This is a genomic window from Chitinophaga niabensis (genome assembly GCF_900129465.1).
In the GTDB taxonomy this organism is placed as follows: domain Bacteria; phylum Bacteroidota; class Bacteroidia; order Chitinophagales; family Chitinophagaceae; genus Chitinophaga; species Chitinophaga niabensis.
The window spans coordinates 519043-576713 of the sequence record NZ_FSRA01000002.1; the positions used below are offsets into that span (position 1 = coordinate 519043).

A 57671-nucleotide genomic window follows, 5' to 3' on the forward strand; every position below is an offset into this window, starting at 1 on the left:
AGTGAAAAACACCACTTCCCGTATAGACATCTCCCTGGCTACTCAAACCCTGCTGGGCAAAGAGGTTGTAGTAACCGCTTCCCGTGTGGAAGAACAGGCACTCAGATCGCCCGTAGCCATTGAGAAACTGGACATTCGTACCATCAAAGAATCACCCGCTCCCAGCTTCTATGATGCATTGGAAAATGTGAAAGGTGTGCAGATGACTACCTCCAGCCTTACCTTCAAAGTGCCTAATACACGCGGTTTCAACATCCCCAATAACTTCAGGTTCATGCAGCTGGTAGATGGTGTGGATATGCAGGCAGCTACTTTAGGTGTTCCATTAGGTAATGCTATCGGCCCAACAGAACTGGATATTGCCAGCGTGGAAATCACTCCCGGCGCAGCTTCCGCACTGTATGGTATGAACGCTATCAACGGTATGGCCAACCTTCAGACTAAAAAGTCCATTCCTCTATAAAGGCCTCAGCGTATATCAAAAAATAGGTGTGAACCATGTGGACGGCATTGATGCAGATCCAAGTGTATTAACAGAGACGGCTATCCGTTATGCACAATCCTTCCGCGATCGCTTTGCATTCAAAGTGAATGTAAGTTATCTCCGCGGAACAGACTGGCGTTCCAGCACAGCAACAGATCAGAATGCTGCAGCCAACTCCCGCTTTCCTGCATTGAACGGAGCCGCTAATAATCCTGCATACGATGCATGGAATAAATATGGCGATGAAAATAATAACAACGTTTCCGTAGCCGTACAACTGAATGGCAAAACAGAAACTTTCAATGTACGCCGTACGGGTTACTGGGAAAAAGATCTTGCCAACCCCATCGTTGAAAACATCAAATTTGATGCGGGTTTATATTGGAGATTAGGTTCCAAAGCAGAACTCTCCTACACATACCGCCGCGGCCAGATGGATGGCCTTTTCCAACGTGGTAACAAGATCCAGCTGAACGATGTAGTTGTACAGAATCACAAACTGGAATTAAAAGGCGCCGATTATTTTATCCGTGGATATATCTCCCTTGAAAATACGGGGGACTCTTACAACCTGAAACCACTAACAGATAATCTTGATCTCACCAATAAATCCAACAATGCCTGGAGAGATGCTTTCAGGGCTAAACTGCAAACAGAGATCAATGCAGGAACAGAACTCGCAGAAGCTATGCGCCTTGCCCGCGGAGTAGCAGATCAGGGAAGGGTACAACCCGGCACCCCTGAATTCAATGCGCTGAAAAATACCATCATCGGTATCAATAACTGGGACCATGCAAGTGCGGTAGCCGGAGCTCCTGCAACCGGCGGTGCCTGGCTGGACCAGCATAGCCGCGTATATCATGTGGATGCACAATGGGACCTCAGCAAAAGAGTGAACATCTTTAACCTGCTCGTTGGTTTGGATGGCCGTATCTATGAAGTAATTCCTGATGGCAACAACTTCGTGGATTTCAGCAAACCACTGGATAAACGTACAGAACCCGGAGGAAAAAATGTATACTATAAAAAATACGGCGGCTTTGCACAGATCAGTAAAACCTTCTTTAACGAAAAACTGAAGCTGGTGGGTTCCATCCGCCTTGACCATAATACGGAATTCGATCCCAAGATCAATCCGAGGATCGCTGTTGTATATACAGCCGCGGAGAAACATAATTTCCGCGCATCCTGGCAGAATGGTTTCCGCTTCCCTGCACTGTTTGAAGCATTGTCTTTCGTAAATAACGGCAACGTTAGAAGGGTGGGCGGTCTTGCCTATATTAATGAAGGCCTGGGTTACCTGGAAAATTCCTACACCCTCGCCTCCATCAATACCTTCAACAATGCAGTGAATAAAGATGTGGCAGATGGCTTAACTGCAAATAATGCAGCGATCAAAAACAAAGCATTACTGGAAGTTACCAACCTCTCCCCTACCCGCCCTGAAAGGATCAACTCTTTTGAAGTGGGTTACCGTAGCGTATTGCTGGGCCACAAGATTGTAGTGGATGCAGACGCATACTACAACCGCTATGATGGCTTCCTGGGCCAGGTGGAAGTAGCGGCGCCCTCTACCGGAAAAGTAGGTTCGGATGAAGCAGTGATAGATATGCTGGCAGCTAACCGTACCAAGCAAACGCGCTATCGGGTATATACCAATGCCAAACAAACATATGATAACTACGGCGCCTCCCTTGGCCTAACCTATAACTTCTATAAAAAATGGACAGTGGCAGGTAACCTGAATTACAATGCTATTGTAGAGAATAAACAAAAAGACGTATTCGCTACCGGCTTCAATACCCCCGACTGGGTATCCAACATTTCCATCGGTAACCGCGAGTTACTCAAAAACTTCGGTTTCAATGTGGTATGGAGATGGCAAAATACCTTCTATTGGGAGAGCCCGCTGGCAAATGGAGATGTGCCTGCCTACAGTACAGTGGATGCACAGGTGAATTACCGTTTCCCCAAACTTAAATCCACTGTTAAACTGGGCGGATCTAACCTCCTCAATAACAGGTACATTCAATATGCAGCCGGACCAAACATTGGTGCATTATACTATGCAGCCATCACCGTGGAAGGTCTGCTTACCAAATAATTGCCCCACTGCTATCCAATAGCAATGGCGGCCAACGGGATCCTAACCATGGAAACCCAGATCGAAGACCACCATTATCAACCAGACGGAGGCCCTTTCAGCAGGCCTCCGTCATTTTTAAAAAGGACTACAAGATATTTGGATATACCAGGGATTAAACCTATTTTTAGTCCACAATTCCCGTAGACTATATTACTTTATAATTTATGTCGCATAACGAGGTGATCGATAAGGTTGAGCAACGCGTAGCTACCGTTGAAACACAGAAGGTGCTGATTGACCTCGTAAATGAGGACAATAAAAAGCAGCACTGGATCTGGGTGCTCATTGGCGTTTCTATAGTGGTGGTGGCTGCAGGTCTCTACTTCACTTATAATTATGGCATCTCCCTGGATGCTCAAAACCGTATCACCGATTTTACGAAAAGCGTTTTCACGGAAAAGCTCCTCTTTTTTATGGGAGTGGGCCTCATGGCACAGATGATAGACGGTGCGCTGGGCATGGCTTACGGAGCCACTTCTTCCTCTCTCTTATTAGGCTTGGGCGTATCACCCGCTATGACGAGTACCAGTGTACACGTAGCAGAAGTTTTCACAACCGGTGCTTCTGGTATTGCGCACTTTAAACTGGGCAACGTTAATAAGAAATTATTCCTGCATTTACTGATCCCCGGTATGATCGGAGCCGTAATAGGAGCCTATCTCCTGTCGGACAAAATAGATGGTAATATCATCAAGCCCTTCATGAGCGCTTATCTCATGATCCTGGGGGTATTGATCTTACGTAAAGCTTTACAGCGGAACAAACCCAAAAGCAAAACCCGCAGACTGGGTCCCCTGGCTTTCTTCGGCGGATTCATGGATGCAATTGGCGGTGGCGGCTGGGGCCCTATTGTTACTTCTACCCTTTTGAGTAAAGGCCGTACGGTGAACTATACCATCGGCTCCGTGAATGCTGCAGAGTTTTTTATCTCTGTTTCCAGTGCAGGGACTTTCCTTTTATTCAATGGTATTGATAGCTGGCAGGTGATCATCGGATTGATACTGGGTGGTGTGATCGCTTCTCCTTTTGCAGCAGTGCTGGTAAAGAAAATGAAGCGGAAGCCTCTCATGATCATGGTAGGCGTGCTGGTAATAGCCATGAGCATCAGAACAATTGTACTGGTGTTCTGGAAATGATGAAACTGTTTTAGAATTGCTTGCATAAAAAAAGCGTCCGATCATTATGATGGACGCTTTTTATTTTATAAGATATCATTCTCAGATCTTACCTACCATCTTGCTGGGATCTACCCAGGCATCAAACTCTTCCGCCGTCACATAACCTAACTTCACCGCCATTTCTTTCAGGGTAGTGCCTTCCTTATGCGCAGTCTGTGCAATTTCAGCAGCTTTGTAATAACCGATCTTTGTATTCAGAGAGGTTACCAGCATCAGGGAATTATCCACGTGCTTTTTGATGTTTGCTTCGATAGGCGCCAGTCCTTCTGCACATTTATCATTAAAGCTTACACAACCATCACCCAGCAAACGTGCAGAATGCAGGAAGTTATAGATCATCATTGGTTTGAAAACGTTCAATTCAAAATGGCCGGTAGCACCGCCTACACTGATCGCTACATCATTACCCATTACTTGTGCAGCAATCATTGTTAACGCTTCACACTGTGTTGGATTCACTTTACCCGGCATGATGGAAGAACCCGGTTCATTATCAGGGATATGCAGTTCACCAATACCGGAACGTGGGCCGGAGCTTAACATCCTGATATCATTGGCAATCTTCATCAGGCTCACAGCAACTGTTTTCAAAGCACCATGCGCTTCCACGATCGCATCGTGTGCAGCCAGTGACTCAAATTTATTTTCGGCAGTGATAAAAGGCAGGCCTGTTAATTCAGCGATCTTCTTCGCTACATTTTCAGAATACCCTTCCGGTGTGTTGATCCCTGTACCCACGGCAGTACCACCCAATGCCAGTTCGCTCAGGTGAGCCAGGGTATTATTGATAGCACGTAAGCCATGGTCCAGCTGAGATACATAACCACTGATCTCCTGGCCCAGGGTAAGCGGAGTTGCATCCATAAAGTGTGTACGGCCAATCTTCACCACATGCATGAACTCTTTAGACTTCTTAGCCAAAGTATCACGCAGTTTTTTAATACCGGGGATGGTTACTTCCATCAACATCTTATACGCTGCAATGTGCATAGCAGTAGGGAAGGTGTCGTTGGAAGACTGGGATTTATTTACATCATCGTTCGGGTGAACGGCTTTTTCTTTATCTGTAAGCTGGCCGCCATTGATCACGTGTGCGCGATAGGCTACCACTTCATTTACATTCATATTGGATTGGGTACCTGAACCGGTCTGCCAAACCACTAAGGGGAATTCTGCATCCAGTTTACCTTCCAGGATCTCGTCGCAGGCTTTTCCGATCAGTTCTGCCTTTTCTTTCGGCAGCACGCCTGCTTCCAGGTTAGTGAGGGCTGCCGCTTTTTTCAGGTATGCAAAAGCTTTTATGATCTCTTTAGGCATCTTGTTGATGTCCTGTGCGATCTTGAAATTGTCGATGGAGCGTTGGGTCTGAGCACCGAAATATGCATTTGCGGGTACTTTCACCTCTCCCATCGTGTCTTTCTCTATCCGATAGTCCATGTTTTAATTTTAAGGCCACAAAAATAGTCAATTATTCTCCTTTGAAGACCGGTTTCCTTTTCTCTATAAAAGCTGCTGCTCCTTCCTGCAGGTCCTGTGTGGCAAAACAGCCCGCAAATTCAGCCACCTCGGTTTTAAATCCATCCACATCAAATTTAAAATTCGCATTTACGCACTTGATCACTTTCGCAATGGCCAAAGGTGCTTTTTCATGGATCTTTTGCAGGATGGAACGGGTTTTAGGCAACAACTCCTCAGGTGTTGTTACATGATTGGCCAATCCCAGCTGCCTGGCCTCTTCCGCTCCAATCAGATCTGCCGTCATCATTAACTCCAGGGCTTTGCCTTTTCCGATCAGTTGTACCAGTCTTTGTGTACCCCCGTAACCGGGAATAATACCCAGGTTCACTTCCGGCTGCCCGAATTTTGCATTATCGCTCGCTACACGGAAGTGGCAGGCCATGGCCAGTTCACATCCTCCCCCTAATGCAAAACCGTTTACTGCGGCGGCTATGGGTTTAGGGCTTTCTTCTATCCGCTGAAACACCATATGCCCCAGCTTGGCCAGATCAGCTCCCTGGTCTGTAGACAGGGTCAGGAATTCACTGATATCCGCACCGGCTACAAAAGCCTTTGGACCGGTTCCGGTAATAATGGCACTGCGTACAGCCTCATTTTTATATACTTCGTCAATTGCCAGGGCCAGTTCCTTCATTACCTCCTGGTTGAGGGCATTCAGCTTGTCCGGGCGATTGATGGCAATCTCCATGATGCCATCCCTGATGTTTGTGGTCAGCGTCTTATACATATAATGAGTCGTTTTTATCTCCATCTAAATTAACGCATAATCCCAAGGTGCCGAAATGAAAAAGGGGCCGCATTTGCATGCCGCCCCTGAGATCATAAATATAGAAACATTAATTATTTGTCGGTCACCGTTCTCTTTTCGATGATCACTTTGGTGCCTTTTCTTTCTTTATCAGCCCTGCGGTGATGATTGCCGAAATCACATTTGAAACCACCGAAGTTGTAGCTCAGCGTTACAAACAGCATATTGGCCTTCATATCTTTATACGGCTGTTCTTTCACCCCGTTCACCGTTTCTGTGTAATCCTTATTGAAGAAGTCGTTCAGGTAATACTGCACTTTCACACCAAAACCCGGGTTAAAGCGAACACCTGCGAAAACGGAAGGCATCAGCAGGTCCGTGCGGTCGCTGAACCATTCATTGAACTTGCTTTTCTTATCTCCGCGCAGGAAGTATTTCTCTTTATAATTAAAGGCCAGATCGTACTCACCACCGGCAAAGAAGAAAAAGCCATTCCGCAGGTCCCCTATCTTAAAACCTAAGGGCACGCCCAGGGTGTATACCCTTTGTTTCAGCTTCACGGAATCGTTGGGTTTGCTGATCAGCCCGATATTTTTGATATTCAGCCCGGAGAAAACCCCGAAGCTCCTGGAAAAATCATAGTTATAATTCTGCCCGATATTAAAGAACAGGGTAAAACGGGGGATGTTACGAACGTGTTCCCCATTATTTTTCATGTCTGCAAAGGAAAGCAGCGGCCCGTTGCCACCTGTGGTCACATACCCTCTGCCAGGTTTGGGAGGTGCGGAATAAAAATGGAAATGGTAAGATATTTTCTTTTTGGGTTCGGCCTCAGTAGAATCCTGGGCACGCAGACCTGTAGTCATGGCTAACAGGAGGAGGAGCATAGTGTAACGGATAACCTTCATAAATTTCAACTTTTGCGTAGTTAAGAATGGAATAGGCGGACAATACGCCATTTGAGCATGCTGCCGTTCTTAGTAAGACGACCAGGTTTTGAAAATGTTTCAAAAAAGTTAAAATTCCCTGTGTTCCTTTGTCCAGCCTGTGATGTAGGTGGCAATTTCCTGGGTATTGGTACCTGGGGGAAAGAGCTTCCCCACTCCCATTTCGTATAATTCCTGCATATCCTGGTCCGGGATGATCCCCCCTCCGGTCAATAATACATCGTCCATCCCCTTTTCCTTCATGAGGTGGATGATCTTTGGAAAAACTGTCATATGTGCTCCGGAAAGGATGCTGATGCCAATGGCATCCACATCTTCCTGTAAAGCTGCACTTACCACCATTTCCGGGGTTTGGCGCAGGCCGGTATAAATTACTTCCATCCCTGCATCCCTGAGAGCTGCTGCTATCACTTTGGCGCCGCGGTCGTGGCCATCCAGACCTACTTTGGCTACCAATACACGGATGGGGCGTTGATTCGGGTTGACCATATTACCTGATTGGATCGTAAATGTAAGAATTTCCGGCTGGATGCGGTCAAGGAGCCCCCCATAGACAACAAAAGCCCATTTATCTTACATTTGCAATTCGGCAAAAGCTACAATATATGAGCGAAGAAAGATCCCTGAATTTTATAGAACAGATCATAGAAGATGATATTGCGAATGGCGTTAACGATGGCAGGGTGCATACCCGTTTCCCTCCGGAACCAAATGGATACCTCCATATTGGCCACGCCAAGAGCATCTGCCTGAACTTCGGGCTGGCGAATAAATATAACGGTAAGACCAATCTCCGTTTTGATGATACCAACCCGGTAACAGAAGAAACAGAATATGTAGAGTCTATTAAAGCGGATATCAAATGGCTTGGATACCAGTGGGCCAATGAACTATATGCCTCTGATTATTTTGAGCAGCTGCACGATTTTGCCGTAGCGCTGATCAAAAAAGGCCTGGCCTATGTGGATGATCTTTCAGCGGCAGAAATTGCTGCCCTCAAAGGTACGCCCACGGAACCAGGAAAGAACAGCCCTCACCGGAACAGGAGCGTGGAAGAGAACCTGCAATTATTTGCAGACATGCGTGCCGGTAAATACCCTGACGGCGCAAAAGTATTACGGGCAAAGGTAGACATGGCCCATGTGAACATGCACATGCGCGATCCTTTGATGTACCGCATCAAACACGCTCATCATCATCGTACAGGAGATACCTGGTGCATCTACCCCATGTATGATTTCGCCCACGGGCAAAGTGATAGTATTGAAAAGATCACGCATTCCATCTGTACGCTGGAGTTTATTCCCCACCGCGAATTGTATAACTGGTTCATTGAACAACTGAATATATTTCCTTCGCACCAATACGAGTTTGCGCGCCTGAACCTGAGCTATACGGTGATGAGTAAACGTAAACTGCTGCAACTGGTGAATGAAGGACATGTAACAGGCTGGGACGATCCCCGCATGCCAACATTGAGCGCATTCCGCCGTCGTGGCTACACCCCTTCCAGCATCCGCACCTTTGCAGAAAGGGTAGGCGTGGCTAAAAGGGATAACCTGATAGAAATAGGTTTGCTTGAATTCTGCATCCGCGAGGAACTGAATAAAACAGCCAACCGTGTAATGGCGGTACTGGACCCGGTGAAACTTGTGATCACCAATTATCCTGAAGGGCAAACAGAAGATCTGCCGGCTGAAAATAACCCGGAAGATCCTGACAGCGGGCACCACAACCTTACTTTCAGTAACACCCTGTATATTGAAAGAGAAGATTTCATGGAAGAACCGCCCAAGAAATTCTTCCGTCTCGGCCCCGGCCTGATGGTGCGATTGAAACATGCTTACATTGTGAAGTGCGACAGCTTTGAAAAAGATGCTGACGGCAATGTGTCTACGATCTTCTGCTCCTACATCCCGGAAAGCAAAAGCGGATCAGATACCAGCGGTATTAACGTGAAAGGAACCATACACTGGGTAAGTGCAGCCCATGCTGCCACAGCGGAAGTTCGTTTATACGACCGGCTTTTCTCTGTAGAAAATCCTGCTGCCGAAGAAGGTGATTTCAAATCATTCATCAATCCATCTTCGCTGGAGCTAATACCGCAGGCCTATATAGAACCATTCCTGCTGGATGCAAAAGTGGGAGATCAATTCCAGTTCCTCCGCAAAGGGTATTTCTGTGTAGATCCGGATTCAACACCCGGTAAACTGGTATTTAACCGTACCGTTACCCTGAAGGATACCTGGGCGAAAGAAGCGAAAAAAGCATAGGTACTGATAGGTTTTTAACCTTCTCCAGGTAAAGGCAGTGTTCATCACTCCTTCACCATAGGTTCGTTCCCCCTTCGTTCAACAGGAACAGCTAAAATTATATCAAAAAAAGGGGCTGACTAATGATATTTAGTCAGCCCCTTATATATTGGTTATATGGAAGTTACGCAAAAATTGCCAAAGCCTGCTTAATCCTTTCGATCGTTTCCTCTTTACCCAATGTTTCTGCGATCACAAATACCGGCGGGCCAAATTTCCCTCCGCATAACATAATGCGGAAAGGTAATTGCAACTCTCCCGGTTTAATGTTCTTTGCAGTAGCCAGTTGTTTGAAGTTATCTTCCAATGCTGCAAATGTAAAGTCCGGCAGTGCGCCGATCTCCGTGATCCAGGATTCGAAGAAAGCCTGTTTTTCCGGCGTCCACTTAGGTTTTACGGCTTCTACATCATATTTGTCCGGCCGCACGAAAAAGAAGAAACCATGGTCCCAGATCTCATTGATAAAGTGGCAGCGTTCTTTCACCAGCCCGGTTACCTTAGCTACATAGGCTTCTTCAGGTGCCAGTCCTTTTTCAGCTAATACAGGCTGGAAAAGCTTTGCCAGCGTGGCATCATCCTTCTTCACGATATACTGGTGGTTGAACCATTTCGCCTTATCATAATCGAATTTGGCGCCGCCTTTATGTACTCTTTCAATAGAGAATTGCTGTATCAGTTCATCAATGGAAAATATTTCCTGTTCGGAACCGGCATTCCAGCCCAGCATGGCCAGCATGTTCACAAATGCTTCCGGCAGGAAACCTCTTTCGCGGAAACCCTGCGTGAGTTCATTTGTTTTAGGGTCCAGCCAGTTCATAGCATAAACGGGGAAGCCTAAACGATCTCCATCCCTTTTGCTCAGTTTACCATTACCATCCGGTTTCAGGATCAATGGCAGATGCGCCCATTGTGGCATTTCCGCTTCCCAGCCCAGGTATTTCCATAACAGGATATGCACTGGTGCGGAAGGCAGCCATTCCTCACCCCGGAAGGCATGAGAGATCTTCATGAGATAATCGTCTACCACTACGGCAAGATGGTAAGTGGGCATGCCATCTGCTTTCAGCAATACTTTATCATCCACCGTGCTGGTCTGAAAACTCACTTCTCCCCGGATCATATCTGTAAAGGCTACCGTTTCATTTTCCGGCATCTTAATACGGATCACATGAGGAGTGCCTTTTTCCAGCAAAGTTTTTACTTCAGCAGCATCCAGCGTGAGGGAGTTACGCATTGTTTTGCGTACGGAATGGTTATACTGCGGAGAGTGGTTGCCTCGTGCTTTTTCCACCTCCCGCATAGCTTCCAGCTCCTCGGGGGTATCAAAAGCATAATAGGCGAAACCTGCGTTCACCAGTTGTTCTCCATACTGCCGGTAGAGGGCTTTCCGCTCACTTTGGCGGTAAGGGGCATAAGGCCCTCCTTTATGAGGACCTTCATCAGCTTCCAGGCCGCACCAGCGAAGGCATTCCAAAATATATTCTTCCGCCCCCGGCACAAAGCGGGTTTGGTCTGTATCTTCTATCCTTAATACAAAATCTCCACCATGGTGGCGGGCGAACAGGTAATTGAACAGCACCGTTCTAACACCGCCGAGGTGAAGACCGCCAGTAGGGCTGGGTGCAAAGCGTACTCTTACTTTTTTCTGACTCATACGGCGCAAAAATAATAATTTCGGGCTTGGGAACGAGATTTCAAATCCTATAATGTATGTTCTATTTTACGAAAACACCCGCTTTCCTCAAATCACTGTACAAAAGCTGTATCTGGAACTTCTCTCCGGATGTGCCCACCGTCTATCTCACTTTTGATGACGGCCCGCATCCTAAAGCCACCCCTTTTGTGCTGGAGCAGTTGAAAAAGTACAATGCAAAAGCTACTTTCTTCTGTATCGGGAAAAATGTAGTGGAATATCCGGAGATCTATCAGCAGATCCTGCTGGATGGGCATGCCGTAGGAAACCATACGCATAACCATGTAAACGGCTGGAAAGCCGGTACCGAAACCTATCTCGCTAATATCAAAGAAGCCGCGAAATATATCCGTTCCAATCTTTTCCGCCCTCCCTACGGACGGATCTCTCCCTTCCAGGTCAAACAACTGAAAGGTGATTACAGGATCATTATGTGGGATATCCTGAGTGCGGATTTTGATACTTCCATCAGTGGAGAAGACTGCCTGCAGAATGTTGTATTCAAATTGCAAGCCGGGTCTATTGTTGTATTTCACGATAGCGAAAAAGCATGGGACAGACTGAGCTATGCTTTGCCCAGGGTGCTGGAACATTGTGCCCGTAAAGGATTACGGGTGGAAGCTATTGTATAAAAAAACGCCACAACCCTGAGGTTATGGCGTTTAGCATATGTTTGGAGAAATATTATCTCGGTAAAGTGATCTCTTTTGTTTTATCACCTACGGTCAGTACTGCTTTGTTATCACAATCACCATTACCATAGTCAAGGCTGGCTTTGAATGAATTCACAGAGAGTTCCACAACACCTTTACCTACATAAGGGCAAACGATCTTGCGTATCAGGCCGGATTTGATAGCAACAGTAGCGATCACACTGCTATCCTTCAGGCTGCCATTACCCTTTAATTCATAAATATCATCGCTGATCACCCATGGAGTGTTGGCACCTTCTTTCTGTGTTAAAGTGCGGTTACCGCTGTAAGTAACTGCATGTCCATTAGGCCAGGTGAGCTTACCTTCAGCCACGGTATAAGAATAACCGAAACCATCACCGGAAGAAAGGTTTTGAATGGTTTGCGTTCCTTCTACTTTGATATCGTTCACATAATAGTTATCGAAAGTTACTGTTGCCACAGCACCAGGGCTTACAAAGATCTTATCTACAACGATCTTGAGTTTACCTTTGCGGGTACGGTTACCATCAGTACATCCTCCTTTAAAATCGATGATGATCGTTTTAGGGTAGGTCTGAAAGTCTGCCGGATCAATGCTCAAGGCCACGCCTTCACATCTGGAATAATCATTCCAGGTTGAACCGGGAGCTTTTCTATTTCCACCATTCAGGTCGGATTCAGTAGTATTATAATCTAAAGCAATAGTGAAGGCATCTTCATACAGCGCATTCACTTCAGCTTCCTGCTGAGCGGCAGCGATTGTTTGATTATCCCTTTTGTCATCGGCACCTGCTTTATCATCTTTCTTACAGGCAAAGAAAATGGTAATAGCGCCAATTGCTAATGCGGTTACGGAGAGTACTTTGTTGGTGTTAAAATAGTGTTTCATCAGAACGGTTTTAATAGGTATTGGCTAATTGAGAAGTACCTTTGTGAAAAGGTTTAAATTAAATATTAGGATTTTCCAGAACTTAAAGATAAACAATTAATTGAAAAAAACTATATATAATGATCTGGATTGACACGCATGCCCATTTATACTCCCCTGAGTTTGATCCAGATAGGAGCGAAATGGTCACCCGGGCCATCCGGCAGGGGGTAAACAGGCTGCTGATGCCCAATATTGACGAGGACTCCATACCCGGGATGTTAAGCCTGGAGGCTGAATTTCCGGAGGAATGTCTCCCCATGATGGGCCTGCACCCCTGTTACGTGAAAGAAAACGTGGAAGTACAGCTGGCTATTGTGCAGGACTGGTTATCAAAGCGGAAATTCTGGGCAATAGGGGAAATAGGGCTGGATTTTTACTGGGATAAAACTTTGCTGGATCAGCAATACGCTGCTTTCCGCCAGCAGATCAGGCTGGCCATCGAACACCAGCTCCCCATTGCTATCCATAGCCGGGAAGCCACCAGGGCCTGTATAGATGTGGTAAAAGAACTGCACAACGGAAGCCTCACTGGTGTATTCCATTGTTTTTCAGGCACTAAGGAAGAAGCACAGGAGATCATAGACATGGGATTTTACCTCGGTATAGGCGGAGTGGTAACTTTTAAGAAAGCAGGCCTGGATGTACTGATGACCGATATTGACCTTCAACATGTTGTGCTCGAAACAGATGCCCCTTACCTGGCACCAGTACCTTATCGTGGTAAAAGGAATGAAAGTGCCTATATCCCATTGATCGCTCAGAAGCTCGCAGATGTAAAAAATCTAAAAATTGAGGAAGTAGCTGCAATTACTACAGGCAATGCCCGGAAATTATTCAAAATGCACTAACTGATAAGTGAATACATTTGCATGCAATTCTATAAGAGATAAATGACGAAGATTTTAATCATCTATACCGGTGGTACCGTTGGGATGATCTACGACGAAAAGACGACTGCATTACGGCCCATCGGCTTCAATGAGATCAGGAACAACCTACCTGAGCTTTATCGCATGGGAATTGACTTCTACGTTTACGCCTTCAATCCTCCCATGGATTCCTCAGACATGCTGCCGGAGATCTGGACGGAATTAGCCAGCATTATTGAAGACCGTTACGACCGTTATGATGGATTTGTGATCCTCCATGGCTCTGACACCATGGCCTTCACTGCTTCAGCGCTCAGCTTCATGCTGGAAAATCTTTCCAAACCCGTGATCCTTACCGGTAGCCAGTTGCCCATCGGCAAGATCCGTACAGATGCTAAAGAGAATATCATCACCGCCATGGAAATTGCTTCCACCAAAAGCAATGGCCACTGTATGGTTCCCGAAGTCTGCATTTATTTCGACTTCATGCTTTTCCGCGGCAACCGCGCCAAGAAGTACAACGCTGAAAAGTTCGAAGCCTTCTACTCCATGAACTATCCTGCCCTGGCTGAAGCCGGCATCGATATCAAATACAAGAATAACTACGTACTGCCTGGTCCTGAAAAAGGATTGATCGTACACAAGAACCTGGACCCTAATATCGGGGTACTGAAAATATTCCCGGGCATTACCCGCCGCGCTGTGGAAGCTATTGTGAATACACCCGGCATGCGGGGTTTGATCCTGGAAACATTCGGAAGCGGTAATGCTACTACGCAAGCCTGGTTCACAGAATGCCTGCAAAAGGCGGCGGATAAAGGCATCCTGATGGTGGATATCACACAATGCGATGGTGGATCTGTTGAATTAGGGAAGTATGAAACCAGTCAGCATCTGCAAAAGATCGGCGTAGTGAGTGGGCATGATATGACATTTGAAGCTGCTACTACCAAGTTGATGTTCCTGTTAGGGCAGAACATTCCCATGGATGAGATGAAGCGTTTGATCGAGTTGCCGTTGAGAGGTGAATTGACGCCGGCGACGGAGATATTGCCTTAAAGGTGGTGGCTGTAAGCAGATCAGGCTTTGCGATGTATGTTTGTTGCTATATAAAGTTGGTGTTTTTCAGATCCCTGCAAGCATCCCTTTCAGCACCTGCACATCCTTCTTCAACTTACCTAATACGATCTGCTGCTTTTCCTTTACCGGCAAAGCCTCCTGTGCTTTACTCAACAACTCATATTCGAGATGCAGCGTAATAGGAACATGGATATTATATTCTTTCACTTTTTGAAAGAATGCTTTAAAATTCACCATCCCCTCTCCGAGCGGCACATTCTGTAAGGTATTGTTCACCCATTTACAATCTTTTATCACCAGGGTATTGATGTGTTCCCGGATAAGCTCCAAACCCAAAGGCCAGCTGTTAGCGCCTTCCACAGTAGCATGGCGGATATCATATTGCACACCGGCATACTTCGGATCTACGTCTTTGATCATCGCATACAAGTCCCATACACTTGCACCCACCTTCAGACCTGCATGATTCTGGTAGGCTGCCTGGATGTTTAATTGGCTATTTAGTTTTGCCAACTCCTTTAACTGCTGGCTACGGACCCTGATACTCTCCTGGATAGATTTTCCTTTTATATAATCATACCAGCCCATACGGTAGTATTTCACTCCCTGATCAGCCGCAGTTTTCAGTAAAGTATCTGCACCTTCCGCCTCCAGGATGGCTGTAGTCATCAATGTTGTTTTGAGGCCTGCGTCCCTGGCAGCTTTTGCAGCCTTGGGCAGATCTGTGGTTACCCTTTCCGGTAATACATGCCCTTCCGGCCGAACGGTATAATCCACCCCATCCAGACCGGCTGCAGCGAAGGTTTCACAGAGCAACTGGTAATCCATCCATTGAAAGGGTTTGGAGAATGCATGTATTTCCCAGTCTTTCCTTAATTTAAATGAGGAAAACGGCAATGCAGCTCCGGCCATGGCAATGGTTTGAATAAAATCCCGTCTGTTATATGGCATGATGTTGGGTTTTCTGTTTCTAACAAAGTACAAATCTCTTCTTAATGAAAAAAGACTTCAGTTCCTTAAAACGCCCGAAGTACCCCATGCCGGACTTCATTGAACAGGCGCTAACGAAACACAAGCTGTTTGAGGCTTATGAAAACAGGCCGCCCTATCAGCAAAACGATTATATCCACTGGATCAGCAGTGCTAAAAGAGAGGAAACCAGGCTGAAAAGGCTGAACCAGATGCTGGATGAGCTTAAAAAGGGTGGGAAGTACATGAACATGGTTTATAACGGCAAATAGATATAATTAAAACAAATACGGCATTTACTTGGATTTTTTAGACAAAGGCATATCTTTGCAGCCCCGAATGAATAATTTGGGACAACGGAAAGGTGCAGGAGTGGTTGATCTGGCTCGCCTGGAAAGCGGGTATACCGCAAGGTATCAAGGGTTCGAATCCCTTCCTTTCCGCTAAAAGGGACTTATCATAAAAGTAATGGTAAGTCCCTTTTTCTTTATAAGCGAAATTGCCCAACTGGTGGGCAATTAGCTGAAAAATTAAATTCATCTTAGGGGTTCGAAATGCCCGTTTTTCCCGATCATATACAATTCCCTCCGGAAAGATCAATTTTTGTAATTCCTCTTTTTGGGTCGCTTCGCTGGAACGCCATGCTACACTGAGATTGCGCGTAAAAGACAAGGTTTTTTTCAGAGCTTCGGGTAGGTTCGAAATGCTTTTTGCACATTCTGTCAGTTCCTTTAAAATTTTGGCCCTTTCCTCCTGATACCGGTTATTGAATTTGTTGTACACTTCCAGTGTTACACTCTTCAACAAAAGGCTTTCCTCGGCATCTTCTATTTTCTTTTCTACTGCTGCCAGCTGTTTCTTTAAAGAGGCTTCCTTTTCAACATTGTCTTTTGAGCATTCCTCATAAAACCTTTCCATTTCGTACTGTATGGGTGCCATTAATTCCTCTGACACTTGTAGGGTAGTTAACAGGTCTTCGAATAATTGATGAAGCTCTGCGGCATTACGGTTGCATTTACATCCATTGGTACGGCACTTATAGTAATAGAACTTCAAGACCTTCGTTTTGGTCTTTTTACGCCTTTCATAGCCCGTTAATGGCTCCCCACACCTATCACATTTTAAAAACACCTTCAACGGCAGGTAGTCATTTTCTTTTTTATGAACCTGATTGCCGGGGCTATTAATAAACGGAAATTGCCAGCTAACGATCCTTACATGGAGCGTATGAAGAAGGTATTACAGTCCTTGCGCACTTTTATGAAGTCAGCTAAGAAAACTGACACCCTGCACATTCACCAGGCTGTGCTGAATGGTATTCATGATGTCTTAAACGGCTGTGGGTGCGGTTGTGGCGGCAAAAATGTGGTCATGGCGGTTTACACGGACTGGATTTACCAGACAATAACCAGCAGGCTCTACCGCCAGACGCGGTGGTGAATAGTATGGATTTTGCCAAAATGCAGTTTAAAACGCTTGGATTTACAGGAAAATGGCTGGAATTAATAGGTGATCCGTCAGGTAATTTTACCGCAATGGTGTTCGGTAAGCCTAAAATGGGCAAATCCTATCTCTGCATTGATTTTGCCTCCTACCTGGCTCAAAACCATGGCAAGGTGTTATATGTGGCAAAGGAAGAAGGGCTGGATTATACCCTACAGGAGAAACTGAATGCAGCCAAACACCCTGATTTGTTTGTAACCGGTGAGTTACAGGCCGATCTTTCACCCTATGACTTTATATTTCTGGATAGTGTTAGTCGGCTGGGGCTAACCCCGGATCAGATAAGGAACTTGAAAGCACAGTACCCCACCAAATCATTTATATATGTTTTCCAGTCCACTAAACAAGGAAACTTCCGGGGAGAAAATAGCTTCCAGCACGATGTAGACGTGGTTATAGAGGTGCCAGAGAAAGGTAAAGCTGTGCAGATGGGGAGGTTTAATCAGGGAGGTGTTATGTTTTTTTAAAAATAGACTAAATATAATCTGAATATACAATTGGCCCATTATTAAGCGATAGGCAGTACGCTTTCTTAAGTTAAATCTTGTGTTGCCCTGCTTTATAAAGCTGTATTAACTAATTGTGAAACTATGTATATTTAATAATTACAGGTACATTGGTAACGAGTAAAATTAATTGCCTAACAATGTTTGAACAGATTAAAGAAGAAATAAAAGCTTCCTACTATCAAGACAATTTCTCTAATGAAGGCCAACGATTTATAGCCTGGTATTTGAGGAATATTCACCTTCGTGATATGGTGGAGGCCAAAGATGATATTACAGACGGGACAGATGATAAGCAGATTGATGCTATTGTAATTGACGATGAGAAAAATTCAGTTTTCATTCTTCAAGGGAAGTTTATCGGTGGAGATAAAATTGATGCAGAACCTTTACGTGAAGTTTTGTCGTCTTGGGTACAGTTAAGAAACCTTGTTAGGCTCCAACAAGTTGGCAATAATAAATTAAAAAGAAAGTTGTCAGATGTTGCACGAGCACTTGAGGACGACTATGAGATAGCATTTGAGTTAATTACAACTGGCACACCCACAATTGCTGCCCAAAATGATCTTGCAACTTTTCAACAGCAACTTGCAGAATTATCTGAAAAGGATGACTTGATATGTACTATTTCAATCATTGATAGTGACGAAATTAGAAGGAGATACGATTTAGCGCTAGAAAAAGAAAATCCCCTTATAAATCATATAATTGATCTTTCGGCAGGCCACTTTATGTATGAGACTCTTGCTAATACTCAAGTTGCCATTGGAGCACTTCCCCTTAAAGAATGCATAAAAATTCCGGGTATTAAGGATGGAACATTATTTCAAAAAAATGTCCGCCAAAGCTTAGGACTGAGCAATACAGTAAACAAGGGGATTAGGCAAACAATTTATGGCGATAAGCATAAAGATTTCTTTTTCTTTCATAATGGTATTACAGCAATATGTAATAAAATGGAGAAGAAAGATACTCAACTAAGACTTAAAGGCCTCAGTGTGGTAAATGGTTGTCAATCGCTTAATACGATTTTAAGTTGCAGTGAAAGAGTGAAAGAGTTGGAGGATACATATGTATTATTTCGTTTCTATGAGATACCACAAAGAGACAGAGCTGATAGAATTAGTATCAGTACAAATTCTCAAAGCGCTGTAAAACCAAGAGATTTGCGAAGTAACGATAAGCGAGTATTGAACATAAAAAAACAATTTGAGCAGAAGTATTCGCAAGGTTACTTCATAACTAAACGTGGGGAAGTTCCCCCAGCTGATAAATCAAAAGAGCTAGTACTAGACTTTTCAGACTTAGGTAAATTTTTGATTGCATGGCATTCACAAAGGCCCAATATATCTTACAGCGAGACAAAGATATTTGACAAATATTTTGAACAGCTTTTCAAGCGAGAATATAAACCCGAAAATGCACAGGCACTAAATTTTTTCTTCCAGGAGATTTTAAAAACATGGAGTAAGGAAAACCCTCTAGGTTTAAATGAAACATTGCTTGCAATGAAGGCATATGCGCCCTATCATCATCTTTACGCGGTAGGTATGTGCTTCTCAATTTCAAATAACCAAGCGGAACGAGTTCCTTTTCCCAGTAGATGTTATGAAAAAGCAAACAAAGAGGGGATGATCACCGAGTTGATTAAAATTGCTGGGGTAAGCTTAAATATGGCTCTAGAAGCTGCAGCAAATGAACCGCAATCCCAAAATAGAGTTTTCAGTCCGCATAACTGGATCAAAGCAAAAAGTTGTTTAGCTGGGATTAATGGAGCTATAAGGAACTATTTCAGCATGTTGCCGCTCATGCCAGGCGGTCAAGAAATAAAAGGAAAGCTCAATAAAATGCTGGAATTAAAACCTGATGATTTTGAATATAGATGGGCATCAGATTAAGGTCTATTAGTTTAAGAGAAAAATAATTTAAATAAAAAAACAAGTATAAAATGACAGATGTTAATAATTTCTTACTAACAGAAAATATTACAGTTGGACAGACGAAGCAATGGATAAAAAATAAAAACGAACAGTCTAAAGAGAATTTAATTAAACTGATAAATCATAGATTTTATAATCGTTATGTAAAACACTTAAAAAAAATAGATAGTGGATTCTTAAAAATGGCGATCTCCTGCTTAATGATTGAAACAATGGAGTCTTTTGTGCAGGGGAAAAAAAATACTAAAGGAAAAGGTGTGGGTTTGAAAATGTTTAAAGACTTTTTCAAAAGAGAAAGTAAACTTTTTCCCAATTTCGATTCAATTGCCGTAGATTTTTATTCAAATATCAGATGTGGTATTCTACATCAAGCCGAAACAACGAATGCTTGGAGAATTCTTAGAAAGGATTCATTGCTTGATAAGAAAAATAAGACAGTAAATGCTACTAAATTTGTACTTGCCTTAAATAAATCTTTGGGGAATTATATTAAAGATTTGGAGAGAAACGATTTTAATTCGCGAATTTGGAAAAATGCGATTGTAAAATTGGAGGATATCTGTGAAAATTGTAAAGTAAGCTACTAGAAGACCTATGATATTACCATAGTACATCTTATAAAGTGAATTGGATTAGTTTTCAATATTTCCCCTATTCTATAAAATCAAGGAAATAATAAGGCTTCAAATGGAAGTATATGCGAGTAACTCGTCTAAATATTTATGTCGCATCTCCTAAACAAAGTATGTTTGTCAAATATATTCAATAAATTGTATAATAAGTGTCAACAATTGTAATACTTTTCTAAATTTGCGTTTAGATAATCGATACAAAATGACAGAACTAGGCTTATTTCTTGCCAAAAAGTCCGTAAATAAGGCCGCAATTTCCAGAAGAACCGGTATAAGTAAATCTCGGTTGACTCAGCTTACCTCCAGTGCTAGTACGAAACTACGTGCTGATGAATTATATTTAATCGGTTTAGCTATCGATATAGATCCAGGAGAAATGCTCAATGAGATATTCAAAGAATTGAAGTTGAAAAACGAAAAGTAAAGATGATTACAAAAGAAAATTTTAAAGAGCTTTTAATTACTATAGGGTTTCTAGGTAATCGGGATTTATTCACAAAAAAATATCCTGAAATAGACGCTTATCTTAAAGTTGATTTTAAAAATGGAAAGCTTATCTATCCTGAGGATAAAGGCCTTAAGGTCAACGAGAGGCAAACGTGTAACTTTGGACAAAACGAGAATTTTGTAGTATTTGAGTGCGTAAACAGACTTTTTGAAAAAGGTTACAAACCGAATCATATTGAACTTGAACCAAAGTGGAAACTTGGCCATGGAGCCAGTGGAGGCCGTGCTGATATAATGGTTAAGGACAATTCTGGAAAATCTTTAATAATCATTGAATGCAAAACAGAAGGAAAGGAATTTGATATTGCTTGGAAGAAAACTCTAATCAACGGAGGTCAAATATTGTCTTATGTAAAACAAGCAGGTAGTACCCAATTTGTATGCCTATATTCTTCAGATTATCAAAATGGCAAGGTTGTTTGGAATAATTATCTTATTACTTTAAAGGACAACGAAAAATTGCTTCTAGAACTTGCAGAAAAGTCCCCTCTTTCTTTTGAAAAGGCAAAAGGGCTTGATGTGGAGGATATTTTTAAAGCTTGGAGTGAAACTTATCAACAAGATTTTGCAACTAAAGGAATATTTGAAGATGATATTCCTGCCTATGAGATTGGGAAAACTAAATATTCTCTTAAAGATTTAAATACAATAAGCAGTAATGATATTCAGGGAAAATATCATGAATTTGCAACAATTTTACGTCAGCATAATGTATCAGGTCGCGAAAATGCTTTTGACAAATTGGTAAGCTTATTCTTATGTAAAATAGTTGATGAAACTAATAATCCCGAAGAATTAAAATTTTACTGGAAAGGTATTGCATATGATGATCAATTTAGTTTAATTGATCGTCTACAAAAACTTTATCAGGATGGCATGCAGCGCTTTCTAGGTGAAGATGTTGTATACATTAGCGCAGATCAAATTGACAAAGCGTTTGATTTTTTCAAAAACGATCCAGACGCTACAAAAGACACCATTAAAAAATATTTCAGAGAATTAAAGTTCTTTAATAACAACGACTTCGGTTTTATTGATGTGCATAACGAAAAGCTGTTTTATCAAAATACAGCCATTCTTTTAAAGATTGTTAAAATGCTTCAGGATCTTCGGCTGAAAACAGACAGTGAATCTGCCAGCGAAGAAAACCAGTTTTTAGGCGATATGTTTGAAGGATTTCTTGACCAAGGTGTGAAACAGTCAGAAGGGCAATTTTTTACGCCAATGCCTATTGTAAAGTTTATCCTTAAATCACTCCCTCTCGAGGATATTATTACCAAACGAGATGAAATACCGAAAGTAATAGATTTCGCATGCGGTGCCGGACATTTCCTGAATGAGTATGCTAAAGAAATCAAATCGATAGTCGAAAAGCAGAAGGAAGGCAATGTAACAGACTACTATGAAAATGTATTTGGCATAGAAAAAGAATATCGATTATCCAAAGTGGCTAAGGTTTCTGCTTTTATGTATGGACAGGATAATATCAACATTGTCTATGCTGATGCCTTATCTTCCGGCAAAGCTATGGACGATAAAAATATCAAGGATGGTAGTTTTTCTCTCTTGGTAGCTAATCCTCCATACAGTGTAAAAGGGTTCCTCGAAACTCTTACTGAAACGGAAAGGAAAAAGTATCAGCTCATTGAAACTGTTGAAGAAAGAAGCTTTTCAAGCAATAATAGTATTGAAACATTCTTTATTGAACGGGCAAAACAGTTGCTAAAACCTGGAGGTGTGGCCGGAATAATTGTGCCTTCGTCTATTCTTACTAAAGGGAAAGCTAAGAGTACATCCCGGTCAACAAATATCTATGTAGCCACACGTGAACTTTTATTAAAGTATTTTGATATTGTGGCTATTGCAGAATTTGGGAGCGGGACATTTGGTAAAACAGGTACGAATACCGTTACCCTTTTTATTAGGCGAAAAAAGGAAAATCCGGCACCAGCAGACCACTTCAGGAACCGGATTAATGCTTGGTTCAACTTTGATAAAACTAAAGACGGGCTGTTTGAAGACGAGCATCTTTTAAAGCAGTATTGCAGTCACTTAGAATTAAAATTTGCAGATTATCAAACTCTTTTAAAAGGGGAACCTAATGAAGAATTACTTAGTACCGAAATTTTCAAAGATTATCAACGGGAATTTGACAAGTGGTCTGATATACAAAACCTCAAAAAGAAGAGTTTTTTTAAAGAACTTACGAAAGAAAAGCAAAATGCGGAAATAAAAAGACGTTTAGCCTCTTACCTTATTGACAATGAGAAAGAAAAGCTCTACTATTTTGTATTAGCAAGTCAGAATCCTCAAAAAGTATTGATCATTAAAAGCCCATCAAAAACTACAGAAATAAAAGAATTTCTGGGCTATGAATGGAGTGCAGCTAAAGGAAATGAAGGAATTAAATATTTAGGCGGTATTCAGTTAGGGAAATCCGAAATTGATGACAATGAAGATGAAAATTTGGAATTAGAAGAGGATGATAAACGCGTTTTGAGCAATATTTTCAATTTAAATAATATAAACACTCCGCTTTATGATCCTAAAAACAAACTTAATACTGAGAAAATTAACTATCTGATCCATCAGAATTTTAAAGGTGAAGATTTTGAAATACCTGAATCATTGGGCTCAACGACTATATACTCTGATTTGGTTGATATGATGAATTTTAAACTGCCAAATTTTAATAAATCAATCAGTCTTTCCCCGAGTAGTACAATAAAAATTGAGTCTAAATGGGAACTTAAAAAGCTGTCTTCTGTAGTCGACATAATTAGCGGGGGGACACCTTCGACTACTGTTGCGGAATATTGGAATGGCACCATCCCTTGGTTAAGTGTGGCTGATTTTAATAATGGAAATCGCTTTGTCTCAGAAACAGAAAAAACTATAACCCAATCGGGATTTGATAATAGCAACACAAATTATCTTGTTCCTGATGAAATAATCTTATCTGCACGAGGAACTGTTGGAGCCTTTGCACAAGTCGCGAAGAGGATGACATTTAATCAATCATGTTATGGTTTGAGAGCTAAAAACGGAATAACTAATTCGTACTTATATTACGTTCTTGGAGAACTACTCATGCAGTTCAAAGCAAAAGCATATGGAAGCAAGTTTGACGCAATAACTGTCAGTACTTTTGACGAAATATTAATTCCTGTTCCTCCTCCGGAAGTTCAAAAACAGATTATAGATACCTGCTCAGCTATTGATAAAGATGCGGAAAATGCACGAAAATCGCTATATGATTTAAGAAAGGAAATTCAGGATCTTTTTGAAGAAGCTTTTTCCAAAGCAAAGACTAATTTTAGGATAAGTGATACTGATTGTTTCGAAATTTCGATCGGCAAACGTGTATTAAAGACTGAAATTAATAATATTGGAGTTGGTATTCCTGTTTATAGTGCAAACGTATTTGAACCCTTCGGGCATATAAAGAAGGAATTGCTTGAAAGTTTTGACGTACCATCTGTCCTATGGGGAATTGATGGTGATTGGATGGTAAATTATATTCCTGAAAATAAACCCTTTTACCCAACGGACCATTGCGGGGTATTACGCGTAAAAAGCGATAAAATTGATCCTAAATATTTGGCCTGGGTGCTTCAAAAAGAAGGAGAACGGATAAGATTTTCTCGAACCAATCGGGCGTCGATGGATAGCATGAGAAGCCTTAGTGTAAGAGTACCGTCTAAAGAAATTCAATCCAAGCTAATTAAAGAAGTTTTCAAGAGAGAAGTGAAAATTGAGGAGTTGCAAAAGATTATCATAGGAATCGCCAAACGTAAAGAAGTGGTAATTAAGTCTTATTTAACTGGAGTGACTGAGTCCGAAGCTGCTAAGGAGACGAAGTCGAAAAAAGCATATCAAAAGAAGAAGTGAAACGACAGCTAAACAATAATATATATCAATGGTTGGATTTTCTAAAAACAAGATTTGTCTAAAGAATTTCACCAATCTTCTGGCGAAAATCTTTTAGAATGAAATTTTCAATTAAATTAAAAAATCTAAATATTTGGCTTGTCGGAACTACAGACAATTCTGTTGTGAATTAGTTTCTCTAAATCGGCCATGAATCGGTTCGAAATCAGTCCCTCGTAGCCCGCAGATAAAAAAAAGCACTGGAAATCAGTGCTTTTTTTTATAGTTAAATGGGAAAATCCAATTCACTTCTAAGCTGATAAAATATCATAAGGCAAGCTTTAGTGAGAAATACAAATATCAATTTTGTTGCTCCCAAAAATCTCTTCATAAAAGCTTTAAATCCTCCGGTAAGTAGTTCGAGTTTTGTACCAACAGGTTGGTTTAACACCTAAGTGTTCCCTTATAAAGTACCCAGACCATCAAAATACATTTTTTTAAGCTCTTTTCTTGAAGCTTCAGCACCTATCTGCTGGCGGTGGTCATAGATTGCCTGTGATTTTTTTCCGGCAAAATAACGTAGCTGGTCTTTGTTGTCTGTTGCTGCTTCATAAATAACTTCTGCGATCTCCTCAGGTGTGGAATCGGGATTGATCATGTCCAGCATTTTCTTTTCAACCGCATCGTAAAACGGAAGTGGCGTTATGTCCGAGTTGTGGCTGAATAATTCGGTCCTGGTAGCGCTGGGCGACACGGTTTTAACCCCAACATTAAACATGGACAGTTCGATCGACATACATTCGCTCCAGCCTTCCACTGCCCATTTCGTGCCGTTATAAACGCTGGTAAAGGGAAAGCTGGTATGACCGCCTATGGACGTAACATTAATGAACAAGCCATTTTTTGCTTTCCTGAAATAAGGGATAAACTCACGGGTTACACGCACAGTTCCAAGAAAATTGGTATCCACCTGGCGCACAATATTCTCATCAGAAAAAGCTTCTAAAGCACCCATCAGGCCATATCCCGCATTATTAATCACCACATCAATATTAAATAATGAAGTTGCTTTTGCTACAGTCGATTTGATTTGTTCCATATTGGTAACATCTAATGGCAAAAATGTTACATTTTCCAACTGCGACAGGTCGGTTTCGTTTTCCGGTTTGCGCATAGTGGCGATGACATTCCAACCTCTGGATTGAAACAGCTTTGCTGTTGCCTTTCCTATTCCGGATGAAGTTCCGGTAATGAATACTGTTTTCATGAATTTATTTTGTGTGGAACAAAAGTACCCCTCATAAAGTATATATTTGATACCTGTATACAAAAGGATACTTAAAATGATATTACAGAACGAGAAAAGACTCCAGGAAAAGATTCGCGCAATACAGGATACGATGTTTGTAATAGGTGGAAAATGGAAAATACCTGTTATCCTTTCGATTTATTACGGGAACAGGCGTTTCAACGATATCCTGGCTTCCATACCCAGGATTACCAATCGCGCACTTTCCAAAGAGCTAAAACAGCTGGAGGAAAATTTGTTGATCAGTAGGACAATCGTCAACGAATACCCCATAAGGATCGAATATGCAGTAACAGCGTACTGTTTGACCATAGAGAAAATAGCAAAGCCGATGGAAGAATGGGGAAAGAACCATAAAAAGAAGATTAGTAGGCAAAGCTAGGCACAAATCAGCCCCAAAACGGTTCGAAAGTTGTAACCTTCTCCCCGCAGATGACAAAACACCATCAATTAATTATTCTGCCAGGAAAACATATCTATTAAAATTAACGGAGAAAATTTCCCTTCCTGTTTTTTATCACCGCAATCTTCCTCTGTATTCATTAGGCGTTACGCCTAATAGCTTTTTTACATAACGGGTAAAAAATGAGCGGCTGCTGAATTCCATTTCATCGGCAATTTCGGATATGTTCAGGCCTTTGTTTTGCAGTAAAATGATGATGCGCTCTTTGGCGTGCCGCTGTATCCATTCCGAAGCAGTAATACCCGAATGGGTTTTGCACAAATGGTTTAGATATTTAGCAGTTATATTTAGCTCATTACTGTAAAACTGCACCTCACGGTGTTGCATGCAATGCCGTTGGAGTAGTTGTATAAAGCGTTCATACAAGGTTCCCGTTTGCAGGCTGTGTTTGCGTTGTTCGTATTCATTGGCAAACGTGTGCCACATTTCCAGGATGAATAATTGCATTTGCAGTTTCAGGGCCTCCTCATAAAAGCGGTGGCCGGTTTCCAGGAAGCGTTCGTTCAGTCTCTTAAAATTTGTCAGGATTTTTTCTTTGTCTTGTATGGTGATGCCCGTTTTTACCGGGTACACCCTCGAGTGTAATTGCGCATTGATGCTCCAGCTTTGATCAGGAATATTATTCATCAAAAAATCCTTTTCTACCAAAAGTACAATGGCCTGAAAGTTTTTTGAGAAATGTAAACCCGACAGCCTGCTTTCGGCAAACCAAAATAGGAACTGCCCGCCTTTGCATTCCATCAGCTGATCGTTAAACGAAAACTTAATGCTGCCCTTATGGCAATATAAATGTGTATGATATACTTCATAAAACCTTTTCGGTAGATCTGCTTCCTGTTTTACTTCCAATAACAAAATGCGGGGATCTTCTCTCTTACTCATCTGTTGTAAATTAACAAAACTAAGATAAGTGATATTTGACATTATTGGCGTAAATGGTGTAATAAATGATACCTGTACCGGTTGTAATTTTGTATCTCAATTAAGTAAGATGAATACAATCTTTAATGATCTGAAAAAGGGAACAACTGTGGGGCCACTGCATCCGCAAATAAAAGATTTGAGGGATGCCTCTTACGCCACCATCCGTTTATTAAAACAGTTAAATGCTTCTTCCAACTCCGGAGAAGTCAGAAAAATACTCGGGGAAATTACCGGCACTGTCATTGACGAAACAGTAGTTATATTTCCGCCCTTCTATATCAATTATGGCAAGCATATACACATCGGAAAAAATGTCTTCATCAATTTCAATTGTACTTTTTTGGCATTGGGAGGCATCATTATCGAAGATGATGTACTTATTGGCCCAGGAGTAAAAATACTATCCGAAGGGCACCCCTTATCGCCTGTCGAAAGGCAATCGCTCATACCGGGCAAAGTTCATATTAAACAAAATGCCTGGATCGGTGCCGGCGCCACCATTCTTCCTGCAATCACCATAGGAGAAAATGCCGTTGTTGCCGCAGGTGCTGTGGTAGCGAAAGATGTGCCAGCAAATACTGTGGTGGCAGGCATTCCAGCAAAAGCTATTAAATCATTATAAACAGAATAAGGATGAAAAAAATATTATTAATCGCAATGATGTTTCTAATAGCTGAACACGCGTTAACCCAAAGCAAAAAATCAAATTATCAAAAAATGCAAACAACAGCGCATTACACTTTTACAATAAGCGATGAAGTAACCCGCCAGAAAGTAACATTTAAAAACCGCTATGGAATTAAGCTTTCAGGCGATTTATATCTTCCGAAAAATGCCGGGAATCAAAATTTACCCGCCCTTGCCATTAGCGGACCTTTCGGAGCAGTGAAAGAGCAATCATCTGGATTGTATGCCTACCAAATGGCAGAGCGTGGCTTTGCAGCATTAGCTTTCGACCCCTCGTATACAGGCGAGAGCGGTGGTGAACCCCGTGCTGTTGCGTCCCCGGATATTAATACAGAGGACTTTAGTTCAGCAGTAGATTTTCTCGGGATTCAAAAAAATATTGACCGCAATAAAATAGGCATCATCGGCATTTGTGGTTTTGCAGGATTTGCCTTAAACGCTACGGCTATTGATAAGCGTGTAAAAGCCGTTGCCACCACAAGTATGTATGATATGAGCAGGGTAATGTCTAAAGGCTATAATGATGCTACAACGCCTGAACAGCGCACAAAACTATTAGAACAATTAGGAGAACAACGTTGGAAAGATGCAGAAGCAGGAACATTTGCTGCCGGAGCAAGATTGAACGCAGAAAAATTGCAGGGAAATGAACCACAGTTCGTAAAGGAGTACTTTGATTACTACCGCACACCAAGAGGTTTTCACGAACGTTCTCTAAATTCTGCAGGTGCCTGGAACGCCACCAATGCATTATCTTTTATGAATATGCCGATATTAAGCTACATTAAAGAAATTGCACCAAGACCAATGCTTTTGATAGCAGGGGAAAACGCACACTCGCGTTATTTCAGCGAAGATGCCTTCAAAGCGGCTTCTGAACCGAAAGAACTAATGATTATTCCTAATACTGTTCATGTTGACTTATACGACCGAATGGATAAAATTCCTTTTTGGAAACTGGACATGTTTTTTAAAGAACATCTCAAATAAAGTATTGCAGCCAACAATTCTAAAAGAAGACAATTACGAATAGTTTGTCCCTTTTCCATTTCTCCACTACATTGTGAAGTTCCTGATAAGCGCGTTCCGGATGGATACCCGGTGGTAAATGAGCCACAACATACTTAGTGAACCATTGGTCTGCCTTCCTGGATTCTCATATTTCCATAACCGCCCAGCCATCATCAGTTGGGTGGGCGCACTGCAAAATGACTCCCGGAGCTTGTTTGATCAGATCTTTTACTACTGATAAAACACCTTTGTATTCCTCCAGGGTTTGTCCTTTAACTCGCCATGTTTTTTAAAAGCAAAACTGCGGGAATATAGGAGCTGGGGCAATAGTATAATCGTACTATCTGTTACATTTGTATATGTCTGAATACCCTTCCATCATCCACAACATCCTTCAGCTCGTTGATCTAAATGAGCAGGAAATTGAATTCATCACCTCCCGGCTTGTTTTTACAACGCTTAAGAAAAAGGAATTTCTATTAAGAGAAGGAGAGGTCTGCAAGTACAAGAACTACATCGTGAAAGGCTGCCTCGTTATGTATTATATAGATGAACAAGGGCGTGAGAGGGTCATTCACCTGGCAGACCGGGATCATTGGGCTAATGATCTCTACAGTTATTTCACCGGCAAACCTGCCAGCTTCTTTTTCCAGGCCCTGGAAGACGCAGAGGTCCTTCAACTATCGAGGCCCGACCTTGATGCTATATTTGCAAACATCCCCAAGATGGAACGCTTTTTCAGGATCAGGTATCAGAATTCCCTGGTTATCCAGCAACACAGGATCATCCAGAATCAGTTCGAAACCGCCGAGCAGAAGTACCAGGAGTTCAGGCTAAAGTACCCGGACCTGGAGCAACGTATTCCCCTAAAATATATCGCCTCTTACCTTGGCATTACCCAGCAATTCCTGAGTGTATTACGAGCTAATTTTTAATGTAGATTAAAAATTGCCGTCCGCAATGGTCGTTCCTTTGAAGTACAAATATCAACATCATGAAAAATGTACTCGCAGGAACATTGCTCTTTTTGGCAGCATGTAATAATATGTTTGAGAGAAAAACATCTGCCAATGTGGCCAGGCTAAAAGCCATTATGGAAGAAACAGACAGGACCTGGAGCTTCCAGCCATTGATAGACATCTTAGCGCCCGATGTAAAATTCAAATCAACTGTACCTGATGGAACTCCGATCAGTGGGGAGTTTCGTGGGAAGGAAGCAGTGGCTCGTTATTTCAATGTGATACTGCAGGATGTGGCGGTGTTTAAGCAACAGGTGCCTATGGAGTTCATTGAAGCGGGGAACCGTGTGATTATACTGGGTGATGATGCTTATACGTTGAAGAAGACCGGGGCAACGTACAGGAGCCCTTATGCTGCGATATTTACATTTGAGGGAGGATTGATCAGGGATATACTGATCATCCAGGATTTGTCGGGGATCTGGGATGCTTACAGGGAGGGGTAGGCGATCAAACAGCTTTCTAAAAGGCGATAATCATAGATTATCGCCTTTTCATTATGCCTGCCGGTTACGCACAATACATATAGACCTTAAACTCATCAGGCTAACTGATTAAACTTTCTGAAAGGATTATTAACAAATCAAAACCACATATCCATTAGCGTTAGGATTGGTATTAACAAATTCGGATTAGGATTCCTCACTTTTATACTACTTTTCAATGTTAAGTAATTGTGATTTTTATTTTTCAAAATATTGATAATAACAAGTATAAGGTATTAACCATCCTTTAATATTAACAAAAATCGCTATGACTGCGCCTTGATGTATGTTAATTGGTTTAATTGCACTAGCTAGCCCTAATTTTGGTTAACAGTTTAGCTTAAAATTACTACCGGCCAGTATACAGTAAATACTATTTAACCTAAATCCGATTTTCCCAATTTAAGACAACCAAGTAACCCTCAGACATGTTGAGCTATCCATTTTCAACCAAGCCGCACATGCGGTTTATCATTAAAGGCGTGCCAGAAGAAGAAATTACCCTTACCACTGAAATCCCATTGCAGTATCGCCCACATATCTATCCCTATGCTCAGGCTATTCTTGAAGAATCCGCTGCGGTGAGTATTATTCACCAGGTAATGCAGATCAATGGATTCACTGTCTGCAACCATATATTCTTTGCCAGGAAGAACATAATGCTTGCTCCTTATTCTGCCGAACCTGTTTCGGCTCTTCATTTTATGATGAAAGGAAGCATCCGCTGCGAACTGGCCGATGTGGGATCTCTATGGTTACGTGCAGGACAGTTCGGGTTCTTCAATGTAAGCAACGCCAGCCATAAAGCCTGGCTGGAAAAAGGTGGAGTGTATGAATCCTTCCACATTGATTTCACTCGTGAGCAATTACTGGCACTGGCCCCCTATTCAGATCTGATCAAAAAGCTGCTGGATAAGTCGGAAAAAAACCAATCTGCCTATGTAATGCCTTCTGCGGGAATAATGATCAACCGTCTTTATGAACTCATCAATGAAATACGCCAAACCTTCCCCTCTTATAAAATGAAAGAGCTTGAATTGCCTGCTAACATCTCTTTACTAATGGCCAATGCCCTAAAGGATGCAGAGCAAAGTTCTATTTCCGTTCCAGCCAATGACGATACACTTCTCTTTACAACCATCCATGCTTACATCCTTAATAATTTATCCCGGGAATTAGGCAATGTTGAAATTGCCCGCGATTATAATATCAGCGTTTCTAAGCTTAAAACAGGATACAAAAAAGTCTATGCGGAATCACTGCAGTCGTTTGTAAGACGCGCCAGGCTGGAAACCGCCAGAGAACTCATTCTTACTACAAATCTCACAATGCATAAAATATCGGAAATGGTAGGTTACGGGGACTATGGGAATTTCAGCAGAAGGTATCGCGCTTACTTCGGGCATCCTCCCAGTGAAGTTGTACGGCGGTAAAATGTCCAATAAGACAACAAATATGTCCGATACGCTATTTTATTTTAATGTTAATTATCTCAACTTTATAGAAGAAGATACAGATGTATTAACCCGGCCTTATTTTTAGCTTGAGATATGAGCGAATATTTAACTATTGCGGCGCAGAGTTAAATACGGTTATGTTATTGTTATTACCCATCATTTCACCTTTAGAGATTACCATATAAATTAGTGTTATCCATGACTAAGGACACCCTGCAGCGCTTAGAGCGTATTGACCGACTTATCCAAACTAAAGCCACTGGAACCCCTACGAAACTAGCCAGTAGAATTGGCATATCTGAGAGATGTGTTTATAAGTACCTCAATCTGATGAAGGACTTTGGAGCACCTATTAAATTTGATAATGGGCGGCAAAGTTATTATTATGATGAAGAGGGGTATTTTAAAATCTCCTTTTTCTTCAAAAAGCATGTTGAGTTATTGATAATAATTCCATTTATACTCTAAAATTAATTTATGACTGAGGAGAATATTGTAAATATAGAAATAGATCAAACAGAGCAACCAATTAATAAACTTAGTAAGGCAGAAAAAAAAAGTGGTAAGCGAATTGGTTACAATTACATTATTCTAAAAAGCTTTAAGGAAAGCAAAAAGAATGATGTAGTCAAATGTTTATATATTAAAAGCTTATTTGATTTTGGGATTTGTGTAATCAAGGAAGGAACATATGGAGACGCGAAAGACATTCATGGCCGCGATATTAAAGATAGACTCATTTGGCAGAAAGAATTACATCAAATTTTACAGGATAAAGTACGAATACCCAAATTTCTAGGTTCGTTTGAAGAAAATGGAAATTATTATTTGGCAATTGAGAGAATCAAAGGCGAATCTTTAGGAGAATATTTTAAGAAGCACAAAGGCACAATTAGAGATTCGATTATTAATGGAACAAAAAAAGGAATGAAGATCCTAAATTTACTTATTCAAATTGCCGCAATACTGGAAAAAATACATGAACTAAGATTTATTCACAGGGATGTAACAACTAATAATTTCATCATAACACCTGGAAACAAAATCGCAATTATTGACATGGAACTAACCTATTCACTGGACAGACAATTTCCTTCCCCTCCCTTTATGCTCGGAACTAGAGGATTTATGTCCCCTGAGCAGGAAGCTGCCAATATTTATCCAAGCACTAAGGAAGACATATACTCATTTGGTATGATTATGCTACACGCTTGGTGCGACATCAACCCATTAAAACTAAATAACACTGAAGGAAAGGATGTAGAAAGAAAGGTTTCTTTCTTAATACCAGATCAAAAAATAGCTAAAATAATTACGGATTGTTTACAACCGATAAGTTCTAATCGCCCAACGGCTAAAGGGATCCAGGAAACCCTTATAGAATATCGAAAAGATCTAAAATCAAGAAAAAGCAGAAAACTGTCAACCAAATCCTATTATTCAAATGAAGAGATTCTTGAAACATTGCAGAAATCGATTTTTTCACTAGAAAGTCCATTATTCTTCACTGAGGAAAAAGGTTGGTTTTCTGAGAGTATGCGGCAAGACCCAACTCCTAAATTAGATAATGATAAAATTACTAAGGCTTGGTACGCCAGTTTCAGTAAAGGTATCGCAGGCATACTTTATTATCTTAGTATTGCAAAAAAGGCCGGCTTGGATATCTCTCCAACTCAAAAAGCTACTACAGTTGGAATGCAATTAATTATTAATAAATACTCCGACAGATTAAATAACTCAAACCCAGGGCTACATTTTGGATCAGATGGAATTGCCTCTACATTGTCGTTCGCATTAAACACTGGCTTAATTGAATGGCAGCCTAACTATGACACTTGGATTGCGCAATTATTGGAAAGACGGTTAGAGAATTATGGAATTGCAACTGGAATCGCCGGTCAAGGCATTGCAAACCTACATTGCAAAGATTATAATCCCAAGGCAACTATTATTCGGCTTGAACAAATTGTTGGAAATATTTTGGAAAGACAAGAAATAAAATTGGGGGGGGATAAAGAGAAGAATCAAAGTTTGGGATTTCTTCATGGCGATGCAGGAGTGATATTTTTTCTACTGGAATTTGGTCGAACATATCAACATAAAGGAACATTACAGGTTGTAGAAAGAAAGTTGGAAGAACTAATGAAAAAGGTCAGGAATTCAGAAAAAGGGAAGTACCTACAGAATGCTAAAGCTCAAAAAACTGGACATGGATGGGGTGAAGGATTAGCAGGGATCGCTTTTACCTTCTTAAGAGCATATGATTTATTTCAGCATCCAGCGTACAAAGAATTCTCAAAAGAAATACTATTCAATATTCCAGAAAAAATCTTGATAGGAAGCCTTAGTCAGTATGCTGGTTTAAGTGGCATAGCTGAAGTTTATATAGAAGCTTCTAGAATTTTGAAAGAAGAAGAATGGAAGAAGCGAACTGATCACATCGCTCAGCTCATAATGAATCTGAAAAAAGTACATCCGAAATATGGCCCATATTGGCTAGTTGAGAAAGAAAGGCAGCCTGTAGGGAATTTTATGATTGGCACAAGTGGAATTCTTCATTTTCTTACCCGGTATGTAAATCCAGATCTTATTCACTTCCCTTTATTTCCAGAAAAATATAGCTTCACTTCATAAGCACCTTTGTTCCATTTAAATCCAAACGGTAGTACTTATCCCGTTTAACATACAACGCTTGAAAATTGTTTTCCTTGCGATTAGAACCAACATGGATCATTTTCCAGTTAAAAAGTGGGGAAATATGTTCAATGACAGCATGTCCCGTAATAATAGATCTTACACCATACTTTGACAAAGCAGCATTAATAGTTTCTTCCTCATCTGTCCCAGAATCGTGTCCCCTTAAATTGAGTGGAGACTCAACGCTATTATATATTAATTGGAGAAGTGGGTCAGAAAACGTTCTATTAGCATGCATATAGTATTTTCTTGCTGCATCATTAATTTCTTTCAGGTTAAGATCAAAATTCAATAACTCCCTGGAAATGCCGCCGTGAACGAACAGTAAATCTCCTATTTTTTCAATAATGTTTTTTGTTTTAAGCCATCTCCATATTTCCATATTACCATCAAACAAGGTAATGTAAGCATTCCTACCCTTTTTTAGCTGATTTGCATATCTTGGCTGCAGCTCTCTCCAAGCTCCATTCAAACTAACAATTTCATGATCCCCAAGAATAAAATGCACATATCCTCCATACTTCTGTGCCTTACCTTCCAGTCCATATAAAAACCACAGGCTCTCAACAAATTGCTCACCCTGGTCAAAAAGATTTCCCAAGATAACGAGATGTCCATCTTCAAAAGTCCAGTTCAATTGTGAATTAATTACCCTTGCCTTCTGAAGAAGTCTGCTTAATGCAACAAAATCTCCTTCAATATCTGAAAGTATAAATAATTTTTTAGGCTCTGGGTATATTGCTTGCTCTACTGTCAATTGCGACTTTAATACAACTGAAAAATACCCATCTTTATCAGCAGCCTCTTGCGGTAATTCTAAAGGTAACCTAGCATGGAAGCCCATATAAATTGCTTATAAATGTTTATTAAAAAAATTATGTAGATCTTGCTTAACGGTTCTAGGATATGCATTTACCCTTTTATATGCCTTTCCCTCGAACGTGTAATAAATGGCAGGATTAGCTTCAAACAAGTTAAATTTTGCCGCCAAATTAATGCTATCTAATATTAGCTGCCCCGGAATTATTGGAAGCTCTCCCTTCCTCTCCCTAAAATATGAATTAACTGTTTTTCTCCCTGCTGCCATCGAAATAACAATTATGCACCTTTCATCAAGACGATCCTTATAACTAAGAATACTATCAATTGTCTTATCCAAGCAGGAGGGACAACTCTCTCTAATTGGAACAATGAGAAAGGCAAGGGAATCTCTCAATTTTTCCCCGGCAACTGCTCCGTAAGTAATCGCTTCCAATTGTTGGAAAACAGAATCCTGCTTCCCCGGTTCGTCAATCCAAAAAGCATTATTCCTGTTGCTCACCCCACTTTCCTTACAGGAAAGGAAACCTAATAAGCATATTAAAACGCATATACAGATATTTACTGTTTTCATGTAATACTATTTTTCTGTCAAATTTGTTCTCCTTTCATCTACATACTCTAATCGAACAAAATGGATCGCCTTTTCATCATTATAATTAGTTCTTGTATAAATTGCCCCTTCAGGAGTAATAAATAACTGTACAAAGCTTATCCCTGAAGGCAGTTCAGATTCCCCAATAATTCTAAATGAATCATCAAAAATTAACACATATCCCTTACTGGCAGCTTTCGTTGTATCTTGCCTATCTTGTCTAATTCTAGATGAACCAGTCGTGAAGAGCCTAAGGTATCTTTTATGAGCTTGATCATAAAAAACAGGACCGTATCTACCGCTCTTTGCGTAATGATCTCCCTCTTCCCTTCTATCTTCTACTACCTCTCCGGCAAAAGGCTTAATATCAGCTACTTGCTGCTGGCTTCTTCCCCAAAAAGACCTGCTTGTATCTACTAGGTCAGTTACGTACATATTAGGATCGGCGGAAAAACTCATTACAAACTCTCTTTTTTCATTTATACAATAAGAGAAATTCAAATAATAATACCCAAAATATCCTTCCTGGTATACTTTAGGAAAACTATAGATTAAAGATGGTTTCTCCTCTTTCTTGTTGAAACAATAAACCAATCTCAAATTTTGCTGGGCAGATAAGGATCTTGAGGTTGCATAAGCAGGCCGGATTGAGGAGTAAAGAATGTCACCATCGAAAAAAGGAGGGGCTGTATTATCCAATCTTGTCTGGAAAAGGGATGAAAGGAAATCACTTCCAAGATGCTTACGCCCCTTTTCTTCAAGCAGTTTTATACTAGATTTTATTGCCCCAGAAGAATCCATCACATATAAACCATGCCTCGTTGCTGTTAATATAGTGTCAAGTTTCCAGCAATAAGTAGTTACATTATTCATCTTTTTCCCGACCAATGAGTCATGCAAATATATTCTTCTCTCTAGATTGCCTGTTTTGACATTGTAAATACAAATGGAATGTGACATTTTATTTAGGAAAGCAGCGTACGTCGTACCTCCATCCTGAAACACATTAAAGGAATTAATAAGATGATAAAAGTCATCGGGTAAAGAAAAGTGTAAACTATCGCGAGTAGCTTTTAAGCCTATTTTATTATAGTCAGGCTCATAATATATATACTGACTCTGTAGCAAAGTAGTCGGTCGATAAGATTCTTTACATCCCGTAGAAACTAATTGAAAGAATATGCACAGAAAAGAAAATCCGGATAAAGCTACAAATTTCCGTGTTTTAACATAAGTTACCATGGCCAAGTTATTCCTAATTGATTGATAATTAAAGCTGGCCTAAGATATCTTAGACCAGCTTCAGTAAATAATTAAACAATTGATTAGGTATTAGTCCGCAGTAGTGCTATACTCTGTCGGATTGCCATTAACTCCTGTAAGGGTAAGAAGGTCTGTACCAGAAGCAACGCCAGTTACTGAGTAAGAACAAGTTTCTCTCACAACTTGATCAATTGTACAAGTTAATGGAGAAACGTCATTTGCATCAATAGGGAAGCTTTCTGGAATTAATGTTCCATTAATGGCGTTTCCTCTTGCATTTGCAGATTGAGAGCCTAAGATAGTAGTCACGCCCGCTGCAGCAACGAGCAGCATGCCTACAAAAGAGTACCTTTTCATAAATTATCTTTTTAAAGTGAGAAATAAGAAAATAATTACAATACAAATCTACCAGCGTTGGCTGCACAAAACGTTCAGTTTTCTACATTTTTCTCACTTTAAAAAATTACTCTTTCCTATTTGTGAACAATAGGTGCCTTTCACCCTTCGAATTAATTCTATAAAAATCTTGATCCACTATATATAGCATCTCAGAATTACCCCTGGAATGTTTGGTATCGGTATTAATTACTTTTCCATTGAACAAGGTGCTTATTGTATCAGCAACTATCGTATGCCCAGTAATGATATGAGAAACATCAAATTTCCCCAAGGCTTTATCAACCAATGGTTCCAAATCCTGTTTCTGATCTTTTTGATAATAACCTCTGAACCAGAAAGGGGAATATGTTCCATTGAACAGAATACTTTGTACCTTACCGCTATCTCTCATCGCCTCGTATTGCCGACTGTAGAATTTTCGAGATATATCGTTTATCTCTGTCACTGGCAAATTCAGATCAACCACTTCACTACTGATCCCTCCATGTACAAACAATAAATCTCCTATTTTTTCAATTACATTTTTGGTGCGGATCCATCGTCCCAACTCACTTTGCTCATTATATAAAACTGAATAGGGTACCCCCATCAATTCTGCATTCTCAAGATACTTGGGAACTAAATAGCGCAAATCTCCACTTAAATTCAAGATTTCGTGGTTTCCCAATACAAAGTGAACATATCCACCTTGGGACTTCGCTTTTTCCTCCAGGATATATAATAACCATAAACATTCTGTTACTTGACTACCGCGATCAAACATATCCCCACAAAAAACCAGATGACCATCACCAAAAATCCAGTTGAACTGCTTATCTATAATTTTACCGGCCTCTAATAGCTTACGTAATGCATTGAAGTTCCCTTCAATGTCAGACAATACCATTAATTTATTTGGCCTAGAGAAAATAGATGGTTCTACTTTAAGTTCACGCTTCAACTTAATATCAAAATTTTCAAGAAACTTATCAGTCCCGGATAATAGAGCCTGTTCGTGCGTATTTTTTCCCCAAGACAATTCTTGTTTCGCACTCTTATTCAAAGAATAGGATATCAGAGAATCTCCTTTATGCAATACATATGGACCATCTTTAGTCAAGGCTAATTGATGATCAATAAAATCAGTAAGAGATCCTTCTCCGTCATCCAGAGGATCTGCAGCCGTTAAACGAACTATACGGCCTCGTTGATCCACAACTATCAATGAATATGAATCACTTAATCCATATGACTCATCCGCTCCTGTTTTGAGATCCTCTTCCAAAACAAATAGCTGTTCTGCCCCCTTTACACTTTTCCTTCCTTCCTTTAGTGCCTTTGCCCATTCCTGTTCATCTTTTACTCTAGCAATATCTAATACAAGCAAGCTCGTATCATATTTAAACTTGCCTAGAATATTTTCAATCATACTTGTAACTCCTGGGCAATCCCTACAGTTCTGTTGGTTAAAATAAAGCACAATACTTCTGTTCTTTGTTGGATTCACCCAGAATGAACCATTATTATTCCTCAAAAGTGAGAGTAATGGTATAGCATTCTCGGTTCCTTTTAAGAGCCCCAACTCCCTATCCTGGTACTTCTTTACTTCTTCCTTAAACATACTTTTAGCTGACGACTGATAATACTCGTTAACCGCTTTCTCGAAAGGAGGATACATTGCAAGCCTACGAATTCCAACTGATGTGAACAAATATCTCAATGCCGCATCCAATCTTTCCCCTGTATAAAGTTCCTTCATTTTGTTGTACTTCATTTTCCAAAATTCAAATTTTGCATCTCTATCGCTTCCTCCTGGCGAAAATTCAAAATTATGATCCCTCACGATTTCCGCCTCCGCAAAAAGATATAAGGGATGTGCCGATGAGGCAATTGCAGTTTCGGAACCAAGCCATAATGCTTCTGGCCTTCTGATTGTTGAATCATAAATTTCGTTAAACTTCTGAGCATTAATATTTAGTGCTTTTCTTTTGTACCACAAAGCCATAAATTTAACCAGTCTATCTTTCTCCATAATAGAGTAAAAAAAAGATTTCATGTATCTCGTGGAATAAAGGGATAGTTTAGATTCATATTTCTTAAGGATATCATTGGTAATCGTTCTCTTAGTTTCAAGATACCGGTCCCATTCCAGATAATCATCTAATGAATTTGTACTAAAAGGAGAGGTATTAGCCGGCTTTTGCAGTTTAGCCCAATCACCAAAAACTTCTTGGTAAATAATTATTTTTTCAGAGCCTACACCAGAATAAGATATATTATCCCCTTCCATTGTTATCCTAATACTATCTCCAGGTTCAATCAAACTTCCAACTATTGTCTTATCAAAAAAAAGGGTTTGAAACAGTATCGGTGCCGAAGTATTTACCTTCCATTTAAGCGTTTGACCATTCCTAACAGGCGTTGAGGCATTCCAATCAGCCCTTTGGACAAGGCCTGATCGATCAGCTTGAACCCATTTTAGTTCTTGCAATGGAACCTTCATTTCATTAGGAAAAGAAACTTCGAGTATTGCTCTTTTCTTCTCTAAGTTTTCATTTGAAACCGTCCCGAATAATAATAAACAACTAATAAGTGGAAACAACATAATGACAACAGTTTTGAGATACATAATTAATAGCCGGAATTCTGAAGTAACTTTGCAAGTTGAACATCACGAAGTGGTATGGGTGCGATCGCCTTATCACTGGGATAGGGCAATTGTTTATACTGTGGATTTGTTACATCAGTTCTATTTACGCCTTGCTTCCACCTCATGAGATCAAACATTCTAAACCCTTCAAAAGAAAGTTCTTTTCTTCGTTCCTTATAAATGGAATCCAAAAGCGCAGCTCCACTTGCATTTGAAACTTTGGCATTTAAATCAGCTCTTTTTCTGATAGCATCCAGAAAGAATCGGGCGCTATCAACATAATTATCTCCCATTTTTGCATATGATTCCGCTAAAATGAGGCACATTTCAGATGATCTTAGTAGTGTAGGTGTATAGCCAATGGAAGCATAAGCGGTGGAAGGAACAGGTACAACACCTTGTGGATATTTTGTTACTGTCCATCCAGTGGCACTTTTTGTCACCCATGCTCGACGTACGTCTGTAGGGCTTTCAAAATACAATGATGCAATATCTGAAGTAGCCTGCAAGAAAATACTTCCTCGTAAATAGTAAGAACTGAAAATTATAAGTGATTTATCGCTTTGCGAAAGTTGAAACAATGCCTCTGTTTCTTGTGGTGTAAAAAGGGCCGCTGGATAGTTCTGAGTCATTATGGGTTTTAGCTGCAAAACTTCTTTTGCATACTGCCTTGCTTGTCCATAATCTCCTTTAGCTAGTAAAACTCGTGCTAACAACCCCTTGGCAGCATTCCTATTAATCATATATGTGCTGCCACTTGCAGGAGGAAGCAATAAAACTGATCTTTTCAGATCATTAATCATAAAATCAAAAACTTCTGCAACCGTATTCCTTCTTGTTGGCAGTGCCCTAAAATCAATAGAGTTATTAATCGCTACACCTACGTGGGAGGCATCCCCCGTAAAGGAATAGGCTTGCGAAAAATAGTTTAGCAAATATGAATATGCCATTGCCCTAAGAGCCAGTGCTTGCCCTTCAATTAAGTTGGCGTTATCTTCATTCTCCTGCCTGTATTTCGCCACTTTTTCAATCACAAAGTTGCATCCTGCTACAATAGAGTATAGTGCATAGGAATCACTGTTAAGATTTTTTGTTGCGCCAAAAGGCTCATCAGCATATTGAGACCAAGTATAATGTAAGCCAAATGGTGCTTGCTCAGCAGAAACTCCTGCTGCCGGCTTGATATTATCAGCTACTATCTCCGGGTAAAGAACTGAAGTTCCTCCAAACTCACGTGCAGACGTTAGGTAAACTCCATTTAAAAATTCATTTAGTGTTGAAAGATCTTTAACATAATCATCCCTGATAATAGTCTCGTTTGTTGGGAAATTCAAAAAGTCTTTCCCACAAGAAAACAATAAAGTACTCAAGACGATAAGAAGAATATTTTTATAAACTTTTCTGTTCATAATAGTAACATTTAGAAATTAGACTGCAAACCAATGCTAAAACCTTTTGAATTAGGGTACGGGCTCGATATGCCTCCTATTGCATTAACATTGTCGGGATCCTGATCTTTGATCGGACTCCAAATTGCTAAATTGCTTCCTTGAATAAAAATCTTGAACATGCTAAAACCCGCTCTAGAAAGATATTTAGATGGTAAACTGTAAGTGAATGTTACATTACTCAGCTTAATGTATCCACCATCAATCAAATACCTCGTTGATGCTCTGTTCCCGCCATCTGTATTACTAAGTACACGTCTTGGGTTGTCAGATACGTCTCCCGGTTTTTTCCAATATTGCTGTGCCGCGGCTGATTGATTAATAAATGCAGATGCACCGTCATTCATCATAATCATTAACTTTTCATAAAGTACTTTGTTCCCATATTGATAGTATAACTGAATATTGAGATCAAAGTTTTTATACCCTATCGAACTTATTACAGAGCCAAATCCATCCGGCTGTGGTTTTCCTACAACCTTTTTCATTGCACTATTATATACAGTTGTTGCCTTTCCAGAAGAATCGATCCATTGAGGCTTTCCATTATCGGGATTAACACCAGCCCATTCAACTAAATAAAAAGAATTATAATTTCTACCAACCTCATTAACCAAATTACCAGTTTGCAATGCAACAAACGGAACATACGCTTTAACTAGCTTATTAATATTTCTACTCCAATTTGCACTTAAACTCCATCTTATATTCGGTCGTGAAATAATGTTTGCAGACGCAGACACCTCTATGCCACGGTTCCTTAAATCTCCTATATTGTCATTAACCGTCCTATACCCGCTTACTGAAGGCAAATCAATCTGATAAATCAAGTTTTTTGTAGACTTATTATATACATCAATATTCAGCAGAATTTTATCATGAAAAAATCTCGTATCTAAACCTGCATTCCAGGAAAATGTTCTTTCCCACTTGATATCAGAATTTCCAGGAAATGTAGTCATTATAACAGCAGTTCGATCTGCATATAATCCCTGAGATAAAACATCAAACTTTGTAGATGGATTAACAGCACCGGAGTTACCAGAAACCCCAACGCTTCCTCTCAATTTTAAATATGTGAAAAAGGAACTTTTGTTAAGAAATGGTTCTTCTGAAACGATCCAGCTTGCACCTGAAGACCAAAATGTCCCCCACAATTCCCTGCTCCCAAATCTGGAAGAGCCGTCACGTCGAATACTAGTTGAAATGAAATATTTTTTCTTATACCCATAGTTGATCTGCCCAAACCAAGAAAGTAAAGTTTGTCTTGTAGATCTTCCTGAGAGAGAACTTACAACATACCCTGGGCTTGAAATCTGATCGTAAGTAGGTAGTGCCGTTGAATCTGCCTTAACTTCTCCTGCTAAACTCTTGTCTGATATTATCTGTGCCTCCTGCCCTAATAAAAAATCAATATTGTGTTTGTTAGTAATAGGTATTTTGGCATTAAGGATATTGTTTGCTATAATATTGGCTCGACGTACATCACTTTCAATTATAGAACCTACATTTGATGTTCCGACTCTAAACCTCGGATCGCTCTTCTCTTTAAACTCGGATAACATAAAGTCTATTCCCACACTAGACTTAAAGGAGAAATATTTTAAAAAGGAGGCTTCTCCATAAAGTTTGCTAATTCCTCTATAAGAGATTGCCTTAGTAACATCGTACTCTAGTTTCGCTGCCGGATTGGTTGTAATAGGGGTAACGGGTCCTCCCCAGCCATATGAAAATGCATACTTACCATTATTTAATTTAACAGGATTTAATGGGGATAACGTTGATATTAAACCATAAGTACTCTCTGTTTCCGTCAAATTTGTTACATTCTGAACATTATATGAAAAGGTGGTATTTGTTCCGATAGTCAACCAATTAAAAGGCCTGTTCTCCATATTGATCCTAAAGGACTTTCTATCAAATCCTGTGTTTTTAACAATCCCATCTTGTTTCGTGTACTCTACATTCAAATAGTAGATAGTTTTGTCATTCCCTCCAGATAAAGAAATTTCGTTTGAGAAAGTTTTAGCTCCTTTTTCAAATATAGCATCAGTCCATGCAGGGTCAGGATAGAAGCTAGTATCACTACCCAAAACCCGGTAAGGAAATTTATTAAATAAATCCTTTCTGATGGCAGCATCTGTCCATAACGTTGGATTTGTATTTCTATATGTTTCATACAATAACGCCAGGTATTCTGCTTGACTAGGTATACTTCTGGTCATTCTTTTGGGGAGGTAAGAAACATCCATTTGCGATCTCAAACTCAATGTGGTCCTCCCCGTCTTTCCTCTCTTTGTTGTTACAAGAATTACTCCGTTGCTTGCCTTGGAGCCATAAAGAGAAATCGCAGCGGCATCTCGCAGAACGCTTATCGACTCTATATCCGAAGGGTTTATTTGTGCCAATGGATTTGTGACCGGAGTTCCTCCCGCCTTTTGAACTCTTTGAAAGTTGTCTTGACTTACAGGAATTCCATCAATTACAATTAAAGGGTTTCTAGCATTAATATTTGTAAAGGGATCTACTCCTGAGGAAACCCCCCTTTGCACCATGCTACTCACCCCACCCCCAGGTTGCCCTGTTCCATTAGTTATCTGCAAACCTGGAACTAGTCCTTGTAAACTTTTATCGAACGAGCGGTTAGGCAAGTTTTGAATTTGTTCACCCTTTACAACGGTAACAGCTCCCGTATTCGACCGCTGGGTTGTTGTTCCATAGGCTACCACTACCTCGCTCAGCCTATTCTCCCCCCGCTGTAATTTCACATTCAACTCCCGTTGCCCTTGAAGCTTCACCTCCTCCCCCTCATACCCCGTATAACTCACCCAAAGCTTCGCATTGGCAAAAACCCCCGCAAGGCGAAACCTTCCTTCACCATCCGTCATCGTCGCTTTATTAGTGCCCCTAACAAGAACTGTAGCCCCAGGTAGTTTCTCCCCGGTTACATCCGAAACAGTCCCTGCAATATCAATAATCGCAACATCATTAGTCGGAGCAGTGATAGGAGTAACAGAAGAAACCACCTTCTCATGCACAATCAAAACCACAGACTTCGGACTCGTCCGCTGCAACTCATACTTCCTCCCGTAGAAAATCTGCTGCATCACTTCATCTAAAGACGCATTCTTAACACTCACATCCACCTTCTGCTCATCATCCACCAACCGGTTACTATAAACAAACTTAATTCCTGTTTGCGAAGTGATCTTTTTGAAAACTGTTTTCAGCGGAACTGCTTTTTCGAACAGCGTAATTTTTTCTCCATCCTGGCTATCATTAGCAAACAGAATGGTACATAAGAATAAAGGGATAATTAGCAGGAGAACCCTGCGCATACAGGCAGTAAAAGTCAGTCTCATGATCGGCAGTTTGATGTTTTCATAATTTAAATTCTATGCACCAAAGACACGATACCTGGAAAATTCTACCACTCTGCAACACCTATTTCATGTTAGGAAATTGTTAAGCAAAAAAGCCTTAGATCAGCCACCATAGCAATTAACAACCCCTTAACAATAACAACTGTATATCTACGTGTATACATCAGAGATAGTAATAACAACAGTATAAATCTTCAGTATCATTCACATTGAGTTAACAAATCAAGTCTTTCAGCTAAATTGAACATAGCAGTTCAATCCATGTTTAAACACGAATTAGCTTTGCCCATACATAAAAAAATAAGTACTGTTAAAGTGGAGCGATATATGCAGCGAAAGTAGGAAGTCTTTTAAACCAACTTCTATCAAAGATTGGACTTAACGGAAATGTAACACTCCGTCTTTATAATAATAGTCAGCCTCTGTTGTAGCTTTTATCTCATGTAAAAATTCACTGATCGGACGTTTACGATCTATATACCCCGTAAACCTGCTCTGAGCCGTAGATGCATCATCCAACACAACCTCCACCCCATACCAACGCGGCAACACTTTCACGATCTCCGCTAGACTCGCATTGTTAAACATATGCAAGCCTTCCATCCAACTCAATACCTCTTCACGCTCAAACTTGTTTGTAATCAAACTGCCATCATAAACAGCCTGTTCTCCTGGCTTCAACAAAATTGTTTGTGACTGCATTTTTACCTGTACAGATCCCTGAACAAGCGCTACAGCAGTACGCTCATAAGTATTTACATTAAACGCTGTACCAAGCACTGTTACGTCTCCTGAAGGCAAGTGAACAATAAAAGGTTTAGCAGCATCTTTAGCCACCTTTATATAAGCCTCCCCTTCAATCGCGATCTCGCGGGTATTACCTGTAAACTGAAATGGAAAACGAAGCCTGGTCATAGAGTTCAACCATATCTCTGTTCCATCGGACAACTCAATCTTGTAGTCAGAGCCTGCAGGAGCCCAGAGCTCATTCATCTCTCCGGAACCAGGACCTCCGGTGTAACTAAGACTACGATCTACATTACTAACCGTAGCCCCATTAGGGATAGCAATATTTTTTTGGGGTGAACGCAGATCAATCACCTCTCCATTCGCCAAAGTCAAATGGGCAGCGCTATGATCAAATGTCTGGGTATGTTTGGATGGGTAAAAAGTATATACTGAAATAACAGCCACAACACATGCTGCAGCGGCTACAGCAATTGCTCTGTAAACTGGCCGGCGACGGGAAATCGTCCGGGAGGCTACACCCTTCCAGGCTGCCTGGCGGTTAACGCTCTCGTAGGCATGGGCCATAGAAGCATGATAAGTGCTCCTTTCCTCCCATATCTTTCTTACTGCTTCATCATTCTGAATGAGATCATGCAAGTACTTTTTCTCTGAAGCACTGGTCTGACCAGCTAATTCCAACGAAATAAGATCCTGAATATCCGAATAATTGTTATCAGTCATAACTTATAGACCCGATTTGCTCCTTAATCTACTACTTACCACCCTCGAGATTTTTTCGCAAAAGCTTCATTGCACGAACAAGCTGATTACGGACCGTGTTAGGACTCAAGGCCAATTCATAAGCCGCCTCCTTCTGCTTCTTCTGGTTAAAGTACACCATCTGCACTACTTTCAACGTCTGCGGAGGCAACATCTTCAACCCTTTTGCCAGCTCCAGCCACATAGGAGGAGGGGCCTCCAGGGAAGACGATGGCTCTATCCCGGACTCCCGCTGGCAATATGCATAGGCGTCCAGGTTAGTCTGCAAACGCTTTTGCGCCTCCAGCTTATCCAAACATTTGTTCCGCAAAGTCTTGAATAAATATCCACGCAGCGCCGCGTCGTTGATCATTTTTTCAAACTGGCTATTCTCCCAGAACGCTACAAACACCTCCTGCACAACATCTTCTGCATCATTAGGCTCCTTGCAGTATTGCAACGCCGTAATGAGTAACGCATCAAAGTACTTATCAAATAGATCTTTGAAAGCACCTTTATCACCTTGCCTCAATCGTTGAAGAATAAGTGAGTCGTCCATAATAAAGAATCGGTTAGCTAGTAAAATAACTTAAAGTCTCAGCCTTGATATGGTTAACAAGTATGGAGGGGACTAACCTCATGGAGAAAAACTACAGCAATAGTAAACCATCGCATCCTCGAAAAATAAATATTAAAGCTTAGCAGGTTCCTATCGGCCGGCAATATACTTCAGATATTTTTAGATTTCTTAAAATAAAGAGGAGAAAGATTTACAAGAAATTCTGCATGCAATTACAGTATAAGCTATGACAGAATTGTTAATGGAATAATAACTTTTTGTTAATAGATTGATATGGTTGCTCTCAAACGCTACTCCTAATATAACACAAAAGTGGAGGATACTAAAATTTAAAAAATTATTTTCCCGCTGCACCAATCTGCAAGTAGTAACTCATACTTTTCTACTACTCCGGCAAACTCATCTTCGGCACTGTCAAACTCCAACAGGCACAAGTTCAAAATAACATTCTCCTTCACGATACCATAATATTGATAGTTTTCTGAACGGATCACAAAACTATCTGCTACGCCTTCCACCCAACCCTTTTCCACACCATTTACAAACTGAAAAAATTCATCAAAGGGAATGTTTAAAACAGCTCCCTCTATCTCCTCTCTCTCATAAATGGTATCATATCCCAGCAATCCGGCATCTCCCTCCATAGCTTCCAACATACCTTCAATAATGGCTGTTTTTTCCTGGATCAACTCCAGTTGGGCTACAGGAAGGAACTCTAATTGCCGCCAGTCTTCAGGAGGAATGTTAAAAACAAAGTTGCCAGGCGGGGCTTCCATGAACACGGAAGGAGGAAAACTTTTAGTAGGTACCATAAATTTCTCCTGTACAAAAACATCCGCCTCTGCTACATGCAGGGTTACTTTCTTCACCCCCTCTAACACAAACGGATTTGCTTTCACGATCCGCCATGAACGGTCACCCATATCAAGGATCGTAGGTCTGTTAAATACCTCGGGGAGTTGTTCACGGCCCATTTTGTATTCACCTACCTTATTACCGTTCACCGCATGAATAAGGGTCACCAATATTTTCTTGGGAAACAAACCAACTATGCCTTCATAGACCGCTAAGATTTTCATACCCAAAAATTACACTACACCCCTGCTATATTACAGCAGTTATAACTCTCGTGATTGAAATGCATTTTAGCCTGTCCGGCGATAGCAGAATGAAGATCGCGGAGCGTGATCATAATATCCTGCCTGGTTCTAATGGATACATGGAAACAGGTAAACAAGATTAAAAAAAGGAACTACGGAACCCGCCAGATTGAACGGCCTTAATGAATTCAAACTGAAAAAGGGATTTAAAGAACGCTTCGGGAATACAGTTTTTTGGATATTTATATGCACTAAGGATGGAAGAAGTTAAATGCCGGATAGTAGCAGAATATTGCGGTTATCAATACGTATCTCATTTCACCACGGCGTTCAGAAAGAAACACAGCATCACACCTCCAAAGCTCAGACCTTAACAACCCGATACCCCTCCAACTCAGCCTTCAAACTCTGTATCACCAAATGCATAGGCTTAGCCGTATTCATAGTACGGCTGATCAGGATCCCCCCCTGCACCGATGCGTACATCTTTGTAGCAAATTCCTCCGCATTAAGCCTGTCAGACAACTCCCCTGCATCAATCCCATCCTGCAATATCTGCGTAAAAGCTTTAAAGCCGCTCTCGTACAATGCTTTCAGCTTTTTCCTGATCACAGGATTAGTATCATCTGATTCCACGGAAAGGTTAACAACAGGGCAGCCTCCCTGTAGTAAAGTATTCAACGGATTCCGCTGTACTTCCAGGTAAGCATATATTTTTTCAACAGCCCCCTTGTGTTTGGAAAACACCGCCTCCCTCCTGGCCCTGATCTTAGCCAGCATATAATCCACACTGGCATAAGCCAGGTCTTCCTTACTTTCAAAATGACCATACAGGCAGCCCTTGGCAACATCTGCCGCTTTCAGCACATCATCTATGGATGTACCCGCAATCCCCTTCTCATTGAAGATAACAGCCGCCTTTTCAATGATGGATTGCCTGGTTTGTTCTGCTTTGCTCATAATAGTGCAAATATAGATCAAATAAAATAAACCAAATAGTCTATTTTATAGCAAAATATATAATTCATTATCAATCACTTAAAGCGAAATCAAAAAATATATTTGGATAAAATAAACCAAATAGTCTATTTTTGCCCTCTCAACACACACACATGAAACTCATTAAAGACAATCACCAGGGGATCAGCACCTTTTTATCATTCGCACTGCTCCCGCTATCCGGCTTCGCTACCGATATCTACATTCCGGCATTGCCTTCCATGGCAAGTGATCTGTCTGTTACCAATTCTGCGGTGCAGCTCTCTCTCATATTATTCATGGTCAGCTATGGCATTAGCCAATGGTTCGTAGGAAGCCTGCTGGATAGCTACGGCCGTTTCAGGCTCGGCACTTCCGCACTTTTGATCTTCGCACTGTCCAGCTTCATCATCGCTGCTACGCACAATATCTATCTCATATACGCCATGCGTATCTTACAGGGTACTACAGTGGCCATGATCGTAGTGGGCAAGAGGGCCTATTTCGTGGATGTCTATTCCGGCGACAAGCTGAAACATTATGTAAGCCTGTTCTCTATCATCTGGGCCACAGCACCTATCGTCGCCCCATTCATTGGCGGATATCTGCAGACTGTTTTTGGCTGGTCTTCCAACTTCTACTTCCTCGGCATCTTTGCAGTGATAATACTGGTATTCGAACTAATCTACAGCGGGGAATCACTCAAACAATTCCAGCCATTTAAAACAAAAGCCATTCTGCAGGTTTACCGTACTACCCTCACAACAGTTGACTTTGTATTAGGACTGGTGATCATTGCCATCAGTTACGCCATGCTGGTAGTATATGGTATGACAAGCCCCTTCATCATAGAGCACGTCTTCCATCTTTCTCCTGTGGTAACCGGTTATTGTTCGCTGCTTTCTGGTGTATTCCTGATGCTCGGCGGGATCACTTCCAAAATGCTGATCAAAAAGCCATTTAACAGAAAGCTGGGTGTAGCTATCGCTTTACAAGCCGTTGCAGCTGTTTTTATGATAGCCACATCAACATTAGTGAGCAATCTCTACACGCTCATGGCATTCACATTGATCATTCACTACTTTGGTGGTTTCGTTTTCAATAACGTTTTTGCCTTTTGCCTGGGACGTTTCACTAAGAACGCAGGTATAGCAAGTGGTGTTACCGGAGGTTCTATGTATATAATAACCTCCATTTTAAGCTACGGTATAGTAAATGTGATACCTATTCAGAGCCAGGCTTTATTAGGGGTTGCATACCTTTCCTTTTCAATAGTCTTAATAGGTGTATTTACCTTATTTGTGAGAGCAAGGGCAAAAGAAGCGTTACAACAAAGTTTGGCGCAAGCTGCATAAATAAAAAAGGGCTGAATGTTACTCATTCAGCCCTTTAACTTTAAGTATCTTTCACTACTTCGCTCCGAACAACTCCACCAGCTTCTTCTCCAGCGGGCTATTCCCTCCAGGCTCAAACCCTACTTCCTTCATCAGGATCTTTCCTTTGGGATCGATCAGGAAAGTAGTAGGTACACCGGTTACGGCAAATCCGCTTTGCGAAATATTCTTGGTATCCAGGCTCTGCAACCAGGGAAGGTCTTGTTCTTTCAAGCCCTTCAGCCATGCCGCCTTATCCTTGTCGATGGAGATGCTGTAGATCTCAAACTTATCGCTCTTGTATTTGGCGTATACTTCCTTCATGTGAGGGAAGGATTGTTTACAGGGTCCGCACCAGCTGGCCCAGAAATCGATCATTACATATTTACCTTTCAGAGAACTGAAGCTGAACAATTTCTCGTCCGGCGTAGTTAACGCAAAGTCTTTTACCGTGCTGCCGATAGCGGAGCTCTTCAGGCCGTTCAGGTAATCTGCAACGTTCTTCGCTTCTTCCGTTTGTTTTGTTTTTGCGGAGAGCAGTTTGTACAGCTTCTCCATATCCGCTGTTTTCAGCGAGGAACGCCCCATGCTCAATGCCAGTGCAGATGCATAAGAATCAGGGTGCGTTGAAATGAAGCTGTTCAATAGCCCGGCCATTTCCACAGCTGTCAGCTTTTCTCTTTCCTCACCGATCTCTGTGGCTTTCGGGTTCTTCCTGTCGTACCAGGTAGAGCCGAACTTTGCTGTGATCTGGTCATTTACTTTTTTATACACTTCCGCTTGCTGCTGGCGCAGTTCGTTGTATTCCGATGCGGATTTCAGGCCGGATACTTTAAAGCTGCCCATACCCTTGGTGATGTCTCCGTCAGAAAGGATCACCTCTCCGGGCTGCTCCACCAATACCGGGAAAGGGGTGTACATACGTTTTACGTACCTGTCATACTCAGTGTAAAATAGCGGAAGGAAAGGTTTTTCGAATGGTACTTTGAATTCAAAGTTACCATCCACCATCACAGCAGAATCGTTCTTTACGTTATTACCGTAGATGTATATTTTGTTGTATCCCTTCGTATCTCCGGAAAACTTTCCTTTGATCACCACCTCCTGTGCAAATGCAAAGGATGGCAGCAGCAACAATGCAAATAATTTCTTCATTGTATAAAATTGTTTTAGTGTAACTCCTTAGCCAAACGTTCTTCCAGTTCTTTTCCGCGCATGTTAGCGGCAATGATCTTACCATTAGGGTCTATCAGCCAGTTCTGTGGAACGGCGCGTACATTATACAACTGTGCTACCACATTCTTCCAGCCTTGCAGGTCACTTACATGCAACCAGGGTAAACCGTCATCCGCAATGGCTTTGATCCATGCATCTTTTTTATCATCCAGGGAAACGGCGAGGATCTCAAAGTTTTTGCCTTTGAATTTATCATATGCCAGTTTCACATTAGGGTTCTCTGCGCGGCAGGGACCACACCAGCTGGCCCAGAAATCGATCAGTACATATTTACCTTTCAGGGACGCCAGGGAAACCGGCACACCTTCTGTATTGTTCTGTGCAAAATCAGGAGCTGTAGCACCGATAGCTGTAGTGTAGGCAATTTTCAGTCTTTCTTCAAACTCTTTACCATCTTTGGTATTGCGCAAGGCAGCATTCAGTTTTTTATACGATTCCTCTGTTTCCTTTGGATTGCTGATAATGCTTTTGCCAGTCACCACGTTAAAGCTTACCCAGCTATTGGGGTGTGATAACACAAAGGCATTATCAACCGGCCCATTCTCTTTCATGGTAGCAATGAGTTTCGCATACAGGTTTTTATACGCTTCGCCCTCTCTGTCTGTTGCATATTGTTTCATCTCATCGCTGATGGCGGTGAGCTTATCAACTACAGGTTTGCGGGCTTTCTGCAATACGGCATAATCGTCCTGTGCGGCAGAGCCTTTGATGGTGGATTCCTTAATGGTTTTGCCGTTAAGGGTAATGTTGCCTTTGTCGAGATAAAAAGAGCAACCATCACGACCGATGATCTCTCCTCCATATCCCATACCGAAATTCATGCGGGGGTTAGCACTGGATTTCACAACGGTGATCACTGCCTGTATCGGCTTATTGATCTTACCGGAAAAGCTGAAAGCGCCTGCTTTCAGCTCAGCAGTATCCGTTACTCTCTTTCCATCGAAAGCGTACATTAATATCACCTTGGCGGGTTCCCCCAGGTCATCTATTTTTCCATTCAGCGTAAAAGCCTCCTGGGCGTGCAGCATGGTGGAAAACATTCCCGCAGCTGCTAGCAATACTATTTTCTTCATGATGTATGGTTTTACTGATTTTTAGCATTCATTCTTCCAGGGCAACGTGCCATTACTGCACGCATACGGGCCACCTGGTCCGCAGTGATAGAATTGAGCAATGTCGGATACCGGCTGTCGTCCATCGCATTGTCCGCCACATATTTCTCATTGTCCAGGCCCACTTTTAACGCAAAGGAATAACTGTTGCGTTTATCCTGTCCATCGAACTTACGGGTATCGTAACAGAGATCGGAGTAAAGGCGGGAGGCAGAATAGGATGGTGTATACAATCCATAGAATGTACCTATGAACCGGAACAGTTCTATCTTCCGTTCAATACCCGGGAACAGCATGGTACGCGGTAATCCCACGCAGGCATTGGCATAATCCAGGATAAAATCATCGTCATTTACTGCAGTACCTGTCACTCCCAGGATGGCCTGCTGACCGGGTTGCGGTGCCAGCTGTTTAGCAGGATAAACGGTACCCATACTATTGTTGGCGCCGGAAGGTATTACCTGTACGTTCAGGTATTGCTTCGGGTTCCAGATCATAGTGGCTTTATTCGTATTGATAAAAGCAATAAAATCCGATACGTTAAAAATAGTGGCTAATGGGTTCACTTTCACATTGTCGCTATATATAATTCTGTTAAAACCGGGTTCGGGTAAGGTTTGCCCTGCCTGGTTCTTTGTGGCCAGGCGGAATTCAATATTTGCCTTAGCCCCGTTGGGGCTTTTACCTACCTGGTTATTGATAACGCTGTTCATATAAGCGATGCCCTCCTTCAATTGCTCCAGCTTCACTGGCTGATAAGAGGATACATCATAGCTGGAATGTGTAGTGTTCAGCTCCCATACATGGAAGATCACATCTACATATACTTTGGCCGGATCGGCTGGTTTGGCCCTTAATGCTACAGGTTTGGTGGCTGACTTCGTTCCTCCTATCTCTGCATGGAATTTCACGGTATCGAAAGGAATAGTAGTGGTAGAATAGCTCAGGCCTACTTCTCTACCGGACCTTTCCTCTATTATTTTTAAAGAACCGGATGGTAACTTACGATAGTCGATAAATTCCAGGGAATCTTTACCGGAGGGCAGGCGTACCGTGCGATAGGCTTCTACGATAAAATTCAGCGTTGCCTGCCCGTCTGCGATCATCATCTTATCAGTGGCAGAGAGGTAGATGGAATCCACATCGTCTATTGTTGGCTCGTATAATTTGTAGGCGAATCCATCTTTTTCACAACCGGCCTGTGCCAGTGCCAATAAGCAGATGAGCCCTATTAATAGCTTGTTCATGAAATTGCATTTAATGATTAATATTCAATGGCTACCCAACCTTCATTTGGTATAAGGTCCTTATTCTCCTGCACTTCCGTTAACGGGATGGGTAACGCATAGCGGTAATCGTTAGGCGCTACTGTTAAATCATAATTCTTATTAAGGAAGAAGAGTTTGCGGGTGATGGTTTTCTTACCGAAACGTTTCAGGTCCAGCCAGCGTTTATCGTTGTCACCAAAGAACTCTTTCCTGCGCTCATCTATGATCTCCTGTAATAAGGCATCCCCAGCAAGGCCATCTGCTGTTCCTGCATTCCTGAATGCTTTGAATTTATTCAGCGTAGCGATGGCTTCTCCGGAATTATTTAACCGGAACTGCGCTTCTGCCAGCATCAGGAATGCTTCTTCCGGTTTAAAGAAACAGGCATTACCGCGTTTGAGTGAACCGTTGGCAGTTCCGTCGGAAGGCCAGCCCCAGTTCAATGTTTTCCCCGCTGTGCCCACCTTTCCGCCTGCGCGGGTAGGGTCTGCATTGAAGATGGCACCGATACGGACATCCCCCGGTTTGAAGAGCGCTGCAAATTCTGTGCTCAGTGGAATATTTTCCGGGCCATAAGTACCCGGAATGAGATACTGGAAATTAGAACCATATATTACACCAAAGGCGCCCTGCAGGTTATTCTCCTGGCACAAGGCAGGATAATTAGGATCTTTAGCGCCATAGGCATTGATCATCCCTGTTACAGTAGTAGGGATAAAGGCTTCCGTATTTTCCACCGCAATAGCTGCATGTGCTTTTACCTGCTCGTAATCAGATGTTTCCTTTGCAGGAGATTCTGCTTTGAACCAGTATACCTGGGCCATCAGGTGATGGATGTAACGGCTATTATAAAAGACGTTGAAACCTGTAACCGGCCCTGTTCTTTTGATCATGGTCTCTGCCATCTTCAAATCATCCAGGATGATCTTGTAGACTTCTGCCTGTGTTCTCCTCGGCATATCAATTCCCAATACGCCCTCTCCCGTATGCAGGTAAACAGGAATACCCAGTTCGCCTTTATGATAAGGTGCAAAATACTCCAGCAGTTTAAAGAGGTAATAAGCACGATGTACATACATTTCACCTAACAATTGATCCTGCTGCTGCGGAGTGGCTTCAATCTCCTCCATCTGATCAATGAGGCTGTTCAGGAAACCAACTATTGAATAATGCTGGTTCCAGATCACGCCGGGTGTATTAAAATCGTTCCACAGCAACAGGTCTGCATACCCCTGTTCTACCTTGAGGTGGTTATTATTAGGTTTCAGGTAAGTTTGTGGTACAGCGAGTTCAAAATCGATATTATCTGAATATGCTTCAAACATCAGTGTACCGGCAGCTGGCGCCAGGCACATCACGTTGCCGTATAAAGGTTTTACACGCAGTTCAGCCACTCCCTTCAGATAAGATGCCAGCAATGTTTTCATATCGTCTACCGTGGTAACGGTACGCTGATTTTTTGCGGGAAGGTCCAGGAACTGCTTGCAGCCCCACGAAGTGGTTAATGCTGCTATTAAAAAGAATAGGATGATGTTATGCCTCATAACAAAAAAGTTTAAAATCCAACGGTTAATGACAGTGTGTACATCCTGGTATTAGGATATCCGAACGGCGTTTTTGTTTCCGCATCCGTTCCACTATAAGGGCTCAAAGCCAGTACATTGTTTGCCACGAGCGTAGCCTTTAATGTTTTCATGGCTGTTCTGGCCAGCAGTTGACGGGGTGCTCTCCAGGACAGGGAAAGCTCTGTGCATTTCAGATAAGCGCCGCTTTCAACGTCTGTGGAGATCAGATACTGCGTATAGTTGGAAAGCGCTGTTCTGTAAATGGGAATATCTGTAATATCCCCAGCCTGCCTCCAGCGGTAAAGATTATCTTTTAACCTGTTAGTACGGCTGGCCACAATGTCGCTCGTAACACCGCTTGGGCCTTCCCTTCTGTCGCGGAAACTGATGATATCATTTCCATCGGCATATACGAAGTTGGCAGTAAGCTCTATCGTTTTGTAAGTCACTCTTGTATTGAAGCCTCCATACAATTCCGGATCACTATGGCCCAGGTAATATGGTCTGTACAAGGCAGTAAGGTCTGCTGTGCTGATCTTACTCAGATCTATTTCCGCATCCGAAAAAGTGGTTTCTACTTTTCCGCCTACCAGTTTTGAATTCCTTTTTTGCGCCAGTACAATGAGGCCGCCTGTTACCGGATCTACATGTGAGAACTTATACCCAAACCAGCTGTTCACCGGATAGCCCTGTATATTGGCAGTATAATTATTCCCTACTGTCGGTACTTCTTTTTCATATACGTTGCTCAGGTTATTTTTAACCTTTGTGATATTACCACCTACTTCCCAGAGGAAATCTTTTGTTTTAACGGCTTCTACCCGGAGGTTCAATTCCAGTCCCTTGTTTGTAAGATTACCCACGTTCACCATGGCGGAAGGTCTTCCCACAGAAGGGGGTGTTCTGGTATTGTCCAGCAGGTCCATCACTTCTTCTGTAAAATAACGCCAGTCTGTATTGATCCTTCCATTGAAAAGGGATAGTTCCAACCCGAGGTTGGTCTCTCTCTTCTTTTCCCATTTGATCACCGGGTTACCAAACTGAAAGTCAATAGCTGTAGGGATGTTAGCATATACCGCCGTACCCAGGGTATAAGTATGGAAGGGGTATACGCTCCTGTTGATACTTCCCCTGTAGCCATATCCTACAGACAATACCAGCCTGCTGATAGTGGATGCATTATCTTTCAGGAAACTTTCATTATGTGCATTCCATTTTACGCCGGCAGACCATAAAGGAGAGAACTGGTTTTCCGAACCGATGATATCCACACCATCATACCGTACGTTGGCATTCAGTACATAACGGTTGTCGTACACATAAGCCAGGGAACCAATAAAAGAAGCGCTCCTGTTTTCACGGGTATAGGTACTGCCTAACCTGGGTAGTTGCAGGTTGAGGAAACGGTTATCCGGTATCAGGTCCCAGCTGGGATAACCGGCAATACCATATTGTTGTAAGTAAATGGGGTTGAAATGAGAGAATTTGTCGTTCTGCACCGCGCCGAATTCGTTAGCGAAGAAAGCCTGTACAAAATGTTTCGCGGCAAATGTATTCGAATACTCTACCGTATTGCGGATAGTATAATCCAAAGTTCTGCCCGAGCCTTCCTGCAGGTATCCCCTGTTATGTTCAGGCAATACACCACCCGCGGTAGATGTTTGATTCAGCCAGTTATTGGCCCATGACCGGTAAGTGCCGCCAAAGGATTCATCTTTATCCTGCACCGAAGTATAAGATCCTGCCACATTCCCGGTGTATTTGAAATGTTTGAGGAAATCATATTCCACGGTAAACTGTGCCCTGATATTTCCATAAGTATTCGTCAGCCTGTTCTCACGCAGCTCGCGGATAATATTGAAGGTATTATAATACA

General features: G+C 41.5%; 47 protein-coding genes, 1 tRNA gene and 1 pseudogene (2 of these 49 only partly in view). 23 read left to right on the forward strand and 26 right to left on the reverse strand.

Translation table 11 applies throughout. The annotated features are described in order from the left end of the window. The 3 genes from BUR42_RS30015 to BUR42_RS18990 form a co-directional block, all read left to right on the forward strand. Window positions 1-463 carry the 3' portion of a TonB-dependent receptor gene (locus BUR42_RS30015; protein ID WP_234979717.1) on the forward strand. Its footprint begins 278 nt before the window's first position, so 463 of the gene's 741 nt are visible here — the last part of the coding sequence; its start codon lies off the left edge, out of view; it ends in the stop codon at window positions 461-463. A gap of 28 nt (window positions 464-491) precedes the next feature. Beyond that, window positions 492-2588, forward strand: a complete 2097-nt coding sequence (locus BUR42_RS18985) for a TonB-dependent receptor plug domain-containing protein (RefSeq protein ID WP_234979718.1) — start codon at window positions 492-494, stop codon at window positions 2586-2588. A gap of 206 nt (window positions 2589-2794) precedes the next feature. Beyond that, window positions 2795-3766 carry a sulfite exporter TauE/SafE family protein gene (locus BUR42_RS18990; protein ID WP_084185703.1) on the forward strand — a complete coding sequence of 324 codons (972 nt, stop codon included), beginning with the start codon at window positions 2795-2797 and terminating at the stop codon, window positions 3764-3766. An 81-nt stretch (window positions 3767-3847) separates the two neighbouring features. Here BUR42_RS18990 and fumC read toward each other — a convergent pair whose 3' ends face one another. From fumC to BUR42_RS19010, 4 genes are all read right to left on the reverse strand, one after another. Next, window positions 3848-5245: a class II fumarate hydratase gene (fumC, locus tag BUR42_RS18995; RefSeq protein ID WP_074241001.1), complete on the reverse strand. Its 1398-nt coding sequence runs from the start codon at window positions 5243-5245 to the stop codon at window positions 3848-3850. 31 nt (window positions 5246-5276) lie between these two features. Continuing rightward, a complete protein-coding gene (locus BUR42_RS19000; protein WP_074241002.1) occupies window positions 5277-6053 on the reverse strand; it encodes an enoyl-CoA hydratase/isomerase family protein in 777 nt (258 codons plus the stop codon). Window positions 6054-6166: 113 nt separating this feature from the next. Beyond that, window positions 6167-6982, reverse strand: a complete 816-nt coding sequence (locus tag BUR42_RS19005) for a porin family protein (RefSeq protein WP_143197518.1) — start codon at window positions 6980-6982, stop codon at window positions 6167-6169. Between the two features lie 108 nt (window positions 6983-7090). After that, window positions 7091-7510: a cobalamin B12-binding domain-containing protein gene (locus tag BUR42_RS19010; RefSeq protein ID WP_074241004.1), complete on the reverse strand. Its 420-nt coding sequence runs from the start codon at window positions 7508-7510 to the stop codon at window positions 7091-7093. Between the two features lie 116 nt (window positions 7511-7626). Here BUR42_RS19010 and BUR42_RS19015 point away from each other — a divergent pair, with 116 nt between their 5' ends. Continuing rightward, a complete protein-coding gene (locus tag BUR42_RS19015) occupies window positions 7627-9294 on the forward strand; it encodes a glutamine--tRNA ligase/YqeY domain fusion protein (protein WP_074241005.1) in 1668 nt (555 codons plus the stop codon). Between the two features lie 163 nt (window positions 9295-9457). Here the strand turns inward: BUR42_RS19015 and gltX are convergent, their stop codons facing one another. Then, window positions 9458-10987: a glutamate--tRNA ligase gene (gene gltX, locus BUR42_RS19020; RefSeq protein WP_074241006.1), complete on the reverse strand. Its 1530-nt coding sequence runs from the start codon at window positions 10985-10987 to the stop codon at window positions 9458-9460. Between the two features lie 56 nt (window positions 10988-11043). Between gltX and BUR42_RS19025 the strand changes: the two genes are divergently transcribed. Beyond that, window positions 11044-11658, forward strand: coding sequence for a polysaccharide deacetylase family protein (locus BUR42_RS19025; RefSeq protein WP_074241007.1), 615 nt, complete (start codon window positions 11044-11046; stop codon window positions 11656-11658). A 52-nt stretch (window positions 11659-11710) separates the two neighbouring features. Here BUR42_RS19025 and BUR42_RS19030 read toward each other — a convergent pair whose 3' ends face one another. Further along, window positions 11711-12589: a hypothetical protein gene (locus BUR42_RS19030; protein WP_074241009.1), complete on the reverse strand. Its 879-nt coding sequence runs from the start codon at window positions 12587-12589 to the stop codon at window positions 11711-11713. A 119-nt stretch (window positions 12590-12708) separates the two neighbouring features. Here BUR42_RS19030 and BUR42_RS19035 point away from each other — a divergent pair, with 119 nt between their 5' ends. Continuing rightward, window positions 12709-13479, forward strand: a complete 771-nt coding sequence (locus BUR42_RS19035) for a TatD family hydrolase (protein WP_074241010.1) — start codon at window positions 12709-12711, stop codon at window positions 13477-13479. A 42-nt stretch (window positions 13480-13521) separates the two neighbouring features. After that, a complete protein-coding gene (locus BUR42_RS19040; protein WP_074241011.1) occupies window positions 13522-14559 on the forward strand; it encodes an asparaginase in 1038 nt (345 codons plus the stop codon). A 66-nt stretch (window positions 14560-14625) separates the two neighbouring features. Here BUR42_RS19040 and BUR42_RS19045 read toward each other — a convergent pair whose 3' ends face one another. Then, window positions 14626-15531 (reverse strand): sugar phosphate isomerase/epimerase family protein, encoded by a 906-nt coding sequence (locus BUR42_RS19045; protein ID WP_074241013.1) that lies wholly within the window; start codon window positions 15529-15531, stop codon window positions 14626-14628. Window positions 15532-15575: 44 nt separating this feature from the next. Here BUR42_RS19045 and BUR42_RS19050 point away from each other — a divergent pair, with 44 nt between their 5' ends. Next, on the forward strand, window positions 15576-15821 hold the full coding sequence (locus tag BUR42_RS19050) for a YdeI/OmpD-associated family protein (RefSeq protein WP_074241014.1): 246 nt from the start codon (window positions 15576-15578) through the stop codon (window positions 15819-15821). Between the two features lie 86 nt (window positions 15822-15907). Further along, window positions 15908-15992 (forward strand) — tRNA-Ser (locus BUR42_RS19055). 538 nt (window positions 15993-16530) lie between these two features. On the opposite strand, the pseudogene BUR42_RS30175 reads toward BUR42_RS19055, so the two are convergent. After that, a pseudogene (locus BUR42_RS30175) lies at window positions 16531-16680 on the reverse strand (recombinase zinc beta ribbon domain-containing protein); the annotation flags it as partial. 218 nt (window positions 16681-16898) lie between these two features. Here BUR42_RS30175 and BUR42_RS19070 point away from each other — a divergent pair. From BUR42_RS19070 to BUR42_RS19090, 5 genes are all read left to right on the forward strand, one after another. Continuing rightward, window positions 16899-17519, forward strand: coding sequence for a P-loop NTPase family protein (locus BUR42_RS19070; RefSeq protein ID WP_143197519.1), 621 nt, complete (start codon window positions 16899-16901; stop codon window positions 17517-17519). A gap of 179 nt (window positions 17520-17698) precedes the next feature. After that, window positions 17699-19456 carry an AIPR family protein gene (locus BUR42_RS19075; RefSeq protein ID WP_074241019.1) on the forward strand — a complete coding sequence of 586 codons (1758 nt, stop codon included), beginning with the start codon at window positions 17699-17701 and terminating at the stop codon, window positions 19454-19456. A 50-nt stretch (window positions 19457-19506) separates the two neighbouring features. Continuing rightward, window positions 19507-20085 (forward strand): hypothetical protein, encoded by a 579-nt coding sequence (locus tag BUR42_RS19080; protein WP_084185704.1) that lies wholly within the window; start codon window positions 19507-19509, stop codon window positions 20083-20085. A gap of 247 nt (window positions 20086-20332) precedes the next feature. Next, window positions 20333-20554, forward strand: a complete 222-nt coding sequence (locus BUR42_RS19085; RefSeq protein ID WP_074241021.1) for a helix-turn-helix domain-containing protein — start codon at window positions 20333-20335, stop codon at window positions 20552-20554. A gap of 2 nt (window positions 20555-20556) precedes the next feature. After that, on the forward strand, window positions 20557-24528 hold the full coding sequence (locus BUR42_RS19090; protein WP_074241023.1) for a restriction endonuclease subunit S: 3972 nt from the start codon (window positions 20557-20559) through the stop codon (window positions 24526-24528). A gap of 442 nt (window positions 24529-24970) precedes the next feature. Here BUR42_RS19090 and BUR42_RS19095 read toward each other — a convergent pair whose 3' ends face one another. Next, a complete protein-coding gene (locus BUR42_RS19095) occupies window positions 24971-25774 on the reverse strand; it encodes an SDR family NAD(P)-dependent oxidoreductase (protein ID WP_074243096.1) in 804 nt (267 codons plus the stop codon). 76 nt (window positions 25775-25850) lie between these two features. On the opposite strand from BUR42_RS19095, the gene BUR42_RS19100 reads away from it, so the two are divergent. Beyond that, window positions 25851-26198 carry a winged helix-turn-helix transcriptional regulator gene (locus BUR42_RS19100; RefSeq protein ID WP_074243097.1) on the forward strand — a complete coding sequence of 116 codons (348 nt, stop codon included), beginning with the start codon at window positions 25851-25853 and terminating at the stop codon, window positions 26196-26198. Window positions 26199-26333: 135 nt separating this feature from the next. Here the strand turns inward: BUR42_RS19100 and BUR42_RS19105 are convergent, their stop codons facing one another. Continuing rightward, window positions 26334-26906 carry a helix-turn-helix domain-containing protein gene (locus BUR42_RS19105; RefSeq protein WP_234979719.1) on the reverse strand — a complete coding sequence of 191 codons (573 nt, stop codon included), beginning with the start codon at window positions 26904-26906 and terminating at the stop codon, window positions 26334-26336. A 364-nt stretch (window positions 26907-27270) separates the two neighbouring features. Here BUR42_RS19105 and BUR42_RS19110 point away from each other — a divergent pair, with 364 nt between their 5' ends. The 7 genes from BUR42_RS19110 to BUR42_RS19150 all read left to right on the forward strand — a co-directional run bounded on the left by BUR42_RS19110 (window position 27271) and on the right by BUR42_RS19150 (window position 34496). Further along, on the forward strand, window positions 27271-27825 hold the full coding sequence (locus BUR42_RS19110) for a DapH/DapD/GlmU-related protein (protein WP_074241027.1): 555 nt from the start codon (window positions 27271-27273) through the stop codon (window positions 27823-27825). Window positions 27826-27836: 11 nt separating this feature from the next. Beyond that, window positions 27837-28880: an alpha/beta hydrolase gene (locus BUR42_RS19115; RefSeq protein WP_074241029.1), complete on the forward strand. Its 1044-nt coding sequence runs from the start codon at window positions 27837-27839 to the stop codon at window positions 28878-28880. A gap of 380 nt (window positions 28881-29260) precedes the next feature. Then, window positions 29261-29836 carry a Crp/Fnr family transcriptional regulator gene (locus BUR42_RS19125; protein ID WP_074241031.1) on the forward strand — a complete coding sequence of 192 codons (576 nt, stop codon included), beginning with the start codon at window positions 29261-29263 and terminating at the stop codon, window positions 29834-29836. Between the two features lie 59 nt (window positions 29837-29895). Then, complete coding sequence (locus BUR42_RS19130; protein ID WP_074241032.1) at window positions 29896-30366, forward strand: nuclear transport factor 2 family protein; 471 nt, start codon at window positions 29896-29898, stop codon at window positions 30364-30366. 500 nt (window positions 30367-30866) lie between these two features. Beyond that, window positions 30867-31838, forward strand: a complete 972-nt coding sequence (locus BUR42_RS19140) for a helix-turn-helix transcriptional regulator (RefSeq protein ID WP_159442303.1) — start codon at window positions 30867-30869, stop codon at window positions 31836-31838. Window positions 31839-32060: 222 nt separating this feature from the next. Next, entirely contained in the window at window positions 32061-32330 is a 270-nt protein-coding gene (locus BUR42_RS19145) for an HTH domain-containing protein (protein WP_074241038.1), read from the forward strand. 9 nt (window positions 32331-32339) lie between these two features. Continuing rightward, a complete protein-coding gene (locus tag BUR42_RS19150; protein ID WP_074241040.1) occupies window positions 32340-34496 on the forward strand; it encodes a lanthionine synthetase LanC family protein in 2157 nt (718 codons plus the stop codon). Here BUR42_RS19150 and BUR42_RS19155 read toward each other — a convergent pair. The 11 genes from BUR42_RS19155 to BUR42_RS19205 form a co-directional block, all read right to left on the reverse strand. Further along, window positions 34486-35403: a metallophosphoesterase gene (locus BUR42_RS19155; RefSeq protein ID WP_074241041.1), complete on the reverse strand. Its 918-nt coding sequence runs from the start codon at window positions 35401-35403 to the stop codon at window positions 34486-34488. The two genes, BUR42_RS19150 and BUR42_RS19155, sit on opposite strands and share 11 nt — an antisense overlap. 9 nt (window positions 35404-35412) lie before the next feature. Beyond that, window positions 35413-35952 (reverse strand): hypothetical protein, encoded by a 540-nt coding sequence (locus BUR42_RS19160; RefSeq protein ID WP_074241043.1) that lies wholly within the window; start codon window positions 35950-35952, stop codon window positions 35413-35415. 6 nt (window positions 35953-35958) lie between these two features. Next, window positions 35959-37215, reverse strand: a complete 1257-nt coding sequence (locus BUR42_RS19165) for a DUF4221 family protein (protein ID WP_074241045.1) — start codon at window positions 37213-37215, stop codon at window positions 35959-35961. 90 nt (window positions 37216-37305) lie between these two features. Beyond that, a complete protein-coding gene (locus BUR42_RS19170; RefSeq protein WP_074241046.1) occupies window positions 37306-37593 on the reverse strand; it encodes a hypothetical protein in 288 nt (95 codons plus the stop codon). Between the two features lie 106 nt (window positions 37594-37699). Next, a complete protein-coding gene (locus BUR42_RS19175; protein ID WP_234979721.1) occupies window positions 37700-40219 on the reverse strand; it encodes a metallophosphoesterase in 2520 nt (839 codons plus the stop codon). 26 nt (window positions 40220-40245) lie between these two features. Next, window positions 40246-41673 (reverse strand): RagB/SusD family nutrient uptake outer membrane protein, encoded by a 1428-nt coding sequence (locus BUR42_RS19180; RefSeq protein ID WP_074241051.1) that lies wholly within the window; start codon window positions 41671-41673, stop codon window positions 40246-40248. An 11-nt stretch (window positions 41674-41684) separates the two neighbouring features. Beyond that, on the reverse strand, window positions 41685-45074 hold the full coding sequence (locus BUR42_RS19185; RefSeq protein ID WP_084185706.1) for a SusC/RagA family TonB-linked outer membrane protein: 3390 nt from the start codon (window positions 45072-45074) through the stop codon (window positions 41685-41687). 399 nt (window positions 45075-45473) lie between these two features. After that, window positions 45474-46565, reverse strand: coding sequence for a FecR family protein (locus tag BUR42_RS19190; protein WP_074241055.1), 1092 nt, complete (start codon window positions 46563-46565; stop codon window positions 45474-45476). Between the two features lie 31 nt (window positions 46566-46596). Beyond that, a complete protein-coding gene (locus BUR42_RS19195; protein WP_074241057.1) occupies window positions 46597-47142 on the reverse strand; it encodes an RNA polymerase sigma factor in 546 nt (181 codons plus the stop codon). A gap of 350 nt (window positions 47143-47492) precedes the next feature. After that, the gene (locus BUR42_RS19200; RefSeq protein WP_074241059.1) at window positions 47493-48242 is read right to left on the reverse strand and encodes a hypothetical protein; all 750 of its coding nucleotides are present in this window, start codon (window positions 48240-48242) and stop codon (window positions 47493-47495) included. A 384-nt stretch (window positions 48243-48626) separates the two neighbouring features. Further along, window positions 48627-49223, reverse strand: a complete 597-nt coding sequence (locus BUR42_RS19205) for a TetR/AcrR family transcriptional regulator (protein WP_074241061.1) — start codon at window positions 49221-49223, stop codon at window positions 48627-48629. A gap of 152 nt (window positions 49224-49375) precedes the next feature. Between BUR42_RS19205 and BUR42_RS19210 the strand changes: the two genes are divergently transcribed. Next, on the forward strand, window positions 49376-50596 hold the full coding sequence (locus tag BUR42_RS19210) for an MFS transporter (protein ID WP_074241063.1): 1221 nt from the start codon (window positions 49376-49378) through the stop codon (window positions 50594-50596). 54 nt (window positions 50597-50650) lie between these two features. Here BUR42_RS19210 and BUR42_RS19215 read toward each other — a convergent pair whose 3' ends face one another. The 5 genes in view from BUR42_RS19215 to BUR42_RS19235 are tightly spaced (at most 17 nt apart) and all read right to left on the reverse strand, a layout consistent with a single transcriptional unit that may run on beyond the window. Then, window positions 50651-51769: a TlpA family protein disulfide reductase gene (locus tag BUR42_RS19215; RefSeq protein WP_074241065.1), complete on the reverse strand. Its 1119-nt coding sequence runs from the start codon at window positions 51767-51769 to the stop codon at window positions 50651-50653. A gap of 14 nt (window positions 51770-51783) precedes the next feature. Beyond that, on the reverse strand, window positions 51784-52923 hold the full coding sequence (locus BUR42_RS19220; RefSeq protein ID WP_074241067.1) for a TlpA disulfide reductase family protein: 1140 nt from the start codon (window positions 52921-52923) through the stop codon (window positions 51784-51786). An 11-nt stretch (window positions 52924-52934) separates the two neighbouring features. After that, window positions 52935-54209, reverse strand: coding sequence for a hypothetical protein (locus BUR42_RS19225; RefSeq protein ID WP_143197520.1), 1275 nt, complete (start codon window positions 54207-54209; stop codon window positions 52935-52937). Window positions 54210-54226: 17 nt separating this feature from the next. Next, complete coding sequence (locus tag BUR42_RS19230) at window positions 54227-55774, reverse strand: RagB/SusD family nutrient uptake outer membrane protein (RefSeq protein ID WP_074241071.1); 1548 nt, start codon at window positions 55772-55774, stop codon at window positions 54227-54229. A gap of 11 nt (window positions 55775-55785) precedes the next feature. After that, window positions 55786-57671, reverse strand: partial view of a SusC/RagA family TonB-linked outer membrane protein gene (locus BUR42_RS19235; RefSeq protein WP_084185707.1) — the 3' portion only. The gene runs 1627 nt beyond the window's last position; only the last 1886 of its 3513 coding nucleotides appear in the window; its start codon lies beyond the right edge, outside the window; its stop codon occupies window positions 55786-55788.

Coding starts and splice junctions, on each gene's coding strand:
- BUR42_RS18990 (WP_084185703.1), top strand. CDS start 2,795: ATGTCGCATAACGAGGTGATCGATAAGGTTGAGCAACGCGTAGCTACC.
- fumC (WP_074241001.1), bottom strand. CDS start 5,245: ATGGACTATCGGATAGAGAAAGACACGATGGGAGAGGTGAAAGTACCC.
- BUR42_RS19000 (WP_074241002.1), bottom strand. CDS start 6,053: ATGTATAAGACGCTGACCACAAACATCAGGGATGGCATCATGGAGATT.
- BUR42_RS19005 (WP_143197518.1), bottom strand. CDS start 6,982: ATGAAGGTTATCCGTTACACTATGCTCCTCCTCCTGTTAGCCATGACT.
- BUR42_RS19010 (WP_074241004.1), bottom strand. CDS start 7,510: ATGGTCAACCCGAATCAACGCCCCATCCGTGTATTGGTAGCCAAAGTA.
- BUR42_RS19015 (WP_074241005.1), top strand. CDS start 7,627: ATGAGCGAAGAAAGATCCCTGAATTTTATAGAACAGATCATAGAAGAT.
- gltX (WP_074241006.1), bottom strand. CDS start 10,987: ATGAGTCAGAAAAAAGTAAGAGTACGCTTTGCACCCAGCCCTACTGGC.
- BUR42_RS19025 (WP_074241007.1), top strand. CDS start 11,044: ATGTTCTATTTTACGAAAACACCCGCTTTCCTCAAATCACTGTACAAA.
- BUR42_RS19030 (WP_074241009.1), bottom strand. CDS start 12,589: ATGAAACACTATTTTAACACCAACAAAGTACTCTCCGTAACCGCATTA.
- BUR42_RS19035 (WP_074241010.1), top strand. CDS start 12,709: ATGATCTGGATTGACACGCATGCCCATTTATACTCCCCTGAGTTTGAT.
- BUR42_RS19040 (WP_074241011.1), top strand. CDS start 13,522: ATGACGAAGATTTTAATCATCTATACCGGTGGTACCGTTGGGATGATC.
- BUR42_RS19045 (WP_074241013.1), bottom strand. CDS start 15,531: ATGCCATATAACAGACGGGATTTTATTCAAACCATTGCCATGGCCGGA.
- BUR42_RS19050 (WP_074241014.1), top strand. CDS start 15,576: ATGAAAAAAGACTTCAGTTCCTTAAAACGCCCGAAGTACCCCATGCCG.
- BUR42_RS19075 (WP_074241019.1), top strand. CDS start 17,699: ATGTTTGAACAGATTAAAGAAGAAATAAAAGCTTCCTACTATCAAGAC.
- BUR42_RS19080 (WP_084185704.1), top strand. CDS start 19,507: ATGACAGATGTTAATAATTTCTTACTAACAGAAAATATTACAGTTGGA.
- BUR42_RS19085 (WP_074241021.1), top strand. CDS start 20,333: ATGACAGAACTAGGCTTATTTCTTGCCAAAAAGTCCGTAAATAAGGCC.
- BUR42_RS19090 (WP_074241023.1), top strand. CDS start 20,557: ATGATTACAAAAGAAAATTTTAAAGAGCTTTTAATTACTATAGGGTTT.
- BUR42_RS19095 (WP_074243096.1), bottom strand. CDS start 25,774: ATGAAAACAGTATTCATTACCGGAACTTCATCCGGAATAGGAAAGGCA.
- BUR42_RS19100 (WP_074243097.1), top strand. CDS start 25,851: ATGATATTACAGAACGAGAAAAGACTCCAGGAAAAGATTCGCGCAATA.
- BUR42_RS19105 (WP_234979719.1), bottom strand. CDS start 26,906: ATGAATAATATTCCTGATCAAAGCTGGAGCATCAATGCGCAATTACAC.
- BUR42_RS19110 (WP_074241027.1), top strand. CDS start 27,271: ATGAATACAATCTTTAATGATCTGAAAAAGGGAACAACTGTGGGGCCA.
- BUR42_RS19115 (WP_074241029.1), top strand. CDS start 27,837: ATGAAAAAAATATTATTAATCGCAATGATGTTTCTAATAGCTGAACAC.
- BUR42_RS19125 (WP_074241031.1), top strand. CDS start 29,261: ATGTCTGAATACCCTTCCATCATCCACAACATCCTTCAGCTCGTTGAT.
- BUR42_RS19130 (WP_074241032.1), top strand. CDS start 29,896: ATGAAAAATGTACTCGCAGGAACATTGCTCTTTTTGGCAGCATGTAAT.
- BUR42_RS19140 (WP_159442303.1), top strand. CDS start 30,867: ATGCGGTTTATCATTAAAGGCGTGCCAGAAGAAGAAATTACCCTTACC.
- BUR42_RS19145 (WP_074241038.1), top strand. CDS start 32,061: ATGACTAAGGACACCCTGCAGCGCTTAGAGCGTATTGACCGACTTATC.
- BUR42_RS19150 (WP_074241040.1), top strand. CDS start 32,340: ATGACTGAGGAGAATATTGTAAATATAGAAATAGATCAAACAGAGCAA.
- BUR42_RS19155 (WP_074241041.1), bottom strand. CDS start 35,403: ATGGGCTTCCATGCTAGGTTACCTTTAGAATTACCGCAAGAGGCTGCT.
- BUR42_RS19160 (WP_074241043.1), bottom strand. CDS start 35,952: ATGAAAACAGTAAATATCTGTATATGCGTTTTAATATGCTTATTAGGT.
- BUR42_RS19165 (WP_074241045.1), bottom strand. CDS start 37,215: ATGGTAACTTATGTTAAAACACGGAAATTTGTAGCTTTATCCGGATTT.
- BUR42_RS19170 (WP_074241046.1), bottom strand. CDS start 37,593: ATGAAAAGGTACTCTTTTGTAGGCATGCTGCTCGTTGCTGCAGCGGGC.
- BUR42_RS19175 (WP_234979721.1), bottom strand. CDS start 40,219: ATGTTGTTTCCACTTATTAGTTGTTTATTATTATTCGGGACGGTTTCA.
- BUR42_RS19180 (WP_074241051.1), bottom strand. CDS start 41,673: ATGAACAGAAAAGTTTATAAAAATATTCTTCTTATCGTCTTGAGTACT.
- BUR42_RS19185 (WP_084185706.1), bottom strand. CDS start 45,074: ATGAGACTGACTTTTACTGCCTGTATGCGCAGGGTTCTCCTGCTAATT.
- BUR42_RS19190 (WP_074241055.1), bottom strand. CDS start 46,565: ATGACTGATAACAATTATTCGGATATTCAGGATCTTATTTCGTTGGAA.
- BUR42_RS19195 (WP_074241057.1), bottom strand. CDS start 47,142: ATGGACGACTCACTTATTCTTCAACGATTGAGGCAAGGTGATAAAGGT.
- BUR42_RS19200 (WP_074241059.1), bottom strand. CDS start 48,242: ATGAAAATCTTAGCGGTCTATGAAGGCATAGTTGGTTTGTTTCCCAAG.
- BUR42_RS19205 (WP_074241061.1), bottom strand. CDS start 49,223: ATGAGCAAAGCAGAACAAACCAGGCAATCCATCATTGAAAAGGCGGCT.
- BUR42_RS19210 (WP_074241063.1), top strand. CDS start 49,376: ATGAAACTCATTAAAGACAATCACCAGGGGATCAGCACCTTTTTATCA.
- BUR42_RS19215 (WP_074241065.1), bottom strand. CDS start 51,769: ATGAAGAAATTATTTGCATTGTTGCTGCTGCCATCCTTTGCATTTGCA.
- BUR42_RS19220 (WP_074241067.1), bottom strand. CDS start 52,923: ATGAAGAAAATAGTATTGCTAGCAGCTGCGGGAATGTTTTCCACCATG.
- BUR42_RS19225 (WP_143197520.1), bottom strand. CDS start 54,209: ATGAACAAGCTATTAATAGGGCTCATCTGCTTATTGGCACTGGCACAG.
- BUR42_RS19230 (WP_074241071.1), bottom strand. CDS start 55,774: ATGAGGCATAACATCATCCTATTCTTTTTAATAGCAGCATTAACCACT.